The 55,207-nt window shown below is 49.9% G+C and carries 65 protein-coding genes and 1 pseudogene (2 of these 66 running past the window's edge); 24 read left to right on the top strand and 42 right to left on the bottom strand.

The features are described from left to right. The 5 genes in view from QWV57_RS03860 to QWV57_RS03840 are tightly spaced (at most 5 nt apart) and all read right to left on the bottom strand, a layout consistent with a single transcriptional unit that may run on beyond the window. Positions 1-254, bottom strand: partial view of a YwiC-like family protein gene (locus QWV57_RS03860; RefSeq protein ID WP_301100678.1) — the 5' portion only. Its footprint begins 475 nt before the window's first position; the window shows 254 of its 729 coding nt (coding positions 1-254); its start codon is at positions 252-254; its stop codon lies off the left edge, out of view. A gap of 5 nt (positions 255-259) precedes the next feature. Further along, positions 260-490, bottom strand: coding sequence for a molybdopterin converting factor subunit 1 (gene moaD, locus QWV57_RS03855; RefSeq protein WP_011230277.1), 231 nt, complete (start codon positions 488-490; stop codon positions 260-262). Next, the gene (locus QWV57_RS03850) at positions 487-954 is read right to left on the bottom strand and encodes a molybdenum cofactor biosynthesis protein MoaE (RefSeq protein ID WP_015374131.1); all 468 of its coding nucleotides are present in this window, start codon (positions 952-954) and stop codon (positions 487-489) included. The genes moaD and QWV57_RS03850 overlap by 4 nt, the downstream gene beginning before the upstream one ends. Continuing rightward, positions 951-1,451: a molybdopterin-guanine dinucleotide biosynthesis protein B gene (gene mobB / locus QWV57_RS03845; protein WP_015374130.1), complete on the bottom strand. Its 501-nt coding sequence runs from the start codon at positions 1,449-1,451 to the stop codon at positions 951-953. Before mobB ends, QWV57_RS03850 begins: the two co-directional genes overlap by 4 nt. Beyond that, on the bottom strand, positions 1,448-2,707 hold the full coding sequence (locus tag QWV57_RS03840; protein ID WP_301100660.1) for a molybdopterin molybdotransferase MoeA: 1,260 nt from the start codon (positions 2,705-2,707) through the stop codon (positions 1,448-1,450). Before QWV57_RS03840 ends, mobB begins: the two co-directional genes overlap by 4 nt. Before the next feature lie 564 nt (positions 2,708-3,271). On the opposite strand from QWV57_RS03840, the gene ric reads away from it, so the two are divergent. Then, positions 3,272-3,979 carry an iron-sulfur cluster repair di-iron protein gene (gene ric, locus QWV57_RS03835; RefSeq protein WP_063192189.1) on the top strand — a complete coding sequence of 236 codons (708 nt, stop codon included), beginning with the start codon at positions 3,272-3,274 and terminating at the stop codon, positions 3,977-3,979. Between the two features lie 86 nt (positions 3,980-4,065). On the opposite strand, the gene moaA is transcribed toward ric, so the two are convergent. Together moaA and modB are read right to left on the bottom strand one after the other, a co-directional pair. Beyond that, positions 4,066-5,091 carry a GTP 3',8-cyclase MoaA gene (gene moaA, locus QWV57_RS03830; RefSeq protein ID WP_060787881.1) on the bottom strand — a complete coding sequence of 342 codons (1,026 nt, stop codon included), beginning with the start codon at positions 5,089-5,091 and terminating at the stop codon, positions 4,066-4,068. Positions 5,092-5,145: 54 nt separating this feature from the next. Continuing rightward, complete coding sequence (gene modB / locus QWV57_RS03825; protein WP_301100655.1) at positions 5,146-5,808, bottom strand: molybdate ABC transporter permease subunit; 663 nt, start codon at positions 5,806-5,808, stop codon at positions 5,146-5,148. Positions 5,809-6,030: 222 nt separating this feature from the next. Here modB and QWV57_RS03820 point away from each other — a divergent pair, with 222 nt between their 5' ends. Further along, positions 6,031-6,729: a Crp/Fnr family transcriptional regulator gene (locus tag QWV57_RS03820; protein WP_301100653.1), complete on the top strand. Its 699-nt coding sequence runs from the start codon at positions 6,031-6,033 to the stop codon at positions 6,727-6,729. On the opposite strand, the gene QWV57_RS03815 is transcribed toward QWV57_RS03820, so the two are convergent. From QWV57_RS03815 to QWV57_RS03795, 5 genes are all read right to left on the bottom strand, one after another. Further along, positions 6,669-7,154: a hypothetical protein gene (locus QWV57_RS03815; RefSeq protein WP_060787878.1), complete on the bottom strand. Its 486-nt coding sequence runs from the start codon at positions 7,152-7,154 to the stop codon at positions 6,669-6,671. The genes QWV57_RS03820 and QWV57_RS03815 overlap by 61 nt on opposite strands. Positions 7,155-7,397: 243 nt before the next feature. Next, the gene (locus tag QWV57_RS03810; RefSeq protein ID WP_060787877.1) at positions 7,398-8,573 is read right to left on the bottom strand and encodes an MFS transporter; all 1,176 of its coding nucleotides are present in this window, start codon (positions 8,571-8,573) and stop codon (positions 7,398-7,400) included. A gap of 279 nt (positions 8,574-8,852) precedes the next feature. Next, positions 8,853-9,932 (bottom strand): ABC transporter permease, encoded by a 1,080-nt coding sequence (locus QWV57_RS03805; protein ID WP_033004615.1) that lies wholly within the window; start codon positions 9,930-9,932, stop codon positions 8,853-8,855. Beyond that, complete coding sequence (locus QWV57_RS03800) at positions 9,919-10,875, bottom strand: ABC transporter ATP-binding protein (RefSeq protein ID WP_033004616.1); 957 nt, start codon at positions 10,873-10,875, stop codon at positions 9,919-9,921. Before QWV57_RS03800 ends, QWV57_RS03805 begins: the two co-directional genes overlap by 14 nt. A gap of 2 nt (positions 10,876-10,877) precedes the next feature. Beyond that, positions 10,878-12,044: a COG1470 family protein gene (locus QWV57_RS03795; protein ID WP_020753624.1), complete on the bottom strand. Its 1,167-nt coding sequence runs from the start codon at positions 12,042-12,044 to the stop codon at positions 10,878-10,880. A gap of 134 nt (positions 12,045-12,178) precedes the next feature. Here QWV57_RS03795 and QWV57_RS03790 point away from each other — a divergent pair, with 134 nt between their 5' ends. Beyond that, a complete protein-coding gene (locus QWV57_RS03790) occupies positions 12,179-12,760 on the top strand; it encodes a sigma-70 family RNA polymerase sigma factor (RefSeq protein WP_015374119.1) in 582 nt (193 codons plus the stop codon). Then, the gene (locus tag QWV57_RS03785; protein ID WP_301100646.1) at positions 12,750-13,499 is read left to right on the top strand and encodes an anti-sigma factor; all 750 of its coding nucleotides are present in this window, start codon (positions 12,750-12,752) and stop codon (positions 13,497-13,499) included. Before QWV57_RS03790 ends, QWV57_RS03785 begins: the two co-directional genes overlap by 11 nt. A gap of 360 nt (positions 13,500-13,859) precedes the next feature. Here QWV57_RS03785 and QWV57_RS03780 read toward each other — a convergent pair whose 3' ends face one another. The 10 genes and pseudogenes from QWV57_RS03780 to QWV57_RS03735 form a co-directional block, all read right to left on the bottom strand. Further along, entirely contained in the window at positions 13,860-14,978 is a 1,119-nt protein-coding gene (locus QWV57_RS03780; RefSeq protein ID WP_033004621.1) for a TIGR04053 family radical SAM/SPASM domain-containing protein, read from the bottom strand. A 195-nt stretch (positions 14,979-15,173) separates the two neighbouring features. Continuing rightward, on the bottom strand, positions 15,174-15,815 hold the full coding sequence (locus QWV57_RS03775) for an ABC transporter ATP-binding protein (RefSeq protein WP_033004622.1): 642 nt from the start codon (positions 15,813-15,815) through the stop codon (positions 15,174-15,176). Between the two features lie 15 nt (positions 15,816-15,830). After that, entirely contained in the window at positions 15,831-17,324 is a 1,494-nt protein-coding gene (locus QWV57_RS03770; protein WP_020753630.1) for a hypothetical protein, read from the bottom strand. Next, positions 17,317-18,096, bottom strand: a complete 780-nt coding sequence (locus QWV57_RS03765) for a hypothetical protein (RefSeq protein ID WP_020753631.1) — start codon at positions 18,094-18,096, stop codon at positions 17,317-17,319. Before QWV57_RS03765 ends, QWV57_RS03770 begins: the two co-directional genes overlap by 8 nt. An 81-nt stretch (positions 18,097-18,177) precedes the next feature. Continuing rightward, positions 18,178-18,555 (bottom strand): hypothetical protein, encoded by a 378-nt coding sequence (locus QWV57_RS03760; RefSeq protein WP_020753632.1) that lies wholly within the window; start codon positions 18,553-18,555, stop codon positions 18,178-18,180. A gap of 269 nt (positions 18,556-18,824) precedes the next feature. Continuing rightward, a pseudogene (locus QWV57_RS03755) lies at positions 18,825-19,020 on the bottom strand (hypothetical protein); the annotation flags it as partial. 110 nt (positions 19,021-19,130) lie between these two features. Continuing rightward, positions 19,131-19,499 carry a hypothetical protein gene (locus QWV57_RS03750; RefSeq protein ID WP_033024870.1) on the bottom strand — a complete coding sequence of 123 codons (369 nt, stop codon included), beginning with the start codon at positions 19,497-19,499 and terminating at the stop codon, positions 19,131-19,133. Between the two features lie 19 nt (positions 19,500-19,518). Next, positions 19,519-20,169, bottom strand: coding sequence for an ABC transporter ATP-binding protein (locus tag QWV57_RS03745; RefSeq protein ID WP_033004627.1), 651 nt, complete (start codon positions 20,167-20,169; stop codon positions 19,519-19,521). A gap of 19 nt (positions 20,170-20,188) precedes the next feature. After that, complete coding sequence (locus QWV57_RS03740; RefSeq protein WP_033024869.1) at positions 20,189-22,171, bottom strand: bacteriocin-associated integral membrane family protein; 1,983 nt, start codon at positions 22,169-22,171, stop codon at positions 20,189-20,191. A 98-nt stretch (positions 22,172-22,269) separates the two neighbouring features. Beyond that, entirely contained in the window at positions 22,270-22,641 is a 372-nt protein-coding gene (locus QWV57_RS03735; RefSeq protein ID WP_020753638.1) for a lactococcin 972 family bacteriocin, read from the bottom strand. A 347-nt stretch (positions 22,642-22,988) separates the two neighbouring features. Between QWV57_RS03735 and QWV57_RS03730 the strand changes: the two genes are divergently transcribed. Next, complete coding sequence (locus tag QWV57_RS03730) at positions 22,989-23,591, top strand: response regulator transcription factor (RefSeq protein ID WP_083509266.1); 603 nt, start codon at positions 22,989-22,991, stop codon at positions 23,589-23,591. A gap of 108 nt (positions 23,592-23,699) precedes the next feature. On the opposite strand, the gene QWV57_RS03725 is transcribed toward QWV57_RS03730, so the two are convergent. Both QWV57_RS03725 and QWV57_RS03720 read right to left on the bottom strand, forming a co-directional pair. Continuing rightward, positions 23,700-24,278, bottom strand: coding sequence for a molybdenum cofactor guanylyltransferase (locus QWV57_RS03725; protein ID WP_301100631.1), 579 nt, complete (start codon positions 24,276-24,278; stop codon positions 23,700-23,702). Positions 24,279-24,382: 104 nt separating this feature from the next. Then, entirely contained in the window at positions 24,383-24,616 is a 234-nt protein-coding gene (locus tag QWV57_RS03720) for a DUF2249 domain-containing protein (RefSeq protein ID WP_025950040.1), read from the bottom strand. Positions 24,617-24,745: 129 nt separating this feature from the next. Here QWV57_RS03720 and QWV57_RS03715 point away from each other — a divergent pair, with 129 nt between their 5' ends. Continuing rightward, entirely contained in the window at positions 24,746-24,913 is a 168-nt protein-coding gene (locus QWV57_RS03715; RefSeq protein WP_014195091.1) for a hypothetical protein, read from the top strand. 439 nt (positions 24,914-25,352) lie between these two features. Next, positions 25,353-25,964: a hypothetical protein gene (locus QWV57_RS03710; protein ID WP_301100624.1), complete on the top strand. Its 612-nt coding sequence runs from the start codon at positions 25,353-25,355 to the stop codon at positions 25,962-25,964. Positions 25,965-26,271: 307 nt separating this feature from the next. Here the strand turns inward: QWV57_RS03710 and QWV57_RS03705 are convergent, their stop codons facing one another. Continuing rightward, positions 26,272-28,635: a nitric-oxide reductase large subunit gene (locus QWV57_RS03705; protein WP_301100622.1), complete on the bottom strand. Its 2,364-nt coding sequence runs from the start codon at positions 28,633-28,635 to the stop codon at positions 26,272-26,274. 232 nt (positions 28,636-28,867) lie between these two features. Here QWV57_RS03705 and QWV57_RS03700 point away from each other — a divergent pair, with 232 nt between their 5' ends. From QWV57_RS03700 to QWV57_RS03675, 6 genes are all read left to right on the top strand, one after another. Continuing rightward, positions 28,868-29,560, top strand: a complete 693-nt coding sequence (locus QWV57_RS03700; RefSeq protein WP_015374112.1) for a Crp/Fnr family transcriptional regulator — start codon at positions 28,868-28,870, stop codon at positions 29,558-29,560. A 236-nt stretch (positions 29,561-29,796) separates the two neighbouring features. Beyond that, positions 29,797-30,030 (top strand): DUF2249 domain-containing protein, encoded by a 234-nt coding sequence (locus QWV57_RS03695; protein ID WP_060787869.1) that lies wholly within the window; start codon positions 29,797-29,799, stop codon positions 30,028-30,030. Positions 30,031-30,033: 3 nt separating this feature from the next. Further along, the gene (locus tag QWV57_RS03690; protein WP_013146125.1) at positions 30,034-30,243 is read left to right on the top strand and encodes a DUF2249 domain-containing protein; all 210 of its coding nucleotides are present in this window, start codon (positions 30,034-30,036) and stop codon (positions 30,241-30,243) included. Continuing rightward, complete coding sequence (locus QWV57_RS03685; RefSeq protein ID WP_015374111.1) at positions 30,240-31,490, top strand: hypothetical protein; 1,251 nt, start codon at positions 30,240-30,242, stop codon at positions 31,488-31,490. Before QWV57_RS03690 ends, QWV57_RS03685 begins: the two co-directional genes overlap by 4 nt. 22 nt (positions 31,491-31,512) lie before the next feature. After that, on the top strand, positions 31,513-31,815 hold the full coding sequence (locus QWV57_RS03680; RefSeq protein WP_015374110.1) for a metal-sulfur cluster assembly factor: 303 nt from the start codon (positions 31,513-31,515) through the stop codon (positions 31,813-31,815). A gap of 191 nt (positions 31,816-32,006) precedes the next feature. Continuing rightward, positions 32,007-32,756, top strand: a complete 750-nt coding sequence (locus QWV57_RS03675; protein ID WP_033005429.1) for a Fic family protein — start codon at positions 32,007-32,009, stop codon at positions 32,754-32,756. 80 nt (positions 32,757-32,836) lie between these two features. On the opposite strand, the gene QWV57_RS03670 is transcribed toward QWV57_RS03675, so the two are convergent. The 4 genes from QWV57_RS03670 to QWV57_RS03655 form a co-directional block, all read right to left on the bottom strand. Then, the gene (locus QWV57_RS03670) at positions 32,837-33,082 is read right to left on the bottom strand and encodes a hypothetical protein (RefSeq protein ID WP_015374108.1); all 246 of its coding nucleotides are present in this window, start codon (positions 33,080-33,082) and stop codon (positions 32,837-32,839) included. 206 nt (positions 33,083-33,288) lie between these two features. Beyond that, positions 33,289-35,415, bottom strand: coding sequence for a heavy metal translocating P-type ATPase (locus tag QWV57_RS03665; RefSeq protein ID WP_060787867.1), 2,127 nt, complete (start codon positions 35,413-35,415; stop codon positions 33,289-33,291). After that, complete coding sequence (locus QWV57_RS03660; protein WP_033005425.1) at positions 35,405-35,776, bottom strand: ArsR/SmtB family transcription factor; 372 nt, start codon at positions 35,774-35,776, stop codon at positions 35,405-35,407. Before QWV57_RS03660 ends, QWV57_RS03665 begins: the two co-directional genes overlap by 11 nt. 200 nt (positions 35,777-35,976) lie before the next feature. After that, positions 35,977-36,744, bottom strand: a complete 768-nt coding sequence (locus QWV57_RS03655; RefSeq protein ID WP_015374105.1) for an alpha/beta fold hydrolase — start codon at positions 36,742-36,744, stop codon at positions 35,977-35,979. 116 nt (positions 36,745-36,860) lie between these two features. Here QWV57_RS03655 and QWV57_RS03650 point away from each other — a divergent pair, with 116 nt between their 5' ends. The 4 genes from QWV57_RS03650 to QWV57_RS03635 all read left to right on the top strand — a co-directional run bounded on the left by QWV57_RS03650 (position 36,861) and on the right by QWV57_RS03635 (position 39,393). Further along, positions 36,861-37,667, top strand: coding sequence for a Cof-type HAD-IIB family hydrolase (locus tag QWV57_RS03650; protein WP_301100611.1), 807 nt, complete (start codon positions 36,861-36,863; stop codon positions 37,665-37,667). A 331-nt stretch (positions 37,668-37,998) separates the two neighbouring features. After that, entirely contained in the window at positions 37,999-38,151 is a 153-nt protein-coding gene (locus QWV57_RS03645; RefSeq protein WP_011230248.1) for a hypothetical protein, read from the top strand. A 2-nt stretch (positions 38,152-38,153) separates the two neighbouring features. After that, entirely contained in the window at positions 38,154-38,354 is a 201-nt protein-coding gene (locus QWV57_RS03640) for a DUF3813 domain-containing protein (RefSeq protein ID WP_060787865.1), read from the top strand. Positions 38,355-38,529: 175 nt separating this feature from the next. Next, entirely contained in the window at positions 38,530-39,393 is an 864-nt protein-coding gene (locus QWV57_RS03635) for a DegV family protein (protein ID WP_301100606.1), read from the top strand. Positions 39,394-39,449: 56 nt separating this feature from the next. On the opposite strand, the gene QWV57_RS03630 is transcribed toward QWV57_RS03635, so the two are convergent. Further along, entirely contained in the window at positions 39,450-39,842 is a 393-nt protein-coding gene (locus QWV57_RS03630; RefSeq protein WP_301100604.1) for a Fic family protein, read from the bottom strand. Positions 39,843-40,161: 319 nt separating this feature from the next. On the opposite strand from QWV57_RS03630, the gene QWV57_RS03625 reads away from it, so the two are divergent. Continuing rightward, on the top strand, positions 40,162-40,293 hold the full coding sequence (locus QWV57_RS03625) for a DUF3941 domain-containing protein (RefSeq protein ID WP_008879040.1): 132 nt from the start codon (positions 40,162-40,164) through the stop codon (positions 40,291-40,293). A gap of 52 nt (positions 40,294-40,345) precedes the next feature. Here QWV57_RS03625 and QWV57_RS03620 read toward each other — a convergent pair whose 3' ends face one another. Genes QWV57_RS03620 through QWV57_RS03590 form a run of 7 tightly spaced genes read right to left on the bottom strand, consistent with a single transcriptional unit; the run spans position 40,346 to position 45,981 of the window. Then, the gene (locus QWV57_RS03620) at positions 40,346-41,623 is read right to left on the bottom strand and encodes a TRAP transporter large permease (RefSeq protein ID WP_015374099.1); all 1,278 of its coding nucleotides are present in this window, start codon (positions 41,621-41,623) and stop codon (positions 40,346-40,348) included. Continuing rightward, positions 41,620-42,117: a TRAP transporter small permease gene (locus QWV57_RS03615; protein WP_015374098.1), complete on the bottom strand. Its 498-nt coding sequence runs from the start codon at positions 42,115-42,117 to the stop codon at positions 41,620-41,622. The genes QWV57_RS03620 and QWV57_RS03615 overlap by 4 nt, the downstream gene beginning before the upstream one ends. A 54-nt stretch (positions 42,118-42,171) precedes the next feature. After that, positions 42,172-42,741, bottom strand: coding sequence for a TRAP transporter substrate-binding protein DctP (gene dctP / locus QWV57_RS03610; RefSeq protein ID WP_301100593.1), 570 nt, complete (start codon positions 42,739-42,741; stop codon positions 42,172-42,174). After that, complete coding sequence (gene dctP / locus QWV57_RS03605) at positions 42,689-43,213, bottom strand: TRAP transporter substrate-binding protein DctP (protein WP_301100591.1); 525 nt, start codon at positions 43,211-43,213, stop codon at positions 42,689-42,691. Before dctP (QWV57_RS03605) ends, dctP (QWV57_RS03610) begins: the two co-directional genes overlap by 53 nt. After that, positions 43,210-44,109 (bottom strand): hydroxymethylglutaryl-CoA lyase, encoded by a 900-nt coding sequence (locus QWV57_RS03600; RefSeq protein WP_015374095.1) that lies wholly within the window; start codon positions 44,107-44,109, stop codon positions 43,210-43,212. The genes dctP (QWV57_RS03605) and QWV57_RS03600 overlap by 4 nt, the downstream gene beginning before the upstream one ends. A gap of 2 nt (positions 44,110-44,111) precedes the next feature. Then, positions 44,112-45,314, bottom strand: coding sequence for a CaiB/BaiF CoA transferase family protein (locus QWV57_RS03595; RefSeq protein WP_015374094.1), 1,203 nt, complete (start codon positions 45,312-45,314; stop codon positions 44,112-44,114). A 7-nt stretch (positions 45,315-45,321) separates the two neighbouring features. Next, complete coding sequence (locus QWV57_RS03590; protein ID WP_015374093.1) at positions 45,322-45,981, bottom strand: GntR family transcriptional regulator; 660 nt, start codon at positions 45,979-45,981, stop codon at positions 45,322-45,324. 288 nt (positions 45,982-46,269) lie between these two features. Between QWV57_RS03590 and QWV57_RS03585 the strand changes: the two genes are divergently transcribed. Together QWV57_RS03585 and QWV57_RS03580 are read left to right on the top strand one after the other, a co-directional pair. Beyond that, positions 46,270-46,761 carry a YajQ family cyclic di-GMP-binding protein gene (locus QWV57_RS03585; protein WP_033005418.1) on the top strand — a complete coding sequence of 164 codons (492 nt, stop codon included), beginning with the start codon at positions 46,270-46,272 and terminating at the stop codon, positions 46,759-46,761. 311 nt (positions 46,762-47,072) lie between these two features. Then, positions 47,073-47,486: a hypothetical protein gene (locus QWV57_RS03580; protein WP_041470411.1), complete on the top strand. Its 414-nt coding sequence runs from the start codon at positions 47,073-47,075 to the stop codon at positions 47,484-47,486. A 576-nt stretch (positions 47,487-48,062) separates the two neighbouring features. Here QWV57_RS03580 and QWV57_RS03575 read toward each other — a convergent pair. The 3 genes from QWV57_RS03575 to QWV57_RS03565 are packed head-to-tail and all read right to left on the bottom strand — an operon-like array spanning position 48,063 to position 50,069. After that, the gene (locus QWV57_RS03575; protein ID WP_060787862.1) at positions 48,063-48,773 is read right to left on the bottom strand and encodes a B3/B4 domain-containing protein; all 711 of its coding nucleotides are present in this window, start codon (positions 48,771-48,773) and stop codon (positions 48,063-48,065) included. A 19-nt stretch (positions 48,774-48,792) separates the two neighbouring features. Next, positions 48,793-49,434: a LysE family translocator gene (locus QWV57_RS03570; RefSeq protein ID WP_033005411.1), complete on the bottom strand. Its 642-nt coding sequence runs from the start codon at positions 49,432-49,434 to the stop codon at positions 48,793-48,795. 26 nt (positions 49,435-49,460) lie between these two features. Beyond that, positions 49,461-50,069 (bottom strand): FMN-binding negative transcriptional regulator, encoded by a 609-nt coding sequence (locus QWV57_RS03565; protein WP_015374087.1) that lies wholly within the window; start codon positions 50,067-50,069, stop codon positions 49,461-49,463. 120 nt (positions 50,070-50,189) lie between these two features. On the opposite strand from QWV57_RS03565, the gene pdxR reads away from it, so the two are divergent. From pdxR to QWV57_RS03545, 4 genes are all read left to right on the top strand, one after another. Further along, entirely contained in the window at positions 50,190-51,569 is a 1,380-nt protein-coding gene (gene pdxR / locus QWV57_RS03560; protein ID WP_060787861.1) for a MocR-like pyridoxine biosynthesis transcription factor PdxR, read from the top strand. 165 nt (positions 51,570-51,734) lie between these two features. Then, positions 51,735-52,460: an ABC transporter ATP-binding protein gene (locus QWV57_RS03555; RefSeq protein WP_301100580.1), complete on the top strand. Its 726-nt coding sequence runs from the start codon at positions 51,735-51,737 to the stop codon at positions 52,458-52,460. 13 nt (positions 52,461-52,473) lie between these two features. Then, complete coding sequence (locus tag QWV57_RS03550) at positions 52,474-53,166, top strand: ABC transporter permease (RefSeq protein WP_301100578.1); 693 nt, start codon at positions 52,474-52,476, stop codon at positions 53,164-53,166. Between the two features lie 432 nt (positions 53,167-53,598). After that, on the top strand, positions 53,599-54,102 hold the full coding sequence (locus QWV57_RS03545; RefSeq protein ID WP_015374083.1) for a DUF1572 domain-containing protein: 504 nt from the start codon (positions 53,599-53,601) through the stop codon (positions 54,100-54,102). A 127-nt stretch (positions 54,103-54,229) separates the two neighbouring features. Here the strand turns inward: QWV57_RS03545 and QWV57_RS03540 are convergent, their stop codons facing one another. Together QWV57_RS03540 and QWV57_RS03535 are read right to left on the bottom strand one after the other, a co-directional pair. Next, the gene (locus tag QWV57_RS03540; protein ID WP_015374082.1) at positions 54,230-54,547 is read right to left on the bottom strand and encodes a hypothetical protein; all 318 of its coding nucleotides are present in this window, start codon (positions 54,545-54,547) and stop codon (positions 54,230-54,232) included. Between the two features lie 425 nt (positions 54,548-54,972). Beyond that, positions 54,973-55,207: the final stretch of an ABC transporter substrate-binding protein gene (locus QWV57_RS03535; protein WP_015374081.1), read on the bottom strand. It continues 839 nt past the right edge of the window; only the last 235 of its 1,074 coding nucleotides appear in the window; the start codon falls outside the window, past its right edge; the stop codon is at positions 54,973-54,975.

The raw sequence follows: 55,207 nt of genomic DNA, 5'->3' as shown, positions 1-55,207 counted from the left end.
CAAAGGGAAACGGCCAGGGCCGGCGCGGCGATGGCGCCATAGCGAACGGCAGCGGGCACGTACGGCTCTTTCCGCTTCGTTTTCACCGCCATCAAGAGCGGATACGTCGCCAAATAGAGCGCAAGCCAGGCGACAAAGAGCGGCGCGTGAATCCACGAAAGCCCACCGGCGTACGCTCCGAGCCAAAACGGGATGATGAGCATCGCCCAGGCGCCGTGTTGTTTTGGCATCACCCATTTGCTTTTGTTCGCCATCCGTCTCATCCTCCGCTTACCGGTGGAATAAAGGCGACCGTGTCGCCGGCATGAAGCGGCGACTCGTCGCGGGCGTACTCCTCATTGACCGCGGTCATGACGCGCCCGAGCGAGACGCCATAGCGCTCTTCCACTTCGTCTTTCAGTTGTTTCACCGTTTCCGGAACGTGCGGCCACATCACTTCCCGCTCGCCGATTTGCTCGCCCAAATGGGCGAAAAACAATAGACGGATCATTCCTCTTTCACCTCCGGTTTTCCGGACGGATACGCCGTTGTTTCAAGCTGGTCGCCCACCCAGGCGCTTCCGTCCTCCCATTGCTCTTTTTTCCAAATCGGCACGATTTGTTTGATCCGCTCAATGGCATAGCGGTTCGCCTCATACGCTTCGGCGCGGTGCGGCGAGGAAACAGCGATGACGACGGCGATGTCGCCGATCTTAAGCCGCCCGATCCGGTGGGTGATGGCGGTTTTCGCCCCTGGCCATTTCTCCGCAATTTCCGCCCCGATTTGCGCGAGCATTTTCTCGGCCATCGACACATACGCCTCATATTGCAAAAAGAGCGTCCGCTTGCCGTTCGTCCATTCGCGCACCGTGCCGGCAAAGACAGCGACCGCCCCCGCTTCCGGACGCATCACTTTTTTCATCACATCCTCGACCGAAATCGGCCGGTCGGTAATGACAAACAACGGTTCTGTCATGTTCGCGTTCTCACCTCATTTATGAGCCATGGAATATATTCATCATCGTCCGCCAGCAAAAACACCGGGTGTGACAGCGGTTCGGGAAGCGGCTCCCAGGCGATGACGGCGCGGATGTCGGCGAGGTGCTGGAGCGACGCCCAATCTTTCGCGGAGCGCACAAGCACGACTTTCGGATGCCGCTCTTGTTTGTAGCCTTCAACCAACACGAGATCGAGCTGAAGCGGCGCATAAAGCGCCAACACGTCATCCAGCCGCCATAGCGGACGGCGGAGATGCAGCTGCAACAGCCCGCCACCTTCGACCGCTGTCGCCGACGCCCCCGCCCGCTCGTGGCGGACGGAATCGACGCCTTCGGGCCGCGCGGGTTCGCCGCCATGGCCGTGATGCTTCACCGTCCCGACGCGCCATCCTTCCCGGACCGCGGCCGCCACCCATTTTTCCATCAACGTCGTCTTGCCGCTATGTTTATAGCCGACGACTTGCCAGACGTTCATTCGCTTGATCCCTCATCGTCATTCAAAAGCCACACGTCGACCTCATCGCCGGCCGCAAACCCCCGCGTTCCGCCCGGCAGCACCATTAAGGCGTTCGCAAAGGCAAGCGAGGTGACGATGTTCGACTTGTCCATGCCGACCGGCTTCACGACAAGCCGACCGTCAACCGCCTCGACCCGGCTGCGCACGAAGCGGGTGAACGGGTTCGGCTTCGGAAACTCGGCGCCAAGGGTGGCTTTCGCTTTTTTCAAATACGGCTTGGCCGAAAACAGCCGCGTGCGCACGACCGGGCGGACGAACAGCTCATACCCGACGTAGCACGCCGACGGGTTTCCGGATAGACCGAACAGCAGCTTGCCATCAATCTCGGCGACGGTCGTCACGCTCCCCGGGCGCATGGCGATTTTGTTAAACAACACGTTCGCTCCGAGCCGCTTGTAAATGGCGGGCAAATAATCGAAATCCCCGACCGAGACGCCGCCGGTCGTAATGAGCATGTCCACTTGATCGAGCGCCTGGCGCACAGCGTGAAAACACGCATCGAGGTCGTCGGCCAACTGGCCGAAATAAATCGGCTCGGCGCCGCTTTTGAACACCTGCGCCTCGATCATGTAGGCGTTGCTGTTGCGGATTTTTCCCGGCACAAGCGGTTCAGAGACGTCGAGCAGTTCGCTGCCGGTCGCAAAAATGCCAATCCGGGGCTTTTTCGCCACCTTCACTTCGGCGTAGCCGAACGTCGCCAAGAGCGCCGCCACCCCGGGATTGATGCGCGTCCCTTTTTCGATAAGCGGCTGCCCTTTTTTCGCGTCTTCCCCTTGAAATGAAATGTTGTCGCCAGGGCGGAACGAGCGCTTAATCGACATATACGTTTTTCCATCCCGCTCGTACTGTTTGGCGAGCTCGAGCATGACGACGGCATCGCACCCGTCGGGAATTTGCGCTCCGGTCATCAGGCGCACCGCTTGAAACGGGCCGACCGGCTGCTTCGCCACTTGCCCGGCGCCAATCGTTTCGATCACTTCAAACTCGACCGGATGGTCAAGTCCCGCTCCTTCCGAATCCGCGGCGCGAATGGCAAATCCGTCATACGGCGAGCGGTCAAACGGCGGCACGTCATGATCGGCGCGCAAATCTTCGGCCAAATAGCGGCCGTACGACTGGCGAAGCGGCACGATCTCCTCTTCTCCTCTCCCAGCGTAACGCATCACCCGGGTGATGGCTTCCGCTACGGGAATGGGGGTTCGTCTTTCGACCAACGGTGTTCTCCCCTTTCTTTCCCTCATTCACTTCACTAAGCCCATTTTATCGTTTTATCACAATGATTTCCAATCTTGCAGCTGCTTAATGGTTTTGTCCAATTTTTCATCAACGACGCTGGCATCATCAATATGTTGCAAAATCATCTTTTTCTTCCTCCCAGCGGCTTGCCTTGGCCAGCAGCCACATGCTGACTCCTCCTCTTTTTTCGGCCGTTCACATCTTCTATGCAGCACATTCACAATTTATAGGCTCTTCACCACAACATGTACTTGACAAGCAATACGGTTTCCTGCACAAAGATGTGCAAAAATCACTGATTTGTTGATTTTCCCTCACAAGCGTAAATAGAGTATGTTCAGAAAAAATCAAGTACCACTTTTGGTGAAGAGCCAATTTATATCGTCCGTTTTATTGTACAGGAAAGAAGGGAGCCACTGTTGTGATGTTCATCACATTTCCTTAGTTGTCCACTTTTTCGTTTGTGTGAGATGTGTCACAACGTTGGCGTCCAAAACAAGGTATGCTGAAGCTGTAACGATTTGGTGATGGAGGGATCCGAAATGGAACAGCAGTTTACCGAACAATCGTTGATTGGTGATATTGTCACGGTCTTTCCGAAAGCAGCGGATTTGTTTAAAGCGCGGCGGATTGATTTTTGTTGCGGCGGGCAGCGCCCGTTAAAAGAGGCCATCGAAGAGCGCGGACTGGACGGCGAAGCGCTCCTTCGCGAGCTGAACACCCTTTACGCGGAGGCGCAAAACAAGCCGTCCGGAAACTGGAGTGAAGCTCCGCTAGCCGACTTGGTCGAGCATATCATCAACACGCACCACCGCTATTTGAACGAGGAGCTGCCGCAGCTCAGCCCGTATGTCACGAAAGTGTTGCGCGTGCACGGCATGCATCACCCGCATCTTTCCCGGGTGCATAAACTGTTCCATGAGTTAAAAACGGAGCTTGAGCAACACTTGATTAAGGAGGAAACGGGCGCATTCCCACTCATTTTGCAATTCGCCGACAACCCGTCGCCGGAAAACCGGGAGGCGGTCGAGCAGGCCGTTCGCGAACTCGTCCATGAGCATGACGCCGCTGGCGATCTCATCAAAGACATTCGCGACATCACCAACGACTTCACCCCGCCGGAAGACGCATGCGGCACGTACCGGCTCGTCTACAGCCGGCTCGCGGCGCTTGAAGACGATTTGTTCACCCACATCCATTTGGAAAACAACATCCTCTTCCCGCGCGTGTTGGCGGCGGTGAAGAATTAAAGGAAGAAAGACGCCGATTCGCACTTCCGAAAACATAAACCAAAAACGGGATCGCTTCTTCTACGGAAAGAGCGCTCCCGTTTTTTTCACCCTCCAATATACGACATTTCAATTTTCGGCCGTTGTTTCGCCGTTTCGGCTGTCCGTTCTTCCGAATAGCGGTCCGTCCGCCGGTTCCAGACGGCTGTAATGAGCTCCTTCAGCTCCTCTTTCCCTGCCCCGGCGCGCAGTTTTTCTTTCAACGACACGCCTTTCGAGGCAAAGAGGCACGTATACAGCTTGCCATCGGCGGAAATGCGCGCCCTCGTGCAGCTCCGGCAAAACGTTTCCGTCACGGAGGCGATAAAGCCGACTTCCACCTCCGTGCCCACGTAGCGGTAGCGGCTCGCCACCTCGCCGAAGTACTCGTGTTCGACCGGCTCGAGCGGGTGCATGGCGTTGATTTGCTCGTACATCTCTTTTTTCGTCACGACATGGGAGTAATCCCAGCCGTTCGTCGTGCCGACATCCATGAATTCAATAAAGCGGAGCGGGATGCCCAAGTCTTTAAAGTAAGCCGCCATCGGCACGATTTGCGAGTCGTTCCATCCTTTTTTGACGACCATGTTCACTTTCACGCCGAGCCCCGCCGCCAGGGCGGCTTCGATGCCTTTTAACACCGGGGTGACGCCGACGCCAATGCCGTTCATTTTTCGGAAAATGTCATCATCCAACGCATCCAAACTGACGTTGACGCGCTTCAACCCGGCCGCTTTCAGCCGTTTCGCCCATTTCACCAAATGGATGCCGTTTGTCGTAAGGGCAACGTCCCGCAAGCCGGGAATCATGGACAGCCGCTCAATGAGCGCATCGAGGTCGCGCCGAAGCAGCGGCTCGCCGCCAGTCAGGCGGATTTTTTCAACGCCAAGCTCGACGAAACATTCCGCTAAAAGCGCCATTTCCTCAACCGTCAACAGCTGGTCTTCCGCCAAAAAGCGAAAATTCGGCCCGAACACTTCAGCGGGCATGCAGTAGACGCAGCGAAAATTGCATTGGTCGATGACCGACAGCCGCAAATCGCGCAACGGGCGGGACAGGCGGTCGGCGATCGTCACCCGGTCGCGCTCTTCCATGGCGCTCCCTCCTTTCCATGTCATGGGCCGCGTGATATTCCAACGGCCTTCTCCTTATCGCTGCCAACGGCCTAGTTTCGCCGCACAAGACAATAAACTAAACGACAATCCAATCGTGACCGCCACCCATGCCCACGCCAACTCCATCCGCCCCGACTCCATCGCCATATAGACGGCAGTCGGAATCGTCTGCGTTTTTCCCGGGATGTTTCCGGCAAACATGAGCGTTGCGCCGAACTCCCCGAGGCTTCTGGCAAACGACAGCACCGCTCCGGAGAATAACGCGTGTTTGGCCAGCGGCAGCGAAATATGCCAAAACACTTGGCGCTCGTTCGCCCCGTCGATGCGCGCCGCTCCTTCAATGGCGGGGTCGACGGCCTCCAGCCCCGCTTTGGCCGCCTGATACATGAGCGGAAACGACACGACAACCGCCGCGATCACCGCTGCGCCGGGCGTAAACAATATCGTTGTGTGAAACCACCTTTCCACCAGCTGTCCGATTAGGCTATGACGCCCAAACAAGACAACGAGCAAAAACCCGACGACCGACGGCGGCAATACAAGCGGCAGCATAAACACCGTCTCCACGATCGTCTTCCCGCGGAACCGGCGGCGCGCCATCCACCTCGCCGCCGCTGTTCCAAGGATTGCGACGATCACGCCGGCAAGAAGCGATATGTTTATCGATAACCAAACCGGTGACCAAAACTCTGCCATCGACGAACCTCTCTCTGTTCCGTCTCCCTTTTACCATACGAAAACAAACAGTAGAATGCTGTGATGCTATGCTACTCACATTGTAACATAGAAAAAGGAAAAACCAATTTAGAAAAAATTGTGACGCCTCTCAGAGAAAGTCGCAACCGGTGATTTTTTTCACTCTCTCTCGCTGTGATGATTTTTACAATAGAAATAGCTGAATGAATGGAGGTGCTATCGATGGAAGCTGCAGTGAATGAATATTTTCCCCATTTACGTTCTTTGTTGCAATCGTCGAAAAAAGTGATTCCACTTTGCAAGCACTCCTTTTTGTTCCAAGAAGGGATGCCGGCCAATGAGCTGTATTTGATCCTTTCCGGCAAAGTGCAAGTGAGCAAAATTTGTCCGGACGGAAAAGAAATGTGCTTCCGCATTTGCGGAAGCGGGGAAATCGTTGGTGAATTGACGCTGTTTACGAACGATGCACGCTACTTGTTGACGGCCAAGGTAATAGAGCCAGGCGAAGCGGCAGTCATAAACAAAGAGGAACTGGAACAGCAGCTGCTGATCAATCCGCCCCTTACCCTTGAATATATGCGCTGGATCAGCAAGCATGCCCGGCGGACGCAGACGAAGTTTCGCGACTTAATTATGAACGGCAAAAAAGGGGCGCTTTACTCGACGCTCATTCGCCTTTGCAACAGTTATGGCGTCCCGCTTGAGGACGGAAGCATTTTTATTGATGTCACATTGAAAAACCAAGATTTAGCCAACTTTTGCGGCACGACGCGCGAAAGCGTCAATCGGATGCTCAACGCCTTAAAACAGGAAGGGATTATCTCGATGAAGCGGGGGAAAATTACGGTTCATGATTTAAACTATTTGAAAGCGGAAATCCAATGTGAAGATTGCCCGGCGGATATTTGCTGCATTGAGTGAGCAAAACGCCAAGGACAACAAAACGGATCGAGCCGTCTCAGGACACTGATGAAAAAAGCGCCCGGCCGGCCGTTGTTCTCGGCACGCCGGACGCTCTTTTTTTCTTGTCGGTTGTGATGCGAATCACTTCTGTTTCTTTTCACTGCCGTATAATGCGTTTTCCCTTTGTCAATTTCAATGTCAGTGATTTGCGCCGTCATTTCGACGCGGACATCATGCAGACCGATCCGCTCCATTTTCAACGGCACCGGTGCTTGGTTCACTCCTTTATGCGCCGCTAACATGTTCGCAGCAGACTGTTGCGTAGTTGCCGCTGTTCCGTTTTTATTTTCCGCCTTTGCCTCTCCTCCTCCCCCGTTGCTGCATGCGGCCAGAAGCGAAGCGGCTAACGCGACGGACAATAACGAAGACATCCTTTGTTTCATCGTTCTCCCCCCTTAGATGATTTGATTTACACCTTTAACGTACGGCATTTTCACTTCTTCCCTGGTGATTTGTATCACCAACAGACAGCCATGTTTGAATGATTTGTGAAATAATGAGCAATATATTTTAATCATGTAACAATAGTGAAACGCATACTCACATTGAATAACAGAAAAACACGCCCAAATAAAAAAAGAGGCTAAAAGCGAACAAGCTTTCAGCCTCTCTATACGGTATTCCATTCAAGAAGCGAACCGCTTCGCCGGTTCGCCGGCTTTTTTGCCAAATACGAGCCGGTTCAGCAAGAAGCAAATAAGGGTAAACAAGCTAAGGAGCAGAAAACCGAGCACGTACGAACCTGTTGCATCTTTCATGATCCCCATGACAATCGGCGGAAAAAAGCCGCCAAGTCCGCCCCAGGCCCCGACAAGGCCGGTGACGGCGCCCGTTTCGGCTGGGAACAGCTGCGGCACGAGTTTGAACACCGCACCGTTGCCCAGCCCAGACATCACGGCCACAAACAAACAAGCCGCTGTCATCACCCAAATATTTTCCATTCCAAACGCGATCACCAACGCGCCGATTGTCATTCCAGCGTAGACGAACGTCAACACCCGTTCAGCGCCGATTTTATCGCCAAGATAGCCGCCGACTGGCCGCGCAAGCGTAGCGAGTACAGTAAACCCAGCCGCGCGCATCCCAGCATCCACCGGCGTCAACCCATACAAGTCAACGAGCAGCGACGGCAAGTAAATGCCAAAAGCGACAAACGCCCCGAACGTAACGAAGTAAAAGAGCGACAACGTCCACGTATGTTTATATTTCAATACCGACAGCGATTCACGCACCGTTTTTTGTTGTTTCGGTTTCGGCATATCCGGTGTGAAAAACCAAACGAGAACGAGCATGACGACAACCGGAATGATCATCCCCCAAAAAGCCCAAGGCACACCAAACGCTGCGGCAATCGATGGAACGGAAAACGCAGCAACCGCCGTGCCGAAGTTGCCCATCGCGTTAATCCCAAGCGCCGTCCCTTGCTTTTCCGGCGGAGTCAAGCGGGAAACGAACGTCACCGAAATGGCGAACGACGTTCCGGCCATGCCGATGAAAAACGCCCAAAACAGAAGCATCGCATACGAATCTGCAAACCCTGCGCCAACAAGCGGAATGACAAGAAACAAGAGCAGCAGCGAAAACAGTCTGCGCCCGCCGATCTGGTCCGTCCAAATGCCAAGCGGCAAACGCATGATCGAGCCAAGCAGCACCGGAATGGCGACCAAAATGCTTTTTTGCGTCGATGTCAGCCCGTACATTTGTTGAAACGTACTCGCAAGCGGCGAAAACACGGCCCACACAGCGAATGAAAACATCATGGCGAACGTCGTAATCGGCAGCAGCGCCTTTTGTTTATTCATGAAAAGCCCCTCCCAAACTTTCAAAATTTGTGACGTTGTTTGTACTTCCATCATACGCAGGAGAAGGAAACGGATTTGTGAGGTTGATCACATTCTTGCCTGTTGTCACCATTTTGCCACAAGCGTTGTCACGGTTTTGTCACATCCAAAAAAAGAAAAAGCCCGTCCCCAAAAGGAACGGACACGATTTGGCAGAACGTTTTTCACATACGAACGATAAGAAACGCTGTTGGGCGCACACATCTCTTCCGCCCCGTCTACGGCAAACAACTTGTTTTCTCACCCACTCGCCCGTATCTCCTGCCTCATAAACAACCAATACGCGATCGCAAAGCAGATGAGAGTGGCGGCAATGAGCGCGGTCGCCTGCGGCCAAATAAGCAGCAAACTTTGCGAGAATGGCAAGGGGGCCGCAACAGCGCCGGCCGTTTGCTCCACCGTGACGATCCCTAGCGTTCGGACGTCCGGCGAAAGCAAGGCGGTTGTTGATTCATTGAACAAGTAGCTCGGCGACAATCTCATGAGACCAAGCACCAACTCTTGACGGCCGACCGCCTGCTCGACGGACGTAATGGCGTCAGACTGCAAAAACGGTTTCGCAAACACTTCCACAATCATCGAGTAGAAGAGATTGAAAAACAGCCAAACGGCCATCGACGACAACGCGGATGTCGCCGCCTGGCGGAAGACAACAGAAAACAAAATGCCGAGATTCAGCCAAAAGGCGATATACACAAGACATAACAACAAAAAGCATATGATGCGGGCAAATTCCTCGAACGTGGGTGGAATGCCCAAGATCAAAATGCCCAATGCCGTCACAAGCAGACCGAGAGAGAAAAACAACACAGCGTTCAATAAAAGAGCCGCGACAAACTTGCCATTGATCACATAATCGCGCGGAATCGGCTGGGCCATGAGCCGGCTTAACGTCCCCCGGCTCCGCTCCGAATTGATGGCGTCAAATCCAAGAGCGATGCCGAGCAGCGGCCCGAGAAAGCTGACAAACGTCAGAAACGAAGGCAACGTTCCGTCCGAGACGGTGAATAATTTTAGAAACAAGTAGGCGCCTTTCGCGATTTCCTTGGCCTCTTCCGAGGAATCCAACGCGTCCCGGATCGTCGTCATCGCCGTATACAGCGAGCCGAAGCAAGTGAGCAAGATGAGGGCGATTAAAATGATCATGCGCCAACTCGTCAAATAATCGGCCAGTTCTTTTTTGACCATGGCCGAAAAGGCGCTGTTTGCCCCTCTTGCCCGTTTCTTCTCATCAAGCGCACCCGCCTTCAGCCGTTCGCTCCATCTTTTCACATATGAAAAAACATCGTTTGCCCATCGTCCTTCGTTACTCGCCCTCACGTACATCCCTCCCTTCAAAATAGCGGTGATAAATCTCATCAAGTCCAAAATCCCGCCGGCTGAGATGGAACAGCGAAGATCCGGCTTCGATGATCGTCTGGCTGATGGCGGCGCTCACATCCGTTTGGCAATACACATCCCATCCATTTTCCGTTTGCTCGACTTTGTTGACGCCCGGAATCGCCTCGATTTTGGACCGTAAGGAAGCGTCAAGCGGTGAAGCGACCACATGGATGACATAGGCATCCTGCAAAAACAGCTGTTGCGCCAGGCGCTCGATATTCCCTTCGGCCAACAACCGGCCGCCCACGAACAAGCCGACCCGGTCGCAAATTTGCTGCACATGGTGCAATTGGTGCGAGGACAATAGAACGGTGATGCCTTCATGGCGGCTCAAATTGCGGATCAGGCGAAGCAGCTCTCGCACTCCCTCAGGATCGATGCCCAACGTCGGCTCATCCAAAATGATCACTTCCGGGCGCTTCATCAACACATCGGCCAAGCCGAGCCGCTGCCTCATTCCCCGCGAGTATGTCCCCGCTTTCTTGCGGGCCGCATCAGTCAAATTCACCTTCTCGAGCAGCTCCCACGCCCGCTTTTCCGCCTCGGCGCGGGGAATGCCGTTTAACGCTGCCGTATACAACAAGTTCTCCAAGCCTGTCATGTGATGGTAAAAGCCGACATCATCCGGCAAGTACCCGACTTTCCGTTTCACCTCAATCGGGTTTCGCACCGGATCGATCCCGCATACCCTCACCGAACCGGACGTCGGTTCGGTGAGCCCGAGCATCATCAAAATCGTCGTCGTCTTTCCCGCCCCGTTCGGGCCAAGGAGGCCAAAAATTTCCCTTTTTTGAATCGAAAGCGACAAATGGTCAACCGCCCGATGGTCGCCATACGTTTTGCACAAGTTGTCAAGCTCGATGACGGCAGGTGCTGCCATGCTTACCTCCTCCCGTATGTTTTGATCAAATAGTACAGCCCTCCGGCCACCCCGAGAATGATCAACACCGCCACCACGCCCCAAACGGTCGACGTTTTGACCGAGACGCGAAACGCCGCCTCCGCCGACGTTTCCGCCGTTTGCGCCTGGAAGTTGACGACATAATCCCCAGCGATCGCTTCATCCGACGCTTTCACTTTCGCCTTGACTGTTTTGGAATCGCCCGGGTTCAGCTGGGCGATCGTGCTTTGATCGAATTCCACTTCCCAATCAGGCGGAGCGTCAGCCGTCATATTGATGTTCAAAAGCGGAGCGCTTCCGGTGTTTTTGACGACAAGATCGATCACCCGTTCATGCCCCGCCGTCACATCGGTGCTTAAGTTTCCTGACGGCGTCGTCAGTTTGAGCGCATACGTGCCCGTAATGACCGCTTCTAACGTCAGCTCAGCCGACGTATCGCTCGTTTGCGCTTTGATCGGGATTTTGTACGTGCCCGCTTTCACATTTTCCGGCGGTTTGATCTCTACGGTAATGTCTCTTGATTCATTCGGCTCGAGTTTCACCGACGTAACGGAATTGCCTTCCGATTTGAACGTGACTTGCCAACCTTTTTCCGCCGCCGAACTTAACGCGTAATTTTGCGTCTTGGCGGTTCGGTTTTTCAGCGTGACATCATACGTGAAGCTCGAATCCGCGTGCCCCTCGAGGTTCGTTTGTTCCGACGTCAGTTCCGTTTTAAACGATCCTTGTTCCGTCACGCGGACAAGCAGCGGCAATTTCGATGAACCACTCTCCCCTTTCGCGACGAGCCAAAAGCGGTAATCCCCTTTGTCGGCATCCAGCGGCACGGTCACTTCCAACGTGACCTGTTCTTCTTTTCCGCCTCGGACGGACAGCTGCTCAATCGTTCTCCCCTCAGCGGTAATCGAAGTCGACCATCCTTTCGGCAGGTGGTCAAACGAGAAGGTGACGTTTTCAATGTTGGAACCGTTGTTGATGACATTGACCGTATAGTCGATTGTTTCCCCCGGCGTCACGGAAAGCCCGGTGTATGGCGTGAAGAGAACAACACCGCTTGCCGCCGCTGCCGGGCGGATCGGAAGAAGAAGCGAAAAGAGCGTCAAGATCATGGCGAACATCATGATGACCCTGCTTCGCACGACGTTCACTCCCTCCTTCTGTTTTCACTTCGTATACGCCAGAAATGGATCAATGGATTTGTTTTGCAGGAGAAAAATGAAATTGTAGAATAGATGCAGTAGGGGCAACAATTCCATCAAGCATGTGTCGGGAGGTGGGCAAGATGGAAGATCGACGGGAAGACATGGAACTGCTCGAGAAGATCGCCGAAGGCTCGCGCGCCGCCTTTGACCGTTTTTACGAAAAATACGCTCCGATGGTCTATCATATCGCTCTTCGAATCGTCGGCAACGAGGTGGAGGCGGAAGATGTCAGCCACGATGTGTTTCTCGAAATCTTGCAAAAACCGCACCAATTTGATCCGAAGCGGGGAAGCGTTCAAGCCTTTCTTGCCGTGAAAACGAAAAGCCGGTCGCTCGACCGCCTGCGCAAGAAACGGGATTTGCTAGTGAGCCGCCTTGAGGAAGCGGCTTTAAAAGAAAAGGGGGCGGAATTCTACTTTCTCCGCCAACTGGAACAACAAGTCATCCTCGATGCGTTAGCCCATCTCCCCGAGGAGCAGCGGCAAGCGATCATTCACTTTTACTTTCACGGGGAAACCCAGCGGGAAATCGCCGCCGCGATGAACAAACCGTTAGGCTCCGTCAAGTCGCTCATCCGCTACGGCTTGCGCAATTTGCGGAAACAAAAAGAGTTGTTCCACTGGATGGAAGCTGGCAGAGGTGAAGAACAGCATGAAGCATAGCCATATTTCGGAAGCAAAAATCGTGGACTGGCTGTTAGGGATGCTGCCAGAACAAGAAAAAGAAGACGTGTCCAACCATCTTAAGTACTGCCTTGAATGCCAACGCCTGCTTGAAGCGTGGAAAAACATCGGGCTTAAGGAGGAAGCTCAATATGAAGCACCGCCCCTTTCTCACAAAGAGCGAATTTGGGCACAAGCGGAAGCGCAAAGACAAACAGCGCGCGCGCAGCGAAAGGTCCGCATCGCTTCGGGATGGATCGGCGCCGCTTTGGCCGTCTTCCTTTTCGCCTTGTGCCTTTCCGCTTCGAACGACGGGCCGACCGCTTCCCATGGCGGATCGGATGAGCCATATCGATACCAGATTGTCAAACAACATACCGACATTCCAATTGAGCGAATCATCCGTAATCCCAAAACGAAACAAATTCCGATTGAACCATCGGCGCTCTTTCAACAGATGGACGGCACGATTTGGCTCAATAACGATACGAAGGAAATGCTGATGGAAATTGAAGGGTTGCCGCCGTTTGCGACTCGCGATTATCAATTGTGGATCATTTACACCAACAACGAGGTCAAAGGGGAGCTGTTGACGATCCGCCACGGAGCGGCGCGCATTTTGATCACCGGCGAGGATGTCAAACAGTTCAAGCAAATTAAAGCGAGCCTCGAACCAAAGGGAGGAAGCGCGGCGCCGACCGGGCCGGAGACATTTATTGTCGATTTGGACCACGAATGATATTTCAACATTGAACGCTCTCCCACCTACGCTTGAGCTTTGAGGTGGGAGATTCTTGGGAACACCCGCCCCACAGCAGGCTGTCCACCAAGCCATCCCCGTGCGTCCCACGTTTCTTTACCCCTTCTGTTCTGTGGAAGCAAGAGGAAGAGTGACGGCAAATCCCGATTCATCCCCCACTTACGCTCACGCGTGGAAGTGGGGGATCTTCTCGGTTCAGGATGATAAAAACGGGGAAGGGCGCCTGCTCCTTCCCCGTATGTTTTGGACACATCACCAACGTCCGCCGCATGCGCCCGGGCAACCGTCTCACGAACGCCGCAGCGCCGTCATTTTAAGCGGCCGTTTTTCACCGCTCTCTTACCGTTGGCTTCGCTCTTTTGTCCGCAGCGCCTTTGGAATGTAAACACAATACGGCTCGCTTTCCAAATAGTCTCCCGTCACCGCGTACGCCCGCGAGCGTGAGCCGCCGCACACATATCGGAACTCGCAGACGCCGCATTTTCCTTTATATTTGTCCGGATTGCGCAAGTCTTGGAAAATCGGCGAGTGTCGGTAAATGTCCGCCAGCGGCGTTTCCCGGACGTTCCCTGCCTTCACCGGCAGCAGCCCGCTTGGGTAGACATCGCCGATATGGGAGATAAAAACAAAGCCGTTGCCGTCGTTTACTCCTTTCGGCGCGCGGCCGAGCCCGTCGACTTGTCCGGTTAAGCCTTTGTTCAACACGTCTTCGTAACGGATGCCGCCTTTTGCCGCTTTTCCTTCACGCATTTTCGCCTGCAGCACGACGCGGCGGTAATGCTGACCCGCCGTTGTTTTGATGTCAAACGGGACGCGCTTGCTCGTCTCATACAGCCAGCGGAACACCCGCTCATGCTCGATGGGGGAAATCATATCCTCCTCTTTTCCCCTGCCTGTCGGCACAAGGAAAAAGACGCTCCAAAGGACGCATTTCAGCTTCTCCACCAACGCCGCCATCTCGTCAAGCACATGAACGTTGTATCGCGAAATGACGGTGTTGATTTGCACGGGAATGTCGAGCTCATGCAAGTAGTGAATCGCACGGATCGTCAAATCAAACGAGCCGCTCACGCCGCGGAAATGGTCGTGAATCTCGGCGTTTGGCCCGTCAAGGCTAAACGCCCAGCGCGACAGGCCGACCTCTTTTGCTTTGCGGATCGCCTCTTTCGTCACGTTCGGCGTCGCGCTCGGCGTCATGGACACGCGCAATCCTTTATCGATCGCATATTTCGCTAAATCGTACACATCCGGGCGCATGAGCGGATCGCCGCCCGTAAAGACGAGCATCGGCTGATCCATCTCGTAAATCTCATCGATCAGTTTTTTCCCTTCCTCAAACGTCAACTCGCGCGGATCGCGATGGTATTGCGCTTCGGCGCGGCAATGAAGGCACTTGAGTTGACAAGCTCTCGTCAATTCCCAAATCACAATAAACGGATTTTCATTAAAATCGCGCATGGCGGCCCCCTCCTTGGCCTTCATTGTACCGCAACATTCAGGCGCGTTATGTGATATGGATCACATTTAGACCTCAACGCTAATTCCATCTTATCTTTCGATTAGCTCAACTGAAACTCCGAAACTGTGGTCAGCCAAAATGGAGGAGACCTTTATTTCAATTTATATATGAATGTGAGCTTATAACATCGCGTTCTACTTTTTTACTTTTTCAAGTCTGAAACGATTGATTCTGTACACTTCATCACAAAGAACATCAATATCCTCTTGATTATGGCTAGTGAGCAAAATCGTCCTCCCTTCTTCCTTGAATTTCCGAAGCAAGTTTCGGATATTTTCAACGCTGTCAGCATCTAAAGCATTGAATGGTTCATCTAAAATAAGCGTTTGTTGATCTTCCATAATGGCTTGAGCAATAGCAAGCTTTTGTTTCATTCCAAGTGAGTAATGTTTGACCTTTTGCGTCGATTCTGGATCTAAACCGACCAACCTCATCGTTTGCTTTATTTTGTCATCACTGATTTTGTTTCGAATGAGAGCCAATGCTTTTAGATTATCAAACCCTGTCTTTCCCGCTATATATCCAGGCCGATCAATGATAATTCCAAAATCACTGGGAAATCGTTTATTGACCCCCAACTCTTCCCCGTCCACGATCACCCTACCGTGATTAGGGAATAGAAATCCACATATGAGTTTGAATAAGACAGACTTTCCTGAACCGTTAGGACCAATAATTCCATAAATTTTCCCCTTTTCCACTGCAAAATTCACGTTTTCAAAAATCGTTGCTCCTTTAAATGATTTACTGACTTGATCTAACAGGATATGCGGCAACTTACTCACTCCTTTTTAGAAATCGAGATCTTGTTTGGAAAAGACATACAGCAAGAAAACAATGGCGAAAACATTCCATAAGAATAGAACGGTGCTGATGCGGTAAATCGAATCATTTGTCAATAAATACGCCATGCTATTCAATCCAGATGGAATAATCCCCCAGTTATTAAAACCCGGGAACATAAAAAATGAAAGTATAGCGATCCCTACGAAACTATAAAATGTTTCTTTGCTCAGCCAAGAGATCAGAAACACAAATAGGACATAAAACGAAACTTGAAGGTAGCCGTTGACCAAAAAATGATAAAACATATCAAGCAATGTAACTGAACGGTCAATAGAAACATGGAAATCAAAAGAAAAACGTTTCAACGACAAAATGAACAAAGCGAGCAATGCTAAAGCGAATAAATATAATCCAATGTATAGCATGATCTTATGATACCACGCCCAAAACCATCGGCTGATCGACTGATAACGTACTAACTTGTAATACCCCATTTCCGACAATTCCGTCTGCAAATGCAATTGGACCAAATAGATGACCCCAAAATAAAGAACCCAATAACATAAAAACGACTTGAAATAAAACGCTTGTTTGGAACCGCCTATAAACATGAAAAGAAACTGGTCCCAAACAGTTTGTCCCACGTTCTCTCGCATTCCAGACCATAATGCTAGAACAACCAAGACAATAAAAGCGGTATATTTCCAATTGTACCCTTTCACATTCAAATCCAGTCGATTGACAATCCATATGAGCAGGATCATCCATCCTATAACCACCGAAAACGATCCCCATATATTGCTGAACTGAGCAACCCCCGAATGCAAAATCAAGTAATGGCACAAATTAAACAGGGAATGAGGAGAAAGAAGTTTAAATGACACTACGCCATACACCCATATGAACACCGCAACAAACACGACAATGTCCTTGTTTTTCCACTTTACATAAAGGATGGCCAAAACAAGGTGAATACAGCTGACACTGAAAACAAGCAAAGCTAAATGCAACACCAACGCTAAAATGGGACTGTTTATAAATTTTTGCAATATTTGCGTTTCGCTTAGAGAAGCATTCAGCCTACTAAACGGACTCCAGCCAGCAAAAGAAGGGGCGCCGATTGACAAAACGAGGCTCACTGCTCCCCAAACGATTATCGATATGCTGGCACTTTGCATCAATCGAACTAGTGTCGCATACACCCAACTTCGATAAGAACCCAACCGTATCAAAACTGCATAATCAAAATCAGACATCATAATTGAAATAGAACGGTATAGAAAGACCGGCAAGATAAAATATAAGATAAGGTAAATATCACCAAAAAACTTATGCAACAAATCCCATTTATTCAACAATAATTTTGTTTGCAACGAAGCAACATACATATGCTCTTTAGCACTTAATCCATATATGTAAATCACTACTCCGAAGAGAATCCATTTGAATGCCAATAGTTCATCCACAAAATCCTTCCATTTGTTTACTACCCTAGTCATGGTGCTTATGCAACCTTTCCTTTAAATAGAACATCAATACCATCACCACAAAACATAAGAAGAGGAATGGCACGAATACTGTCCATAAAGGTTGTTGCGATATACTGAAAGGAAAAATCGTAAAGGTAGGGGAAAATTGGTCATACCCCAAAACTTGAGTAATAAAGTTTCCCAACAAGTAATAAACAAATGGAATGGAAAGCGCTATAAAAGGCTTCTCCAAAATCATGACGAGCAATAATCCCATTGTCGCATACATCATTCCATTCAGCCCTACCCATAGTGAGTAAAGAACTCCATATGGCAGCGTGCCAAGGACAAGCAACTGCTCAAACGTTGTATAAGGGATAGGATTCCCATTAGTTGGATAGAAACGAACAATTCCTAAATAAGGTTCAATATACATAGAAAATATAAAAGGGACGAATACGATCAAAAAGGCAATCAAAAAAGATAGAATCGCATTGACGATCAATTTGCTCAAGAAGTAAGTCGTCAAAGGGATGCGGATACGTACATATGGGATAAAATGGTTTTTTTGTTCACTTGGGAAGGAAATCGAATACACAAGAACCATGATAATGGGAAACAACAGCGGCACAAAATTCGAATTCAAGCGGAGAAAAAGATCCAATTGCCTATAGTAAACGTAGCCATCCTTGATTAGCATAAATTGGATGACAGGCAGAACCAACACCAATGCAGCCCAAACAATGCACTGACGCCACGTAAAGACTCTCACAAATTCCACTTTCACTTGATGCCCCAACATGCTTTACACCCTTTCCCAAGCTTGTTTTCATGTTCAAAGAGAATGGACCATCCAAACGGTTTGGTCCATTCTCATGATAAATCAATTGCTTCTCCACTCCCCTTTTACCCTGACATCTACTAATTGAGTAAGATCCGAGCTAAACTCCACTCTCGCATCCTTGCCTGCTTTGATCGAATTAGGCAGTTTGAATGGTCCCCCAACCGTTTCGATACGGACCCAAGGTCCAGTTCCTCCGCTATAAGAATACACTCTTGCATCCAGTGCTTTCCCCAGTATCGATACTTTCAAATCTGCTGACGCGCCGGTAGTCGACTTCGTTTGCTGAGGAGTAAACGCATTATCATTGAATCTTGGAACAATCACGTCATAATCATCATACGTCGTTCCCGCCTGAGCTACTCCTCCTGCGGCCAGAAGCCCTGCTGCTAAAGCAAGCACGGCAAATTTCTTCTTCATTGAGCATCATCCTCCTCATTATTTCAGAGATCACCGGCCGGCTTCACCCTTACTGTACCAAAATAACATTAAAAAAACATCCGTATTTTCCGCAAATTTCATGGCGGAAAATACCTATTTTTGAAATTTCGTTTACAGAGATTGATCGATATTGTAAAATTTTAACGAATGAAGTTGAGAGAAATGGCCTCATGGATCAAAACAGCACATCACTTATCCCCTGTAAAACTCCATGTTTCACCGCAACGTGTGTTCCAACCAAATCAGTGTTCGACATCCAGCAGCACCAGGATATCCGTTTGGCGGCGGAATTCATCGACAAGCGACGGGTGGCTGAACGATATACAATTCATCGGCGACCGGATCAAGCGCCGCGACCGACCAAGTGAAAAACGGAGCTCCTTCGTATAGCGCAAACGCCTTTGGCCGCCAGATAAAAGACACAAAGTAATTAAAAACGTTCACAAATGAAAAAGGGGCTGATCCAAAACTCTCTCGTGTTCTGGGTCAGCCCTATTGCCATGAAAAAGCAGCTCAACCACGTCCTTTTTCAAACTTGAGAAATGAGCACCTTCTCATCTTTTGATCAGTTCAACCGGAACCCCGAAACTGTGATTGGTCAAAATGGAAGAAACAGCATCCCGTTCCTTTTTTGTATGATAAACAATGTGAATAAGCGCTTCATCCGCTTGATCTCCGCACGGTGCCCCCACTCTCACGCTGACGCCCTCTCCGATGTTCTCTAAGCGAGCGACAAGATCCCGGTGCTGACTCAATGCACGTTTCACTTCGGATTGGCTCGGCAGCTTTCCGCATTCAGGTCGAGAGAATTCTTGTTTGCCCGGAAACGGGATAAGCGACAACCCTATCCCTCCTCCTGCCACCAAAAGCCCTCCGCCCAACACTACGGCAATGCCAATGGCCCACCATCTTTTTTTCGTCATCTTGATTTGCCCTCCCTCCTTAACCATGACGAATCCCTTTTAGCGCGTGCATGGCATGAGCAGCTTGCATCATTTTCTCATCATGAGTGGCGACGATAACCGTTCTTCCTTGCTTCGCCAATAATTGAAGCAGCTCGATGACGCGATCACCGTTGGCCTCATCAAGAGAGGCCGTCGGCTCATCAGCAAAAATGACTTGTGCATCTTTATAGAGAGCGCGGGCAATGGCCAAACGTCGCTTTTCACCTCCGCTTAGCCGAGCGGCCAATTCTCGTTCTCTTCCATCCAATCCCGTTTCCGATAACACTTTGCGCACCTTCTCCTTGTCGCCAACGACTTTCGAACGAAACAAACTCGAAGCCATTGTGACATTAAACGCAACCGATTCTTCCTCAATGATTCCGTAATCTTGGAGAACGAATGCCGCATGGTGTTTCCAAAACAGACGGCGTTGCTTCGCTCCCCAATTGGTTGTGTCGACACCATCCATCAATACCCGTCCGCTTGTCGGCCGCAAAAGCAAGCCAAGCACATGGAGAAGCGTCGTTTTGCCCGCTCCGCTTGGACCGACAAGCGCCGTCAAAGCTCCAGGGGAGCATACGACACTTTCGTTCTCCATAATCGTTCGCTCATTAATCATCATCGTCACTTGATCGGCCTCAATTCTCATGGAGCCTTCCTCCTTCTTTCTACAACTGGCGCAGGGAGTTTTTCGCAAACACCCAAGCTGCCGCGCCAATATGTATGAACGGCAAAGCAAGCAGTACAAGCGCCCCTGTTAAACCGACTGGCAACCAGCTGTTTGTTCCTTGAAATAGCATGATCACCATGACCATGATCCCCCCTAAAAACCACTCTTTCACGATTCGCCCGCGCAACACCGCCCACCAAGATGCCCCAGCAAGGCGAAGAGGAAAATCGCGTTTTGCTTTTAACACAGCCATAATAAACGCACTAATGGCGGAGGCAATAGCCAAGGCCGCTAAAAGACCAACAATCGATCCAATTCTAAGCCACACGAAATAGGCATAAAGCTGCGCGCGCAAAATTCCTTCCTCCGCCATATAGTTGACGCGGATCCGGTTCTGAAGGCCGCGTTCAGATACGAGTTTCTGTGTTTCCTCTAGTCCGACAAAACTCAACTCCGACGAAGAAGCGACAGAGATCAAAAAGTTGTCATTGAATAATGAATGGACATGAGGGGCAACCAACAATAACACCTCCTTCGGCCGGGCAAACTCAAGCTGTCCGCCAAAGCGGACAAATGGAAAAGGGGACGATCCGGTCAAACGACACATCTTGACCTCATGCCATATGGCTTGAGCCTGTTGCTGGTTTCTTACATATAACGGGATGGAGAGTTCGACAAATTGTCTCACGTCCTTTGGAATCTGTTCCAGCGCAAGAGGAACCAAAGATAGCCCTTTGTTCTTTTTGCGAACGATATCCAACCATCGCTCATTCACGATAACCATGTAACGATACGGCGCAATGGTCATGCCATCGATGGCGAAATCGTCTTCCGTCCACGCTTTCGATAACACTACGCGATCGTCGGCCTCCGCTTGTCGAACCATGTCCCCCACCGATGGTTGCAACATCTGAAACAACTGCTCGATTTCCGCTCCCCCCGCTCTTCCTGGACGGGACGGGAACACCAACACCGCTTGATCAGCCAACGACTTCCACATGATTTGTTCCTGTGCTGTTTTTCTAGCATTCGTATAAGCTGAAACCGCCGGTGAGACAGCGGAAAGGACGAAAGCAAATACAGCGAGTTTCAATACAGCCGAACTTCTGGCCAAACGCTTGACAGCAGGTTCGCGCATCGCCAACATCTCTGGATTCGGCCATGAGGCAACAGAAAAAATCAACGCGCAAGCCATTGTCAAAGAGATCACCATCGCCTCAGCCAAAAGCAACACTTTACTATAGTAAGGCACGAATCCCCATCCATAGACAAAGCCGACATAAAGAGCGGCCAAGACGTCCAATATAGCGGCGGCCAAAACCATAGCCAGCAAAAAGTGGCTGAAATCCTCGCATTGGATGCGCGACGTCGGAACTCCCGCCAACACACGCAACGCGCGCCCTTTCGCTTTGACCGCCAGCCAGTATAAAGCTAATGACACCATCAGCGCCGAAACAGCCAACAGCGCCACACCAAAATCGCTTTGCACGATCAAAAATTGGAGAATGGTCAACAGAGTCTCTTCGTTCCACTTCTGATCGACCCGATGCGACGCCAGCCAATGTTTCAACTCGTCTATATGATCGGTTTTCCCTGTCACCAAATAATCGCCATTGGCAAACGAATGGGCCAACGCGCGGCGATCGCGGATCTCCGCATCTGGCTCATGGCCAAAGCGCTGAATTCTCTTTGGAAAATCCCCTTTCTCCCCCACTTGAACAAAGATCTGTCCCGACTGATCCCCCCATAAATCTGGCGCGATTTTCATCAATCCTAGTTCCCATCGATCGCTCATCGCCCCCAACTGTTGAAACACATCTTCCTGACGCAAATCAGACTGGCTAAAATCCAATGTCACTTTCGCTTTCACATCCAGCTGTTCCGGAAAAAAGCGGTCATGGACATCCGAAACAACAATCGCTACGAAAGCTAAGAGAAGAAACTGCACAGCGGAAACAGCGACCACGATTTTTTTATGCATGAGCCTCATTCCTTCCCTAATCCATCATCCCCCGGAAGAGAAAGATCCCATCCCGCTCGGGAAGGGGTGAAAGAAAAGCTTCCAGTCAAACAGATTCATTATTTGCAAATTCTATAGTAATAGGCGTCATCAGACCATGGGAAATTTAGAGCCCCTTTCTCAGCAGCAGAGGTCAATCCTGCAGGGGTATCGACACTTCTTAACATCTCACCATTGTATACAACTGTTGAACCGTGGCACGAAGTTGGATGATAGTAATAGGAGCGAACCATAGCATTCCAGAAGCCATATGTCCATTTTCCTCCCTCACTTGGATATTGGACGGTAGGACCTGGATGCAGCCACGCTCCAGCTTGATTTGGGTTTGCCAAGCCAAAAGCGATGATGGAAAGCACCAACACACCAGCCAATGCCATGACCTTTCGCAACAATACATGGACGGTTTTAGGCGAAGCAAGAATCCCAAACATCAGTAATCCCCCTTTTTATACTTCATGCTTTGATCCAAAATACATCACCAATGATTGAGAACACAGGAATTAGCCGGCCGGCTTCACCCTTACTGTACCAAAATAAAATCGAAAAAACATCCGTATTTTCCGCAAATTTCATTGCGGAAAATACCTATTTTTTGAAGCTTCGTTTACAGAGATTGATCTATATTGTAAAATTTTAACGAATGGAGTTGAGAGAAATGGCCTTATGGATCAAAACAGCACATCACTCATCCCATGTAAAACTCCATGTTTCACCGCAACGTGTGTTCCAACCAAATGCGTCGCTACTCGCTGCGTTTTACGGGGGAGGGGGAGAGACAATGGTGAAAATCAACATTTTGATCATAGGGGAGCATGACCTTGTCATGGATGGCATCCGTCAGCTTTTGGAACGCGAGCCCGACTTGGAAGTAGTGGGAACCGTCTTCTCTCCAGCCGAACTAGAGAAGGAGATCGCTCACTTCCAGCCTGATATCATTGTCATCGATGCTCCAAGCCAAGGGGAAAACTGCCTCATTTGGACAAAGAACATCTCATCACGATTCCCTGCAAGCAAAGTGGTCGTGTTATCGGGGGATGCCAGTACAGAATATGTACAGGCCGTCCACGAAGCAGGGGCCTATGCTTTTGTATCCAAATGCGACTCTGCCGAAACCCTGATTCACGCCATTCGGGAAAGCTATCGCGGGGTGAAATCGTTTCCGGCCGATCTTGCTTTCTATGATGGTTCGCCCTTGACCGACATGGAGTTGGCCGTTCTCGATCTCATTGCTAGAGACAAAACAAACAGCGAAATCGGCGAACAACTGAACATCAGCAAACGAACCGTGGAACACCACGTGTCTTCCATTTTGCGAAAACTTCGCGTCAAATCGCGGGCGGGAGCAGTCGGAAAAGCATTTAGACTTGGCTTGCTTGAGTAACCCTGTTTAGTGGTGGGCGATTCAGGCAACTGAACCATTCCATGGTCAAGGATGGCTCTTCTGATTGAAAAAAGTGTATGCTGTGTCTGCTTCGGCCACAATCCCCCTTCACCGGTACTCTTCCTCCGTATTGACATTGCGCCATACGTCTCCATCCGCGGCAAGCTGCTCGGCATCCACCCAGCGGACGCGGGCGCGGTCAAGGAGCGAAATCATCCGCCGTTCGCCGTCATCAAGCAGTTCAGCAATCACGAGGCTGAGCCGCCGGTGGTATAAGGCGACCAATGGCTCGGGGCGGCCGCCATGGAGCGGGACGATGGCATCAACCATCGGATCGATATGAGAAGCAAGCCGCTCTGTCACTTCCCTCCGCATGTACGGCATGTCGCACGGCAAGACGAATACCCAGTCGGCTCGGCTCTGTTCCATGACGGTGTAAAGGCCGGCCAGCGGCCCAGAACCACGGTAACGCTCCACATCAAGCAGCACCGGGATGTCCGTTTGCCGGCGGAATTCATCGACAAGCGACGGGTGGCTGACGATGTACAATTCATCCGCGATCGGATCGAGCGCCGCGACCGACCAAGTGAAAAACGGAGCTCCTTCGTGCAGCGCAAACGCCTTCGGCCGCCCGAATCGGCGCGACTGGCCGCCGGCGAGCACCGCTCCGGCAATGGCTCGTTTCATCTCTATCCCCTCTTTCCGAACATCATCTGTCCCTACCGTACCATACCAACCGGCGAAAAAAAAGATTTCCGCCTGCAGACGGAAATCCCAATGGAGCGGATGATTTATTTTTTGCCGATGGCGACCCGCCAGACGTCCGGCCCTTCCTCTAAGTACTCCCATGTAAACTGATCCGGACGCTCCATCATAAATTGGTATTGCAGCGGACGCGGGTCATGGTCATTGACAAGCTCCATCACTTCCCCCGGCTTCAAACTGTCAAACAGCCGAAAAATTGCCGGATGGCGATCGCGCGGCGGATAGTCCGGGGCGTGGATTTTGGCAGCAAATTGGTTCATAACATTGGCCTCCTTTGTAGTATAATGAATTATATACTTTATCATAACCGCTTGAGCCTTGGGCGGTAGTGACGAGCGTCACAGCCCGAAGGTGAACATGTTCAATCCCCATGAAAGGAGAAATGGCGGTTGGAAGAGCTTGTTGGCTTTTGCGCGCAATGCGGCAAGCCGATCCATTGTCTGCATGGGTTCTTAAATGGCGTCGTCAGCCGAGAAACAGAGACGTTGTACTGCTTTCCGTGCCATGACAAGCAAAAGGAAATGGAACACACCACGCCGGACAAATGCCACAAGTGATTGAAAACGCTCACAAACGAAGGGAGCTGACCCAAAAATCCGCTAAAAAGCGGACTTTTGGAGCCAGCTCTTTCTTTATTAAGTAAGCCGTGTATTGATCATGAACGATTCTGAATCAAACCCTATTTATTTATAAGGAAATTCAATTTTCGTCAAAACAATGTCGCTGTCGGGATTAACATGACCGTACAGGCTAAAACGCGCTCCTTTTCCTGGATGGATGCAAAGCGACAATGACCCAAAACGTTATGTTCAAATTTCTGTGAATCATTTATAATATGAATGGGAAACGATGATCCTCGTTTGTTCTGCGCTACAATCCCATCCCTTTCCTCAACCACTTACTCTACACGCTCGTTTCCCCCAATCCTTAAAAGAAAGGAGCGATTCATCATCACCCACTTTTCCATGGCTACTATATAAGAAGGGAGGATTTTCCTTGGAAGCGATATTGAACCAAATTTTGGACAAGCTCCAAATGATCGAACATGAAGTAAGCGATATCAAAACAAACATGGCAACGAAACAGGAACTCGAAGAAGTGAAGCAAAACTTCACAACAGAGCTTGAGGATATTAAAGCCAACATGGCAACGAAACAAGAACTTGAAGAAGTGAAGCATAGTTTCACAAAAGAGTTCGAAGACATTAGAGCCAACATGGCCACCAAACAGGAGCTCGAAGAAGTAAAACAAAGCTTCTCAAAAGAACTAGAAGATATTAAAGCTAACATGGCCACCAAACAAGAACTTGAAGAAGTGAAGCATAGTTTCACAAAAGAGATCGAAGACATCAAAGCCAACATGGCTACCAAGCAGGAGCTTGAGGACGTAAAGAACAACCTAATGAAAGAATTAGATCATGTCAAAGCCAATATGGTCACAAAGCAAGAATTTGTTTTCCTCCAACAAGCAGTGCTTGAAACAAATGAAATCGTTAAGAAAATAGAACAAAACATGGAAAAGCACGAACGGATTTTAGATCTTCTTTCTAGGCGTTCGATTGAACACGAAGCGGCAATTTCCAGCATTCGTCTTATAAAGACAACATGAGCAAGGAGGAAGCATCTCTCCTTGCCTTTCTGAGGTGCGGCGGCCTTTATGTAAGAAAGAAGCTCGACCATTTCGTGAACTACATGAGCCATATGATCCAGTGGAATGATATCGCCTGGCAACGTGAGATGATTCATGGTACACTCTTCAAAAATTATGATGATGTTTCATAAACAAATCGCTCCTTTTCCGGCGATAGCGGTTATGATAACTCTATTCTGCCAGAAAACGAACGATTCTCTTCTATTTTCGTGTAAAAACGGGCTAATCCCAAAACGCATTCGCGTTTTGGGTCAGCTCGTTTTTGTTATTCTTCCTCCGCCAAATTCGCCGCCGGCAGCTCTTCCCCTTCGCCGTGAGTTGGTTTGCGCAAATGGAACATCGCTTTGATGGCAAAGACAAGCAAGGCGGCGACGCCGATTAAAAAGATCGTATCCGGAACGAAGCGGACAAGCAGCAAATTTTGTACGACATCTTGTTGCAAAAACGAAGGCGAACGAGACGCCCAATAGCCGTGTTCAAACGCTTCTTTGATTTGCAGCACCCCAACCGGGAGAAGCGTGATGAGAACCATGCCAGCCAGGCCGATGTTCAGCATCCAGCAAGAGAATTTCAGCCATTTGTCGTTCCATGCTTCCGGTTTGACGATGTTGCGCAGCGAGTAAAGAAGCACGGCGATCGCAAACATGCCGTACACGCCCATCATCGCCGCATGGCCGTGGGTCGGCGTTAAGAATTGCCCGTGTTCAAAGTAGCTGACCGCCGGCAAATTGATGAGAAAGCCGAACACCCCGGCGCCGACCAAGTTCCAGATCGCTGTGGAGATCAAAAACCAGAATGTTGCTTTATACGGGAAGTTGACTCCGCCGTCGCGCATCATTTTGTATTGCTCGTACGCTTCCAAAATAAGGAGCGTGAGCGGAATCACTTCGAGCGCCGAGAACACGGCGCCAAGGGCGATCCAGATTTCCGGTGAACCGTTGTAGTAATAGTGGTGGCCGATGCCGATCACACCGCTGCCCAATAAAATCGTAAATTGGAAATAAAGCGCCCGGACGGTCGATGTTTTCGTCACAAGCCGCATTTGAACGAGCAAGAACCCGATGACGACAACGGCGAACACTTCAAAAATGCCTTCCACCCATAAGTGGATGATCCACCAGCGCCAAAAGTCCGCCATCGTAAAGTTTGTGTCCGGTTGGATAAAGAACGCGAAGATGTAAAAGAACGGGACGGCGATGGCCGAATAAAACAGCAAGTGAATGAGCCCGCCTTTGTCGCTTTCTTGCTTCAGCCCTCGTTTGACGCCGCGGAAGACGATGAACAGCCAAAGCAGCATGCCCACGACTAAAATGATTTGCCAAACGCGGCCGAGCTCGATATATTCCCAACCTTGATGGCCAAGCAGGAACCATTCGTTTCCTAAGTAGCCGTTGACGCCGAGCCATTGGCCGATCATGCTGCCGCCGACAAGCACGACAAGCGCCCAGAAGAGCAGATCGACAAGCAATCCTTGCTTTTTCGGTTCTTGTCCGCCGACAAGCGGGGCAATGAAAATCCCCATGCCAAGCCATGCGGTGGCAATCCAGAAAATCGCCAGCTGCAAGTGATACCCTTTGGCAATGTTAAACGGCAACAGGTCATGGATCCATTTGATGCCAAAGAAACTGTCCGGTTCCGTATAGTAGTGGGCGAGCAGCGCCCCGAACATCGCTTGCACGAAAAAGAGCGCGGCGACGACAACGAAATATTTGCCCGCTTTCACTTGCGACGGAGTAAGCGGCTGCCGCCGTAAATCGATGACCGGAAACTTCCCTTCCGCATACGCCTCTTGCATGCTTAATTGGTAGCGATAGAACACGTACAAAATAATCCCGATAAACAAAATCAAAATCGTAACACTAGCACCGCTCCACCATACCGCGGAAAACGACATCGTATTGCCAGCATCCTCATAGTACGGCCAGTTGTTGGTGTATGTGATCTTGTCTCCAAGTCTTGGCGTGCTAGACAGCCAGGCGGTCCAGAAGAAAAAGTCGGCAATTTGCTTGATTTGGTCGCCATCCGCCACCCAGGCACGGTTTGATTTTGGCATGTCGCTTTCTTTAATCAATCCTTTTTTCAATCCCCAGCCGTCGCCATTTGTGAAGACATCGCGGTAATAATCCCGCACTTTTTCCAACCCGTATACTTGCGCATCTGTCAAGACGAGAACATCCGTAACCGGGTTGTAGCGGTTTTTTCGCATTTCCTTGATGACTTGTTCACGGATGATCGACTTCTCATCATCCGTTAAATCAGCAAACGGTTTGTGATACCGTTCTTTCGCTTTGTAATCTTGCATGCCTTCCGTATACACTTTTAGCGCTTCCGCTGTATAGTCCGGCCCCATATACGACCCATGGCCAAGCACTGTGCCATAATCCATCAATCCGTATTTTTGGAAGACGGCTTGCCCACCGATGATCGTTTCTTTTGTCATCAACACTTCGCCGCTTTCACTGCGCACCTCCTTCGGCCTTGGCGCCATTTCTTTAAAAATCCAATACCCGCCGACAAGCAGGACGGTAAAGCTGATCACAATAGTGAAAATGAGAATCGATTTGAGAAAACTGTTGGTCGTTTGCCGCCCCGGCCGCATGTTGGGGCGAACGGATCGATGAACTTCCATATGAGACAACCTCCTTCTCGTTTGTTCGCCCCCATTGTAGCGTGCTGAACCGAGGACGGTTTGTGAGCTGGGGCAAATGTCTGTTATGATTTATATCACAGCTTTATGGCGTGGGAATGTATACAATGAAGGCAGAAAAGGCCAAACGACGCGGATGTTCAAAAAGAGAAAAGCATTGATGTTCCGTTGTCAGCTGTCACACGTTTGTCACATTTCCAAAGGAGAGAACGCCATGGCGAACCATTGGATGAAAGACCGCTTAAAAGCTGTTCCGTTGTTTCGTGAACTGTCCGATTACGAGCTTGATTCGCTGGTTGCCATTTCCCACGTGCGCGTTTACAAGCCGCGGACGTTCGTCTTTATGCAAGGCGATCCGCTCGAGCGAGTCTATTTCATTCATTCCGGCACGGTAAAAATTTATAAAACGGACTTCAGCGGGAAAGAGCAAATCATCTCGATTTTGCAGACGGGAGAAATGTTTCCGCATGCCGGCTTTTTCTTAAAAGGCACCTATCCGGCCCACGCCGAAGTGGTCGAGGAAGCGACATTGATCGCGATCCCGATCCACGATTTCGAACAAGTGCTGATGGCGAGCCCTGAACTTTGCATAAAACTGTTCCGCGTCATGGGCGAAAAAATCGTCGACTTGCAAAACCGGCTTGAGGCGCAAGTGCTCCATAATACGTACGAACAAATCGTGCTGCTTTTGTTGCGGTTGACGCGCACGAACGCCGTCAAGCAAGGGAAATGGCATCGGCTCACCGCCCATGTGACGAACCGCGAGCTGGCCAACATGATCGGCACCGCCCGGGAAACGGTGAGCCGCACGTTGAGCCAGCTGAAACGGAAAGGGCTGATTGACGTCGACGAACACGGCTTTTATTTGATTGACCGCGAAGGGCTCGAACAAGAAATCTTTTTCTAACTCCTTTTCCCCATCGTCCGGCACCGGTCGGGATGCGCAATGGAGCTGATGGGTTTTCCTTTCAAACACTTGGGCAAGCCCATCTTTCTGAAACATGCTATTCCGCCCTTTCAAACGAAGACGAAACCTTTTTTCCAAAGTGGAATATGTCATGTTTCGGCCGAAAGATGTGAGCTATATCACAACATTCCTCAGTGAAAATGATTATCATGATAGTCAAAAAGGAGGGAAAGCGCATGGGTGTGACGATTGAACTCGATGTGCGCGAAGATTTGCGGCAGAAACGGGAGCCGTTTGAAAAAATTATGAACGCCATTAAGCCGCTCAAACCGGGCGATACGTTCATTTTGCACGCTCCATTCAAGCCGCTGCCGCTGTTTCCGATTATGAAAGCGAAAGGATTTACGTACGAGGCCGAACAAATCGAAAAAAAACATTGGAAAGTAACGTTTGTGAAGCAGGGGGGATGACCGATGATCCTCGATAACCGCGGACTCGAGCCGCCGCAGCCGATGATGCGGACGCTCGCTGCCCTCGCGAAGCTGAATCCTGGGGAGACGCTGACGATCATTAACGACCGCCGCCCGATGTTTTTGTACGAGCAGCTTGATGAGCTCGGCTACCGGCACGAGACGGTCGCACGCGAAGACGGCAGTTTTGAAATCCGCATTACGAAAGGATGAGCAACGTGTTTCCTACTCGCACGGGGACAGAAACAGACGTCCGTCTTCCGTTCTCGTTTATCATGTTCGCCGTGTTGGCGTTCGCCGCGTCGCAGCTTATGTTGCTTGGAGCGATTCCCTCACTTAGCAGCGGCGCGTTCCGGTTGCCGTTCGTGTGGGCGGCGGCCCACCTGGCGTTGCTTGGCTTTGCGTTGATGACGGCCATGGGGGCGATGTATCAGCTCGTTCCGGTCGCCTTTTTGACGCCGATTTGGAGCGAGCGGCTCGGCTTTTGGCAATTTGCAGTGACAGCGGCCGGCATTGTCGCATTTGCCGTAAGCCTGGCGGCGGCGCCAAACCGGGCGTTTCTTCCCAGCTTGTTGCTTTTGCTTGGCATCATCCTATTCGTCTGGCAAATGGCGATGACGTTAAGAAAACAAGAAACGAAAAACGTCATGACCCTCTTTGTCGCCACATCGCTGTTGTTTTTGCTGCTGACGGCGGCGGCCGGAGGGCTCTTGGCGTTTCACTTTTTCGCCGCCAAAGGCGCTAACAGTCATGAAGTGGTGTTCGGGCTGCATGTGCTGTTTGGGCTGTGCGGCTGGTTCACACTGCTCATCATAGGCTTTTCGTACAAAATGGCGCCGATGTTCTCGCTCGCCCACGGCTTTTCGCTGCGGCCGGCGCGTTACGTCTATGCGCTGTACATCAGCGGGATTGCGGTGGCGTTCGCCAGCTTATTCTTGCGAAGCCACGCATGGCTTGCAGCCGGTGCAGCCTTGCTCATGAGCGGATTCGTTGTTTTCGCCTGGCATATCCGCGCCATTTTGCAAAAGCGGATGAAAAAAACGCTTGACCGCCCGTTCCGCTTTTCGCTTTCGGCCATCGTCATCGGCCTTGCGCTGCACGTTGCCGCCTTTGCCGCCATCGTTGTCGGCAGCGGACGGCTGCTTGGCATCATTGTTTATCTATTCATTGTTGGCTGGATCCTGTTTAGCATCATCGGCTATTTGCTCAAAATCGTGCCGTTTTTATGGTGGACGCATCGCTACAGCGAAAAAGTCGGCCAACAAAACGTGCCGACGTTAAAGCAAATGATGAATGAGCGAGCCGTCACCGTCCAATGCCGCCTATGGCTCATCGCCCTCGCGCTGGCGGCTGTGGCGCTTGCTGTCGCGAGCGTGCCGCTGTTCGCCATCACTCAAGTGCTGTTGGCTGGATTAAGCGTTGCTTTTGCCGGAACGATTTTAACGGTCTTCCGAAAGTAAGCGAATGAGGAGGAAAAGAACGATGGATGTCCGCAAACTTGCCATTCAACAGCTGAAAACGGTCCTTGATCCGGAGCTCGGCATTAACGTCGTCGATTTAGGGTTAATTTATGACTTAAAAATCGAAGATGGGCATATCAATGTCCTGATGACGCTCACGACCCCAGGCTGCCCGCTTCACGACTCGATCGCCCGCGGCGTCAAACGGGCGCTCGAACAAATCGACGGCATCCGCGACGTGCGCGTCCAAGTGACATGGAACCCGCCTTGGACGCCGGAACGGATGAGCGAAGAAGCGCTCCGTCAGCTTGGGCATTTTTCCTGAAACGGTCCACTTTTCCATCCCTTTTCGCCGTTCGCCCGTGTTGGGCGGACGGTTGTTTCATTGTCCTGCAACTGCTGAACACTCCCCGCCCTTTATTTTCTGTATCATATAGAAAAAACGAGAGCCATCGCTTGGCTATTTAAAGGAAAAACGAATCGAGGCCGCGAATCATATACCAAGAGGTGAGAGCGATGTTTGCTAAAATCGACGAGCTGAAACAACGGTTGGATGCGTTGCGCCCTTTGCCTCCAGGGTTGGTGAAAAACTTGCGGGAATCATTTCGGATCGAATGGACATACCATTCTAACGCCATCGAAGGCAATACGTTAACCTTGTTAGAAACAAAGCTAGTCGTAGAAGAAGGGATTACCATTGGTGGAAAACGACTCAAGGAACATTTGGAAGCGATTAACCATGCGGAGGCGATTGACTTTATTGAAGAGTTAGTCGCAAACAAAGAACATTTGACCGAGCACGTGTTGAAACAGGTCCATTATTTAGTATTAAAGAGCATTGACAATGAAAATGCCGGGAAATATCGAACATACAATGTGCGCATTTCCGGCAGCTCGTACACCCCCCCTCACTTTTTGCATGTACAAGATGAAATGAATCGATTGTTTTCTTGGTATGAAACGAATCAATATGCTCTTCATCCAATCGAACTGGCGGCTCGTTTCCATTTTCAGCTCGTATCCATTCATCCATTTGCTGACGGAAATGGACGAACTGCCCGCTTAATGATGAATTTCATTTTAATGCAGCATGGCTATCCGCCCGCTATTGTGAAAGCAAACCCAGAACAGCGCCGGAAGTATTACGAAACGCTGGAAAAAGCGAGCGTCGAGGGTGAGGTTACTCCGTTCATTCAACTGATCGCCGCATGTGTCGAAGAAAGCTTGCGCCACTATTTGTACGCGTTAGGGATGGAAGACGAATGAAACAGTACAAGAAAAAGACACGGAAGTGGACATGATTCCGTGTCTTTCTTGCTCCAATTCTAAGGTTGGCATTTGATCGGCTATTCAAGCAACACGTTCCACAACCACGCCATCAAAGGAACGATGACAAAAAAAGCGAAGGCGATGTATCCGACATATCGAATCCACCGGGGAAATCCTCGCCAATCGAGGGCTTCCCGCTTCATCGCCCCTCCCGCAGCGATCCGATCCAACTCTTCGGTCGGCGAAAACACCCGGTCGTCCACCCGTTGAACCTCTTCTATCCGTTGCGTTTCATGCCTCTCTTCTTCTCGAGATCCCTTCATGACGCCCCCTCTTCCCTATGATTTTCCTAAACAGAACAAAACATCTAACAACCGCCATCCCAAACATCCAACCGAATCCGCTTTGCTGTTTTCCTCTGCATTATACCGTCTCTCGTTGTCAGAAAGCACCACTATTTTCCACGAAGGAGGACAAATCCCCCAGAGGGGCGGAAAACGGTCCGTTCCCCGTTGCCCGGAGCCCCCGTTCATTCCTTCACCCGCAGCAGGCGCATGCTGTTGAATGTCACGAGCAGCGTCGCGCCCATATCGGCGAACACCGCGAGCCAAAGGGTGAGCCAGCCCGGGACGGCGGCCACGAGTGCCAGCACTTTAAGCCCTAAGGCGACGGCGATGTTTTGCCGGATGACGGCAAGCGTTCGGCGCCCAAGGTGGACGGTGTACGGCAGCTGGCGCAAATCATCGGCCATGAGCACAACATCGGCCGTTTCCAAGGCGGCATCCGTCCCCGCCCCGCCCATTGCCACACCAATATCGGCCGCGGCCAAGGCAGGGGCGTCATTCACCCCGTCACCGACCATGGCGGTTATGCCGCAGCGCTGTTTCAACTCGCGGATCGCCGAAAGCTTCTGTTCCGGAAGCAGCCCGGCGCGAATATCGGATACGCCCGCTTGGCGGCCAATGGCCTGTGCGGTTTGCTCGTGGTCGCCCGTCACCATCACCACTTCCGCCACTCCAAGGCGCCGCAGCGCGGCGACCGTTTCCGGTGCGGACGGCCGCAGTTGATCGGCCGCGGCGATAAGACCCAACAGCCGATCGGTCGTGCCGACGGCCATCACGGTTTTTCCTTCGTCTCGGAAGGCAGAGATTTGCTTTTCCGCTTCATCGGGCAACTTCCCGATCAAACTGGTGAACAAGGCCGGGCTGCCGATATAATACGTTTCGTTTCCGACAGCGGCCTTGACTCCTTTTCCGGTCAACGACTGAAACGCATCAACTGACGCGTCAAGAAACGGCGCTCCTTCCTCTTCCGCTTTGCGGATGATGGCCGAAGCCAAAGGGTGCTGCGATCGTTTTTCGATGGCGGCGGCGATAGCCAACAGCTGTTCACGTGTCCCTTCATATACGACGACATTGGTCACGGCTGGTTTCCCTTCCGTCAACGTCCCCGTTTTATCCAAGGCCACCGCCCGCAGCCGTCCGATTTGTTCGAGATATACCCCGCCTTTGATGAGCACGCCGCGCCGGGCCGCGTTGCCGATGGCCGTCACAATCGCCACCGGCGTTGAGATGACGAGCGCGCACGGGCAGCCGATGACAAGAACGGCAAGACCGCGGTAAATCCAATCAAGCCACTCCCCACCCATCACGAGCGGCGGCACAAGAGCGATCAGAAGCGCGGTCACGATCACAAACGGCGTATAATAGCGGGCAAACCGGTCGACAAACGCTTGCATCGGAGCCCGCTCCGCTTGCGCCTCTTCCACAAGATCAATCATTTTCGCCAATGTCGTCTCGTCCGCCCGTTTTGTCACTTCAACTTCGAGGAATCCTTCTCCATTCAGCGTCCCGGCAAACACTGCGTCTCCCACTGTTTTTTCCACCGGCAGACTTTCGCCGGTGATCGCCGCTTCATTCACTGTCGAGGCGCCGCTTATGACAATGCCGTCCAAAGCGATTTTTCCACCCGGCTTGACGATCATGACATCCCCGACGCGAACGTCTTCGACCGGAACGGTCATTTCCTCGGGGCCGCGACGAATGATCGCTTCAACGGGCGCCATCTCCATCAACGAAGCGATCGACCGCCGCGCGTTCTCCATCGAATAGCGCTCGAGCGCTTCACTGATGGCGAACAAAATGACAACAACCGCCCCTTCCTGCCATTCCCCGATCGCCGTTGCACCGAGAATGGCGATCGTCATTAACGTTTTCATATCAAACTGCCAGCTGACCAAATTCCGGAGCCCCGTCCAAAACAGTGAGTAGCCGCCGATCACGATCGCCGCCAAATACATCGCAATCGCCAGCATCCCCTTGTCTGCCGCATCCGCCGCAACGCCAAACAGAAGCAGTGCCACAGAGGCGAAGACATTTCGATTTTCTTTTCGCTTCCAAAACGGCTCTCGCTGAACCGTGCGCTCTCGTTCTTCACGAATGGTCAACTGTTCAAACGCTCCTGCCTGCTCAAGTTCATCAATCGTCGCCTCGCCCCAAACGGTGAGCTTGGCGGCGCCGAAATTCACTTTCGCCTCTTTCACGCCGGGCAAGGATTTCACGTTTTGCTCAAACTTAGCTGCGCAGTTTGTGCACGTCAGTCCTTGCACGCGGTATGTTTTGGCCTCAAGCCGATCCAATGTTTGTTCATTCCCCACGGCCGTCCCCCTCTTTCCGATGGGCGAGCGCGACAAGCAGCAGCTCGCGAATATGGTCGTCATCCAGCGAGTAAAAGGCCAGTTTCCCCTCTTTTCGATATTTCACAATTCCTTGCTTATACAAAATGCGCAAATGATGTGATGCCGTCGCCACTGTCGCCCCAATCACGTTTGCGAGGTCACAGACGCACAGCTCCTCTTCACCGCAAAGCGCATACACGATCTTCGCCCGGTTTTCATCGGCAAGCGCCTTAAAAAAAGGGACAATCTCGGCAATTGGTTCATCGCGAAGCCGCCGCTGAACCCGCTCGACCTTCTCGTCGTCATAACAGTAAACGTCGCACACATCATGACGGTGCATTCCTTCTCGCTCCTTGTCAATATTCAAATATTCATTTGAATATAGAATAGCATATCTCCCCCTTATATTCAAATATTCATTTGAATAAAAAATGTGCTCAAACGAAAAATCCGCCTTTTTTGTTTAAAAGGCGGATTCCCTCTTGTGAAGCACGCTTTAGCTGACCACAAACATGTTCGTTTCCTCATTGCCGATTTTGCTTACACATGCTCGCGAAACCAGCGCACCGTCTCCAAAAACGCTTCACGCGTCACTTTATGGCCGGCGTGCGGATCGGCGATGAATTGCAGCCGATCTTCGTTTCCTTCATAAAGTGGTTTAATTTGCTTGTAAAACTCATATGTATAAGCATACGGGACGACTTGGTCGGCTTTCCCGTGCCAGATGAACAACGGCCGCCCGGCGAGTGTTTCCGGCTGCTTGGATAAATCGTAGCGGGCGAGCTTTTCTTTTTCGAGCGCAAGCAGCGTCGGCGGCATCGGGATGTCAATCTGACGCCGTTTCGCTTCTTCCATCATCGCGTCAAAAAAGGCGCTGTAGTTCGGGCAGCCCATAAGCGCCACCGCCGCCTTCACCCATGGATACACAGCGAGCGCGCCAAACGTGACGATGCCGCCCATCGATGTCCCAGCGAGCCCGATCCGTTCAGGATCCGCCAATCCGTGGCTGACAAGGTCGTTTTTCATCTCCTCGATTTCGGTGATCGTGCGCACGACAATGTCCCAAAACGACAGCTGCAATTTTCGTTCGCTCAAGCCTTCGTCCCGCTCGCCGTGAAACAGCGCGTCGGGAAGCACAGCGCGGTAGCCCGCCTCCGCAAGCAAGTAGCCGAAATGCAAATTATGTTCTTTGGCGCTCGTAAAGCCGTGGATAAAGAAAATCAGCGGCAGCCGTTCGTCCCGCTTTTCCGGCTTGACAACGTGAAGAACCGGCACGCCGGCCAACTGTTCCTGTTCAATGATCACCATGGTTGCACAAACCCCTTTTCTTTTTCCATCGCTGTATAGTGTACCATATGGACAGCGATTTTGGAAAAGAGTTACACTATGTAGTGTAAAGAATAACGAGGGCAAAGGAGTCGGACATGAAGCCGTATTTAATCGCGTTGGATTTGGATGGAACGTTGCTCAAAGAGGATAAAACGATTTCTCCATTTACCAAAGACGTCATCCGCCGCGCCATCGACGCTGGCCATTTTGTTGTCATCGCCACCGGCCGCCCGTACCGGGCAAGCCGTATGTATTACGAGGAACTCGGGCTTACAACGCCGATCGTCAATTTCAACGGCGCGTTTGTCCATCACCCGCGCCAACCGTCATGGGGCGTGCGCCATTCCCCGTTGCCGCTTACCGTCGTCAAAGACATTGTCGAGCTCGGGGAAACGTACCAGATCAAAAACATTTTGGCCGAAGTAATGGATGACGTCTATTTTCACGAACATGACGACGTCTTGCTTGACATCGTCCGCCTCGGCAACCCGACCGTGGAAATCGGTGATTTGCGCCGCTCGCTCGGCAAAGATCCGACGAGCGTGCTCGTGTACACAGACGATGATCATATCGAGCGGATTCAATCACACTTAGCGAATGTGTACGCCAACGTCATCCACCAACGGCGTTGGAGCGAACCGTGGCATGTCATTGAAATCATCCGCCATGGCGTCCATAAGGCCGCGGGCTTAAAACAAGTCGCCAACTACTTCGGCATCCCAAAGGAGCGCGTCATCGCTTTTGGCGATGAAGACAACGACCTCGAAATGATCGATTGGGCCGGTCTCGGTGTTGCGATGGGCAACGCCATCGAACCGTTGAAAACTATTGCCGACGATGTGGCAAAAACCAATGAAGAAGACGGCGTCGGTGTATACTTGCAGGATTTGCTTCGTTTGTAGTTTCCATCGTTGCGGCTTCCGAGCCGCCTTTTTTTGGCGCCATCCATTAAGGGTGGACGAAAAAGCGCGTTTCTCCAAAAAAGAACCGTTTCGATGCTGCTCCGTTGGCGAACGCTTTGCCGGAGCGTTTTCCTCGCTCTATCGCCAGCCTTATCTGCTTCCTACAATCTAAACGCTGGCTGATGCTCCTCTTTTCACCTTGCTCCAACCGCCTTGCCGTTTTGTAGAGCGACTTGTGTTGTAACGAATTTCCTTACTACTGTTCCCCCCGTGCGGTTACACTATACGTGACGCAACGCGCGTCTTCAACTTTTTAAAGGGGGAATCGGTCATGGGCAAACGAAACAAATCGAAGCGTTTCGTCCAGCAAAGCGTCGATGCAGTCGAACGGCATGACAAGCGAATCCCTTATCACCTGACGTACGCCGAGGCGGAAGCGCGCAAAGCGGAAAAAGCGATGGAAACGTCGCTTGGAGGAGCGTAGCGATGGGCAACCGCCTGTTCCAAGAGGCGCGCAAAGCGGTCGCGCAGGCGAAACAAGCCAAAAGCGGCGAGATCGACATGAGCGTCGACCGCGCCATTGCCATCGCCAAAAACGCCTTGTCATCTGCCTATGCGCATTCCAACACGGCGGAAAAAGCGCAGTTGCGTCAATTTCAAGCCGAGCTTGATGAGCTCACTCAATAACAGCTGCGGGCTTCCCGCAGCTCTTTTTTCTCTCGTCCCCGATTTTCCGTTGTATTCTGAGCTGAAAACCGCTACACTGAACATAGAAACATGAATCGCCGTTCACCTGCGGAAACGGTTCGTTCATCTGATAGAGCCGTGGGGAACACGAAAGGAGAAAAGAGGAGGACGAAAGATGTCCATTCAAATCATCACCGACAGCGGCGCGGATTTGCCTCAATCGTACATTCGCGAGCATCAAATCGCCTTTTTGCCGCTTGTCGTTCATTGGAACGGCCAAGATTACGAAGACGGCATCACAATCGAGCCGAAGCAAGTATATGACGCCATGCGCCAGGGGCATACGGTGAAAACGGCACAGCCAAGCCCGCTGGCGATGAAGGAGCTGTTTTTGCCATACGCCAAAGAAAACCGGCCATGCCTTTACATCGCCTTTTCATCGAAATTATCCGGTACATACCAGACAGCGATAGCGGTGCGCAGCGAGCTGCTTGATGAATATCCAGAATTTCGCCTGACAATCATCGACTCGAAATGCGCCTCTCTTGGCCAAGGGCTCGCCGTCATGAAGGCAGTCGAGCTGGCGAAACAAAACACACCGTACAACTTGCTTTGTGAAACGATCGAATCGTACTGCCGCCATATGGAGCACATTTTCACCGTTGACAACTTGGACTACCTCGCGCGCGGCGGCCGCATCAGCAAAACCGCCGCGGCCTTCGGAGGCTTGCTCAACATCAAGCCGCTTCTCCATGTCGAAGACGGCGCGCTTATCCCGCTTGAGAAGCTGCGCGGGCGGAAAAAAGTGTTGAAACGAATGGTCGAGTTGATGGGCGAGCGCGGCGATGACCTGCAAAAGCAAACGATCGGCATCAGCCACGCGGATGATGAAGAAACGGCGCTTGAGCTGAAGCGGATGATCGAAGAAACACACGGCTGCACGCGCTTTTTCCTCTCCGACATCGGCAGCGCCATCGGCGCCCACGCCGGACCGGGGACGATTGCCCTCTTTTTTCTGAACAAATATATTGAGATCTGACGCCTTTTCCGCCGGACAAAACAAAGGCGCCTGCCCAACACAGGCGCCTGTTTTCATCACCGAAGTTGATCAAGAAGGTTGTAGTAGTAGTACGTTTTGGACCGCATCCGGCCATCCGAAAAAATGAGCTTCTGCTCCTCAAACCGATTCAAATAGCGCCGAACCGTTGCTTCCGGCAAACCGGTCAACTCCGCCATCATGTTCGCGGTAAAAATCGGGTGCTGGAACATGACATTGACAACGGTTCGAATATGATGGCGGTTCACAAGCGCGCTTGCCTTTTCCAACTCTTCTTCATACAAATCGTTTACTTTTTGAATCAATCGAACATTTTGTTTCGCCTGCAAATGGACACATTGCAGGAAAAATTGAATCCATTGCGTCCAGTCTCCTGTGTAGCGGGTATCATTCAAGTAGCGGTAATACTTGTGCTTATCCCGTTCCAGCACATCGCTGACAAAAAAGAAAACGCATTTGATTCACGACATCTTCGCTAAGCGGAAGCTTGAAGGGGACAAACGGGTTTCGTTTCATTTTCTATTGCCCTTTATGAACATTTTTATTAAAAAATGATCGTTAAACACCTATATTTACCTTATTACAAACATTTATCTCTATTTTTGCACTTAATTATACTCTGTGGCGAACCATTTGTGAAGAAAAATTCTCCATTTATCTTTCCATAAACTACCTTCCCCTATTTCCATATAGTTTATTTCCATTTGCCGCATACTAATGATGGACGATCGAAACAAGGGAGGGCTACCGATGCCAAACACGAGCGACAACGACAAAAAAGCGCGCGACAACCAAGCGAAGCGCCATGAGAAAAACATGATGCGCGAGAAAAACCGCGAAGCCGGGAAATTCGCGTATTCGAAGAAGACGGATCATTTATAAATCACAACAAAAGCTGCCTATCTTTAAATGTAGGCAGCTTCAGCTATTTTGCCTATTTCACACGGTCTATCAGGATCGTTGTCAATTCCGGAAAAATGGCCAGCACAACGATAAACAGCATCATAATGAGAGCGTAAGGCACTACGCCTTTTACGATCTCGGCAATCGTATTCGTTTTGTCCAGTCCTTTCAAAACAAACAAGTTCAGCCCTACCGGCGGTGTAATAAGGGCTAATTCCATATTGACGACCATAACGACCGCAAACCAAATGGGGTCAAACCCTAAAGCTGTGATGATAGGATACAAAATAGGCAGTGTAATCACAAGGATTGATATAGTTTCAAGAAAACAGCCTAAAATAAGCAGCACAATATTCACTAAAACGAAAATGGCCCAAGGAGATACTTGTTGTGAAGTGGCAAATTGCGTAATGGTCTGCGGAATTTGCAATATAGTCATGATGTACCCAAGAAGCATAGCTCCGACAATAATCATTAAAATCATTGCATTCGTTTTGACAGTTGATAAGACAATTGTTTTAATATTAGAAGTCGTGAAGTTTTTATATACGAAAATGGAAATCAAAATACTGGCCATAGCCCCAATGGCAGCAGCTTCCGTAGGGGTAAAGATTCCTGTATAGATTCCTCCTATGACAATGATGGGCAGTATAAGTCCCCATATGGCCTTTTTCGACGCTTCGAATCTCTCTACCCATGTCGCTGGCTTTTCCTTTATGTGGCACGTCTTCCATGAAGCATAGATCATGAATATTATCGTTAATAATATTCCTGGGATAATTCCGGCAACAAACAGTTTCCCAATCGATTCTCCTGTCACGGAACCGTATATAATCATCGGCACGCTTGGAGGAATGAGAATGCCTAATGTTCCCCCGGCAGCCAACAGGCCAAGAACTGTTCTTTTATCATATCCCCGCTTCGTCATTTCCGGAAGCGCGACCGCCCCAACAGTCACAGCAGTGGCAACACTCGAACCGGAAATCGCCGCAAAAATAGCACAGCAGAACAATGTGGCAATTGCTAGTCCTCCAGGAAGATGCCGAAACCATTTACTTGCCATTTCATATAAATCGCGCCCAACGCCGCTCACTACTAAAACTTGGCTCATCAAAACGTACATCGGCAAGGCGGTCAATGTAAAATCATCCAATGATTTGTAAGAAATGATCGGAATTTGTGAAAAAGAAAACGTCCCGCCATTGAACAGATACATGCCGCCAACTGCCAATAAGCCGAGCGCAAACGCGACAGGCAGTCCGATCAATAGCAGTACAGCCATTCCACCAAGGAAAAACGCCGCATTCATAAATGCCCATCCCCCTTTTGCGCTTCTCCGTCTACGATTTGCAATATAAAAGCAATACAAAGAAGTAAACCGCCAATCGGGAGAAACATTTCTGGAAGATACATAGGAATCCTCAATAATGATGATGAAGTTGTCCCTAGTTGATATGTGTTGACAACATGTTCGACACTGTAAATCGTAAAAATAAGACTGAAAATGAATCCACATACATTCGAGGCATACGCCAATATTTTTTGCACCTTGCTCGGCACAAGATTGATTAGTAAATCAACTGTAATATGGGAATATGTTCTCAACGTATAGGCAGAACCGAGAAAACAGCTCCCAATAATGGCGTATATGCATAATTCCGTAGCCCAAGTAGTCGGACGGTTAAACACCGACCTAGCGATAACGTCAAACGTTGTCATGCCTGTGGTTAATATGATCAATATTCCCGCTATCGCCCCGCCTGCTTGGATCAAACGATCTAAGAAATGATATAACCTCCTCATCCTTGACCTCCTTAACCAATAAGGGAGGGAGCCTTCCCTCCCCGTCTTCCCTACTCACTGGATGTTTTCCACTATATCGAGCAACTCTTTGCCTAAATCCCCAGCTCGCTCGATATACACTTCCCTTGCTGGTTGGGCGGCCTTTTTCCATTTTGGAAGATCCGATTCGGGAACAACGTACACTTCCATCCCTTTTTCTGCTAATTCTTTGGCCGTTCGTTCATCTTCCTCTTTCGCTTTCGCCCTAATCCATTGCTCCGTTTGCTGTGCAGTCTCCGTTAAGAGATGTTTCGTTTTTTCAGGAAGCCGATCCCAAAAGTTTTTATTGACCGCAAGGATGAACTCCAAGTAGGAATAATTGTTTATCGTTAAATACTTAGCGACCTCATCGTAATGCCGTTGAAGCATCGCTGTCGTCCCTGATGTCGCTCCATCAATTGTTTTTCTTTGCAGCGCTGTATAGACTTCCCCTGCTCCCAAAAATACCGGCGATGCCCCATAAGCTTTGATCATTTCCGATGGAATGTCGCCAATGCTGCGTATTTTCAATCCTTTAAAGTCTTCAGGTGACTTAAGCGGTCTGACGTTGTTGGCAAATTGTGCATAGCCATAATCGGCATACATGAGAACTTTTACCCCCTTTTTCCTCCATCGCCTTGTTCAACTTTTCTCTCAACTCTCCAGACAGCGCTTTGCCAGCTGTTTCATGGTTAGGAAAAGCGTACGGGACATCAAAAATCCCCATTGCTGGAACTGTAGAAGCCCACAGTGTTGAGGAGTTGACCCCCATCTCCACCCCGCCGGTTAGTATGGCTTGGTTCATCTCTTTATCACTCAACAATTGCCCAGCAGGATATACTTGAATCTTCACCTTGCCTCCTGATTTTTCTGTCACCGTTTTGGCGAAATTTTCGACGCCAATGGAAATATGATGATCTTGCGGAAGATTGTAAGCCAGCCTGATGGTGACAGGTTCATATCCATTTTCCTCACCTTTATTCGGTTGTGGTTCCGCTGTGGAAGAACTTTTGCCGCATGCGCTTAACAGAATGGAAGCAGTCAATAAAGCTCCCACAAACAACGCTCGTTTTCTCACTTGCACTTCCCCCTTTTTTCTACTTGTCTTATTCTCCCTAATGGTTGATTGGATGTAAGACTAGCAGCGAAGTCAGCCGCCGCCAGCAATTTTTCAAAATCAATGTCTGTTCTAACCCCCATTCGTTCAAGCATATAAACCAAATCTTCGGTTGCTAAATTGCCCGCCGCTCCTGGGGCGAAAGGACATCCCCCTATGCCGCTGACAGACGTTTCAAATATGTTCACACCCGCTTCCAATGCCGCATAAGCATTGGCCAATCCCAGCCCCCTTGTATCATGGAGATGAATCGCAATAGGAATGGATGGCACCACCTGCATCACTTCAGCGAGCAGTTGTTTAACTTGTTTAGGAGTTGCGATTCCAATCGTATCGGCGATCCCAATCCGATCAACCCCGACTTCCGCCGCGCGTTCCACCAAGGATATAACTTTTGCTGGAGCTACTTCTCCCTCATAAGGACAACCAAAACTTACCGCTATGGAAAAACAGATTTTTATATTCAATGCCTTGCTTTCTTGAACAATCGTTTTGAACTGCCCGAAATTTTCGTCGATGCTCATCCCAATGTTTTTGCAATTGAATGTTTCGGTGGCGGCTGTTACCCAGTTCACCTCAGACACGTTTGTTTGTTTCGCCCGCTCGAATCCTTTTTGATTTGGAATCAATGCCACAAACTCAATTTCACCAAACGTTTCACATTGCTTTATGACTTGCTCAGCATCGGCCATTTGCGGAACTTTTCGGGGATGAACAAAAGAGGTGGCTTCAATTTTCTTCACATTGGAGTCAACAAGCATTTCAATCAGCCTTTTCTTTTTCTCAGTGGGAACGATAGCCGGTTCGTTTTGCAATCCGTCCCTAGGACTTACATCAATAATCTGGACGTCCGCCAAATTTAAATCACCCCTTCCTTTTTCAATTGTGTGAGTTGGTCATGAGAATAACCGAGCATCCTTACATACACTTCTTCATTGTGCTCTCCCAGCTTCGGTCCGACCCACTTCATTTGCCCTGGAGTGTCAGACAATTTTGGAACAATGCCGGGGAACAGGCACTCCGTCCCGTCCTCTAGTTTTACCGGCAATAACATGCCTCTCTCTTTATACTGAATATCATTCACAATATCTCGAATACTATAAATAGGTCCTGCCGGAACGGATGCTTCATCGAGGGCGTTTAGCACTTCTTCCAACGTGTGCTGTTTCGTCCATGCTTCTATTGCTTGATCAATCAACTCAGCATGTTCTGCTCTTCCTTGGTTGTTAGCGTATTGAGGATGATCAGCAAGGTCACGACGCCCAATTGTTTTCATGAGACGCTGGAATATATTATCGCTGTTTCCCCCGATAACAACATGCTTTCCATCTTTGCATTCATACGTATTCGATGGCGCCACACCCGGGAGAGTGCTGCCCGTCCTCTCCCTTACAACACCGCTTAACACATACTCTGGCAATGCGCCTTCCAATAGACTGAACACTGATTCGTAAAGGGCGACATCAATCAGCTGACCTTTTCTTTCTTTATCTTCTTGTCTGACACGCAACGCCATTAACGTTCCGATCACGGCATACAACCCTGCAACGAGGTCTCCAATCGCGATTCCCACCCTTACCGGGGGACGGTCTGGATAACCCGTCAAATATCGCAATCCTCCTATCGCCTCAGCCACACTTCCAAATCCGGCCTTATCCCGGTAAGGTCCAGTTTGGCCATACCCGGATATCCTTGTCATAATGATAGACGGGTTTATTTTCTTTAACTCTTCATAACCCAACCCCCATTTTTCGAGCGTTCCCGGTTTAAAGTTTTCCAGCACGACATCAACTTTCGGGATGAGCTCTCTAATGATCTGTTGGCCTTCCGTTTTCCTTAAATTCACTGTAATCGATTTTTTATTTCTGGCTTGTACATACCACCAAATCGAAGAGTGGCCGTACATAATCCGCCAGCTTCTCAGCGGATCTCCCGATACCGGTTCTTCAACTTTAATCACTTCTGCGCCAAATTCAGCCATGATTTTCCCCGCAAACGGCGCCGCTACAAAATTCCCCATTTCCAATACTGTTATGCCTTCTAGAGGCAATGTCTTGGACACCCTTTTTTCACTTCCTCCCTTGGTAAATGCTTATATAATACTTGTAATCGCTTTCAATATGTTTTTCCATGCATTCCCTTGCTTTGTCTGCATCTCCTCTTTCAATGGCTTCGAATATTTGAATATGTTCTTGAATAGCTGATTTCATCCGCAACATATTTTGTTTTAAGATAGCAACTCTGTACAAACTGTTTATGCCGCGGATTTGTTCGATCATCCTAATTAAAAACGGATTTCGACTAGCTTCTACGATCCCCTCATGGAATTTTGTATTCATCTCGAGAATTTCTTTTAGCCCCAACGGTTGTGCATCTATGCCAATGAGCTGTCTCCTAAGATCTTCAATTTGGTTTTTCGTTATTCTCTGTGCAGCATAGTAGGCGGCAAGTGGTTCAAGCACCACCCTGCATTCATAAAGATACTGGAAGTTTTCAATATCAGGGCTGAATACCGCCACCCCTCCCCCCTTATTCACGGTGACAAGCCCCTCTTTTTCGAGCATGCGGATCGCTTCGCGAATAGGACTTCGGCTTACTTGAATTTGTTTCGCTATTTTTTCCTCTACGAGTCTTTCCCCTGGGGCAAATCCTCCTGTAATAATTTCCTCACGTAAATATTCATACACTTGCTTTTTCAACGTTTCTTTTTTCACTATTTGCTGTTTCAACGTTAACCACCTTCATTTTCGTCGACTGTATACAGGACATGCTCAATGTTGAGCCGATTGGCTCTGTTGTCATCATATTTATGAAACAAGGGAAAAAATTATGACATTGATTTTTATAACGAAAAAGACCATAACTCAGATATACTGCTTCATCCGACACATAAGTAAAACCGCCCATTGCTTCGAACTTCTGCTTAAAGGGGAGTCTGCCTTCTCCCTTGCTTATAGTTGCCTTCCCACCCATCATTTTCTATAATGAAAGTACATCACACGCCCGGGAGGTTGCTTATGTCCAAAGAAAGTTCGTTCGATATCGTATCGAAAGTCGATTTGGCGGAAGTGGCGAACGCCATCAACATCGCCATGAAAGAAATCAAGACGCGCTATGACTTCAAAGGAAGCAAAAGCGACATTTCGCTCGAGAAAGACGAACTCGTTCTCATCTCCGACGACGAGTTTAAGCTTGAGCAGCTGAAAGATGTGCTCATCGGCAAGCTCATTAAGCGCGGAGTGGCGACGAAAAACATCCAATACGGCAAAATCGAGCCGGCCGCAGGCGGCACGGTGCGCCAGCGCGCCAAGCTCGTCCAAGGGATCGACAAAGAGAATGCGAAAAAGATCAACACGATCATCAAAAACACCGGCTTGAAAGTGAAAAGCCAAGTGCAAGACGACCAAATCCGCATCAGCGGAAAAAGCAAAGACGACTTGCAAAAGGTGATCGCCGCCATTCGCGAAGCCGATTTGCCGATTGACGTGCAGTTTGTGAACTACCGCTGAAACAGGCAGAAGCGCGCTGCCTGTTTTTTCATCATATAGAAGAGTGATGTTTATAGGGGAGGAAGCAAGTGTGTCTGATTGGGGGATGGTTGTTTCGTTTCTTCTCGGCTTTTCCCTTCAATGGGCGTCCAAAAAATTGGAAAGATGGAACGCAGCCTTATACGTCCGGCTATTCGCTGCATTGATTGGAGCGGTTTGGGCATGGTGCGGTTTTGTTCAAGGCGGATTGCTGCAGTCTGTTGCGATGTTCGGCGCGTTTTGGCTCAGTTGTGAAGTCATCCCGCTGCCAAAACGAAACCGCGTGCCAACATATGACATCATGGCCGAACTGCAAGCGAAAGGAGCAAAAGAAAATTCTTGTTCCGCGCGAAAAAACGCGAGCGTTGCTTGATATCGGCTTCTCGGCCTTATTCATCGGCATCGCCATTCCGTATTTTTGGATTGGCTCTCCATCTCCCGTTGTGGAGCTGTTTCTCTTATACGGCTTTTTATCGATGGCGGCGGGACTTTTCAAACGGATGGCGCTTTTTCGTTCGCTCCGCCTGTTTTATGACCAACACGACCATGCGCTCTATCTCATCTCTTCCGTTGAGGTGAAGCGATATCCATTGGATCAGTGCGTTGACATCCAAATGCATACAGCCCCGGATATTTTGCAGCTATTCCATCTGTTTCACTTGTTCTCCCCTCATGCCGACTATACCGTCAACATAGGAAAAACGTAGAAACTGTCGTTTCCAGGGGAGCGAGTGTATCTCAATCCTGGATCGCTGGCATCAATGAACATTCTTCCAAAACCGTTGTCTTCACAGAAAGTGATTCGCATCCAGCCGTTTTATCATCCAAGCAATTGGAAGCGGCTGCTTGGAAAAGTGTATTTCTCCGCGGGCCGATGTATTGGCGCATTCATTCGCTCCGCACAACCGAAATCGGATGGAGCACTAAAAAACTTCGATTATGGTGGCGCGACTGTTGGCGCGAATCACTTCCTGATTTTGTGAAAGAGTGGCTGCATATATAGATGCAACGAAATCGTTTCACATATCTTTGACGGAAGACCGAACAACAACCTGGAAACAGCGTTGTTCGGTCACCCGACAGCCGGGTGCAATGACCGGCAAAAGCGATAAATGTTAAACAGACAACCATCATCAGACGCCAACCATTCTTCCGACCAGAACATCGGCAACAGTGATCACCAGCGCCGCTCCGACAATCGGCCTCACAAGGCGCATCGCCTCCCCTTCCCCGCCGGGGCGGCCGATGCAGAAGCAACCAGAGCAAAGCGGCTGAAGCGATCCTTAATCTATTATCGGTATTTCCGAATGACGAGCATCCAATAGGTGCTTCTTCACTGTACCGCCAAGATGGCGTTGTATTAAACAGGCCAGTTCCTCTAACGCTTGATGAAGCGCTTCATGCCTTGTGTCATCTATTGATTCCATGCAAAGAAAGGCGCGCTTCGTCTGTTCGGTGAGCATCGTCCGTTGGGCTTCCCGCCAATTCCAGCAGCGGCATATGACTCCCATGTCATCTTTATACACGATTTCCCCTTCATACGGTGGGTCGTTTTCCTCTCCTCCCAACGGGATGAATGGTTCATTGCCATCCGCCAGCGCCAGCCGGATGTCGCCGACAAATGTGTCGATATCCTCTCCACCACATGGAAGCCCGTAGCGCAATGAAATACAGTTATAGATATCCACAAGCGGGTTGATCGTTGGAATGTGATGGCCGTTTTTCACTCTTTTCAACAGCGCTTCAACCGAACAACGCGCCCCTTTTTTTGTTCTGAATCGTCGAAATGCCTCTCGCCAAACACTGATGACGGGGTTGCGGCTCAACTCTTCAAACTCTAGGAATTTCCGTGCCTCTTTCTCCGCCTCCCGCAGCATTTGTTCGTAAACACTGGCATTCTTGATGCTGTTGTCAATCCCTTGGGCAACGACCACACCGATTTTGGCATGGGGAAATATGGCCCAAACATCGTCTTCAACAACAAAACGTGTCATCATTCACTCCTCCATTTCCTTACGGTTTCGAAGGGTTCGCCAATGCGGAGAATAGTCCTAACAAGATATAACAACAGCCCGCCACCCGGTTCATCACCTTCACACTTCCTTTCTTGGCAGCCAGCCGTTTTCGGATGCCCGCGGCCAACATGGCATACAAGCTGTCATTCAGCAAGGCGAGAACAACAAATATCTCCCCCAAAAGCAAAAATTGACCAGCCACCGATCCAGCAGAAGGCGAAATAAATTGGGGAAAAAAGGCAAGAAAAAAGAGCGCTGTTTTTGGATTGGTCACTTCGACAAATAGAGATTCGTAAAACACTTGCGCCAATGTTTTCTCCTTGGCCTTCGTGTTCGGGATTTCCTCATCCTTGGTGGAAGCAAAAAATAACGTTTTGCCTCCCAAATAGATAAGATAAACGGCTCCTAAATATTTGATCATCGTAAAGGCAGCCGCCGATGTCATCAAAATCGCGGAAACGCCCACGGCTCCAAGGATAACATGGACAGCGCCCCCAAAAGCTACGCCGAGCACCGGTACAACCCCTGCTTTCGTTCCTTGGCTCATGCTCCTAGCCATGATGTACAATACTGCCGGTCCGGGGACGATGAGCAGCGCCGTGGCTGCCACTATAAACACACCGATCGCCGCAAGATCCATCACATCTCACTCCTTCATTTTCTATTTCACTGCTGTTGCTTTTTCATCAGGAAAGCGATTTGCTTTTCGTTTTCAAATGGCATTTGCTCGAGCTGCTTGATGATCCGTTCTTGTCGGTGTGCAGGATGGTTTTGGCTCAACTTGGCTTTTCCTTCGATTCGTTTGATGATGATTTTGAAAGCTTGAATTCCTTTGTTCATGCCGGACAGCATCCTAGAATCGACCTCTGACAGCTGGTAACGGCTGCCCGGTGCTTCGTATTTTTCTACCATATCGTGCAGCGACTGCATGATTTCTTCTTCATCGTCGATCAACTCCACGTTCCCATACACATGGACGGCCACATAATTCCATGTTGGCACCGCCTGGTTCGTTTCATACCAAGAAGGAGAAATATAACAATGCGGACCGTGGAAAATCGCCAAGACCGTCTGATGTTGAATGTCGTTCCATTGCGGATTCGAACGGGCAAAATGGCCGTACAAACACGTTTTCTCTCGATCGAGCAACAGCGGCAAATGGGTGGCAAACAGCTCCCCTTGATGCATCGACACCAAGGTGGCAAAACTGTTCTCCTCGATCACCTCATAGACGACAGACATATCGTTGATGACAAAATGCTTCGGAATATACATCAGTCCTCTCCCCCCATCTTTTCAATTACAGCATTCCATTGTTCACAATGTATAATATAATCAAAACTGACATAAAAAAAGTGACAATAACAAAAAAATAAACATGTCAGGAGGATGAACATGAAGACGATCATTTTTGACTTGAAGGACGGCTCGCCTAAATACAAGCAAATCTACGAAAAATTGAAATCATTGATTGAACAAGGCGACATTCGAGCTAATGAGCCGCTTCCTTCCATTCGCCAACTCGCCGAATCATTAAATGTCAGCCGGAACACAACTTTAATGGCTTACGAACAGCTAGTAGCGGAAGGATATATTCGCGCGGAAAAACGAAAAGGGTATTTTGCCAATGAAGTGGAACCTCTTTTCATTCCAAAAGCCCGCATTTCTGCACGCCAATCGGCAAGGGAAGCAGCAACGTCCGTTGTTGTCGATTTTCGCGCCGATACCGTCGATGCCGATCATTTCCCCGTTAAAGCATGGAGAAGAATTTCCAATCAAGTATTGGCGGCCAAAGGATGTTTTCGCTATGGGGATCCGTTTGGGGAATTATGCTTGCGCAAACAAATCTCCATCTATCTTCTCGAATCCCGCGGGGTGATCACAGAGCCAAACGCCATCATCATTGGAAGCAGCACACAGCAAATACTTCTCTCCCTTGGCCATATTCTAAAAGATGAGTTCAACAGCGTGATCGTCGAAGACCCTGGCTATGACGGCGCCAGAGAAGCGTTTTTGTTTCACCGCTTTCAGCTGGAAACGGTGCCTGTTTCCGAAACCGGCATCGATCTTTCGCCGCTCGAGAACAGGCGATCGCGGCTCATCTATGTCACCCCTTCGCATCAAAGCCCCATGGGAGTCAGCATGCCGATCCAGCAGCGGCACAGGCTCATTCAATGGGTGAACAACGTCGATGGCTATATTATCGAGGACGATTACGACAGCGAATTCCGTTACACGCAAAAGCCGTTTCCTGCTCTTTCCTCCATTGATTCGTCAAGAGTCATTTATCTGGGCAATTTCTCAAAATCGTTTCTGCCTGGGATTCGCTTAAGTTACATGGTGTTGCCGCCGTCGCTTTTGGACCGTTATCAGCAGCGGTTTCGCCTTTTCGAAAGCACTGCGTCCATCCTCAGCCAATTGGCGATGGCCAAATTTATGGAGGAGGGGGAATGGGGCCGCCATATTAAACGCATGCGCCTCGTGTATAGACGAAAAATGGAGCACTTAACATCACTGCTGCGAAAAGCATTTGGAGATATGATCTCCATTATTGGCGAACAGTCCGGTTTATACGTGTTAATCAAAGTTCAGTCGGATTGTACAGAAGAACAGTTGCTTCAGCGCGCCCTATCGTGTGGGGTAAAAGTGTATCCCACTTCGCGCTATTTTGTGAACCAACAGCCGGACCAACCCATGATCAAGATCGGTTTTAGCGGCTTGTCGCTCGAGGATATTGAGCTTGGAGTCCAACTGCTCAAAAAAGCGTGGTGTTGACGACGACTTCAAGGAAAACGACCCTCTTTTTACACAAGCTCCCGGAGTCCCTGTCTTGGCGTGTATTTTTGATCGGTTTCTAATGTCACGTTAATTTTAAATATTTACTTTTTTTCTTTTTTTGTATAATGCAATTAAATACAGGAAAAGAAAGGGTAGAAAAAAATGATCACCGTGCAAGACGTAAACAAAATCTATCCGCCAAACCGCCAAGTATTACATGGTGTCTCTCTCGAACTGGTTGAAGGGGATCGGCTTATTCTGTTAGGGCCGAATGGAGCCGGAAAAACTACTTTAATAAGGTGCATCATCGGGCTTACCGCACCAGACAGCGGCAGCATCTATGTCAATGGAGTGGATGTTGTCCGCCATCCAGATGAAGCACGCGAGTCGATTGCGGTCGTATTTGAAGAAGCTGACAACTCCTATTCCTATTTAACTGTTTTGGAAAATCTCTTATACTTCGGCTTGCTGAACAAATGGAGTCGTGCTGAAGCAAAACGAAGAGCCGAACGAATGATGGCCGTGTTGAATCTAACCCCATACGCTGAGCGTCTTACCCAAACCCTTTCACGTGGGATGAAACAAAAACTGACATTTGCGATCGCCTTAATGAAAGGAGCGCCGTTTTTGTTCCTTGATGAGCCGACTCTTGGCCTTGATGTGGAGTCGCAGCATCCTATCCGCACCATGTTAATGGAAGAAAACCAATGGTGGAAAGCCGTTCTCATCACCACCCATGACATTCCTTTTGCCCACGCCGTTGGAAATAAGTTTGTCTTTATCCAAGACGGAAAAATCGTTTGGAGTGGCACAAAAGAACATTTTTCAACTCCAGCCGACCTTGAAACTCATTTTTTGGCCGCTGTTCGTTCCAACCTATCCGCCTAAGGAGGTGAGTCGGTTGTCCCCGCAAATTTTGAATGTAGTATTGGCTTCCTTTTTGAAAAAAAGGGCAGAGTATCGTCGGTATTGGTTCGATTTTACCGTTGGACTTATCATTAAATTTGTCTTTTTTCTCGGTACGCTGTACGCAAGCCCAATACAGACCGGAAAAGAAGCGACGGTCAAACTGTTCGGTTTCAGCCTTTGGTACTTAAGTGCTCATTTGATCTCGAAGCTCGGCAACACGGTGATCGAAGAAGCGTATCTCGGCACCGCCGAGCAAGTGCTTTCCACCAAGACTGCTCCATGGAAAATTTTGATCAGCGTAGTGATCGCTGAAATCGCGTTATCGTCCATGTGGGTGACGCTCTTTTTCATTTGTGCGGCTTTGATGATCGGATTTTCCGAAATTCTCTCGGGAATCGCATCCATGATAACGGAGATCGTCATCTTTGGCGGCGTCAGCCTCATCGGGATGACGGGAATCGGCGTGTTCATTTTAGGGCTGTCCCTTCGCTTAAAGCAAGTGGGAGCCGTTACCGAGGTGCTGCTTTATTATTTATTGATCTTCTCAGGATTTTTTCTATCTTCGAATGTATTGCCGACAGCGTTTCATATTCTCAACTGCTTTTCTCCTCTTTCTTGGGCCGTGCAAGGAGTGAATGAAGGATGGCCCGTATTCTTTCCTGCTCTCGGTATCTCGCTATTCTGACTGGCCATGGGCTCATTGGTCTTGAAGCAACAATGGCATTGGGCGAGAAAAAATGGAAAAATCGGAAGCTACGTCTAAAAGAGTGGACGTTATCCCTCACCTTTTGCACCCTTTCGGCGAAAATCGAGAGGATGTTTTCGCGACCATGCCGAATGAATCCTCGGCACTCAGGGAAAGCAAAGGAGTTTTCATAACACGGACATCTTGCGCGAAGAGAGCTCTCTTTATTCCGACGCCGGCTGCGAACATCAGTTGATCAACACGGGCAAAGAAGCGTGCCGCTATGATCAGATTATTCACTCGCCTGCTTCGAAAACATGACCCATAGTCATGTCCGCCCCAGGCGTTGCTTTTTTTTGCCGTCACATAGAAAGAAATCACCGCATCGACGGCGAATAAAAGAGATGGCATTTCTTTGACGGAGGTGTGTGAATGAACATCGGCCAAGAATATTTGCGAGTGGTGCGCGCGCGCTTTCTCGACATGAAAAAGACCGCCGAACAGGCTATGGACCAATGTTCGGAGGAACAGCTGTTCCATTGCTTTCATGAGGAGACAAACAGCATCGCCATCATTGTCAAACATATGAGCGGAAATATGGTGTCGCGCTGGACAGACTTTTTGTCATCGGATGGGGAAAAACCGGACCGAAACCGCGATGATGAGTTTATTAACGACTTCCATACGCGCAAAGAAGTCATGGATTGCTGGGAAAAGGGGTGGTCTGCTTTCTTTCAGACGCTGAACGAACTGCAAGAAACGGATTTGTTGCGGACGGTCACGATCCGCGGCGAACCCCATTCCGTCATCGAAGCCATTGAGCGGCAAATGTACCATTATTCGTATCATATCGGGCAAATCGTCTATATCGCGAAACAGCTGAACGCAAACAACTGGAAAACACTGACCATACCAAGAAATCGAAAAACAACATAGGCAACTCCTTACTCGAATCATCTTGCAAACGCCATCCACCCCTCGGAACCGTCAGCCGATAAAGGTGGATGGCTTCTTTTTGTTGCTTGTTGTTCCTTCCCAATCCTATCGCTTATCGGGATCACGGTCAGCGCCTTGAAAGTTTCACAATACCGACCAACAAACAAACCATCCCCGCTCCCCACGCCATCCCCGCCTTGCCAAGAAGGAGGGAGATTTCTTCGGATGCCTGCGCATGGGTAAGATCAAAGGAAATCGCCTTCAGCGCAAATGAAACAGCCAGAGACAGCAACAAGAAATGGGCCAATATCCACAGAAACACTCGCCCTTCTCGATTCCTTCGCCAAAGAAAAACGATTGTCACAACCGCGATCAACATCACAACCGAAAAGCCGCCGATGAGCATATCCATCACATTTTCTTCCATAGGCAAATGATTGGGCAACGTTCCCACCTCCTCTTTTTCATCATATCATGTCTTTCTATTCTTCTTCCCTGCGTCCGATCCCTTCTTGTATGTGAAGCCGCCCATGGGCTTCTTCGTTCCCGCGTGCTAGGGAAGCGGCGCAACCCTTTACGCAAACGACAAGCAGGCGCCCATCTCCCTATTACAGAGGGCGGCGCCTGCTCTGATTGTATAGATGCAATGTAAAGCTTTAACTTTACCGGTCATTGCATCCGATTGTCGAGTGACCGAACAACGCCGCTTAAAGACCCAGGAATGGGTCTGTGAAGCGAGTCGTTGTTCGGTCTTCCGTCACGCTAAAGCGTGACGGAGGCAAGCCTGTGGCTTGTGCCTTCGACAGTCAAAAATGGATAAGCCACTTTTTCGTCAAGGATATGTGAAACGATTTCGTTGCATCTATATGGTTACTTTTGCTGCATCTTAAACTCCAAAAACAGCTCGTTGTAGTAGGCGAGCATGTGTTTTCCTAAGTTTTCGTACACTTCGAGATGCCCTGCTGAATCCAAATCGGGGTAAAAGCGCCGATCGCCCGCGATGTCTTTTGGCAAATAGCGAAGCGCCTTTTTATTCGGCGTCGAATAGCCGACATACTCGGCGTTTTGCGCCGCGTGTTTCGGGTCGAGCATAAAGTTGATGAAC

Origin of the sequence: Geobacillus zalihae, from assembly GCF_030414215.1 — a bacterium.
Classification (GTDB): domain Bacteria; phylum Bacillota; class Bacilli; order Bacillales; family Anoxybacillaceae; genus Geobacillus; species Geobacillus zalihae.
Note: the sequence above shows the minus strand (reverse complement) of the source record. Positions and strands in the feature narration are given on the sequence as shown.

Bases quoted from the DNA above. Each gene is read 5' to 3' on its own strand.
- moaD (WP_011230277.1), bottom strand. From the start codon at position 490: ATGATCCGTCTATTGTTTTTCGCCCATTTGGGCGAGCAAATCGGCGAG.
- QWV57_RS03850 (WP_015374131.1), bottom strand. From the start codon at position 954: ATGACAGAACCGTTGTTTGTCATTACCGACCGGCCGATTTCGGTCGAG.
- mobB (WP_015374130.1), bottom strand. From the start codon at position 1,451: ATGAACGTCTGGCAAGTCGTCGGCTATAAACATAGCGGCAAGACGACG.
- ric (WP_063192189.1), top strand. From the start codon at position 3,272: ATGGAACAGCAGTTTACCGAACAATCGTTGATTGGTGATATTGTCACG.
- moaA (WP_060787881.1), bottom strand. From the start codon at position 5,091: ATGGAAGAGCGCGACCGGGTGACGATCGCCGACCGCCTGTCCCGCCCG.
- modB (WP_301100655.1), bottom strand. From the start codon at position 5,808: ATGGCAGAGTTTTGGTCACCGGTTTGGTTATCGATAAACATATCGCTT.
- QWV57_RS03820 (WP_301100653.1), top strand. From the start codon at position 6,031: ATGGAAGCTGCAGTGAATGAATATTTTCCCCATTTACGTTCTTTGTTG.
- QWV57_RS03815 (WP_060787878.1), bottom strand. From the start codon at position 7,154: ATGAAACAAAGGATGTCTTCGTTATTGTCCGTCGCGTTAGCCGCTTCG.
- QWV57_RS03810 (WP_060787877.1), bottom strand. From the start codon at position 8,573: ATGAATAAACAAAAGGCGCTGCTGCCGATTACGACGTTCGCCATGATG.
- QWV57_RS03800 (WP_033004616.1), bottom strand. From the start codon at position 10,875: ATGGCAGCACCTGCCGTCATCGAGCTTGACAACTTGTGCAAAACGTAT.
- QWV57_RS03790 (WP_015374119.1), top strand. From the start codon at position 12,179: ATGGAAGATCGACGGGAAGACATGGAACTGCTCGAGAAGATCGCCGAA.
- QWV57_RS03785 (WP_301100646.1), top strand. From the start codon at position 12,750: ATGAAGCATAGCCATATTTCGGAAGCAAAAATCGTGGACTGGCTGTTA.
- QWV57_RS03780 (WP_033004621.1), bottom strand. From the start codon at position 14,978: ATGCGCGATTTTAATGAAAATCCGTTTATTGTGATTTGGGAATTGACG.
- QWV57_RS03770 (WP_020753630.1), bottom strand. From the start codon at position 17,324: ATGACTAGGGTAGTAAACAAATGGAAGGATTTTGTGGATGAACTATTG.
- QWV57_RS03765 (WP_020753631.1), bottom strand. From the start codon at position 18,096: ATGTTGGGGCATCAAGTGAAAGTGGAATTTGTGAGAGTCTTTACGTGG.
- QWV57_RS03760 (WP_020753632.1), bottom strand. From the start codon at position 18,555: ATGAAGAAGAAATTTGCCGTGCTTGCTTTAGCAGCAGGGCTTCTGGCC.
- QWV57_RS03750 (WP_033024870.1), bottom strand. From the start codon at position 19,499: ATGACGAAAAAAAGATGGTGGGCCATTGGCATTGCCGTAGTGTTGGGC.
- QWV57_RS03745 (WP_033004627.1), bottom strand. From the start codon at position 20,169: ATGAGAATTGAGGCCGATCAAGTGACGATGATGATTAATGAGCGAACG.
- QWV57_RS03740 (WP_033024869.1), bottom strand. From the start codon at position 22,171: ATGCATAAAAAAATCGTGGTCGCTGTTTCCGCTGTGCAGTTTCTTCTC.
- QWV57_RS03735 (WP_020753638.1), bottom strand. From the start codon at position 22,641: ATGTTTGGGATTCTTGCTTCGCCTAAAACCGTCCATGTATTGTTGCGA.
- QWV57_RS03730 (WP_083509266.1), top strand. From the start codon at position 22,989: ATGGTGAAAATCAACATTTTGATCATAGGGGAGCATGACCTTGTCATG.
- QWV57_RS03725 (WP_301100631.1), bottom strand. From the start codon at position 24,278: ATGAAACGAGCCATTGCCGGAGCGGTGCTCGCCGGCGGCCAGTCGCGC.
- QWV57_RS03720 (WP_025950040.1), bottom strand. From the start codon at position 24,616: ATGAACCAATTTGCTGCCAAAATCCACGCCCCGGACTATCCGCCGCGC.
- QWV57_RS03705 (WP_301100622.1), bottom strand. From the start codon at position 28,635: ATGGAAGTTCATCGATCCGTTCGCCCCAACATGCGGCCGGGGCGGCAA.
- QWV57_RS03700 (WP_015374112.1), top strand. From the start codon at position 28,868: ATGGCGAACCATTGGATGAAAGACCGCTTAAAAGCTGTTCCGTTGTTT.
- QWV57_RS03695 (WP_060787869.1), top strand. From the start codon at position 29,797: ATGGGTGTGACGATTGAACTCGATGTGCGCGAAGATTTGCGGCAGAAA.
- QWV57_RS03690 (WP_013146125.1), top strand. From the start codon at position 30,034: ATGATCCTCGATAACCGCGGACTCGAGCCGCCGCAGCCGATGATGCGG.
- QWV57_RS03685 (WP_015374111.1), top strand. From the start codon at position 30,240: ATGAGCAACGTGTTTCCTACTCGCACGGGGACAGAAACAGACGTCCGT.
- QWV57_RS03680 (WP_015374110.1), top strand. From the start codon at position 31,513: ATGGATGTCCGCAAACTTGCCATTCAACAGCTGAAAACGGTCCTTGAT.
- QWV57_RS03675 (WP_033005429.1), top strand. From the start codon at position 32,007: ATGTTTGCTAAAATCGACGAGCTGAAACAACGGTTGGATGCGTTGCGC.
- QWV57_RS03670 (WP_015374108.1), bottom strand. From the start codon at position 33,082: ATGAAGGGATCTCGAGAAGAAGAGAGGCATGAAACGCAACGGATAGAA.
- QWV57_RS03660 (WP_033005425.1), bottom strand. From the start codon at position 35,776: ATGCACCGTCATGATGTGTGCGACGTTTACTGTTATGACGACGAGAAG.
- QWV57_RS03655 (WP_015374105.1), bottom strand. From the start codon at position 36,744: ATGGTGATCATTGAACAGGAACAGTTGGCCGGCGTGCCGGTTCTTCAC.
- QWV57_RS03650 (WP_301100611.1), top strand. From the start codon at position 36,861: ATGAAGCCGTATTTAATCGCGTTGGATTTGGATGGAACGTTGCTCAAA.
- QWV57_RS03645 (WP_011230248.1), top strand. From the start codon at position 37,999: ATGGGCAAACGAAACAAATCGAAGCGTTTCGTCCAGCAAAGCGTCGAT.
- QWV57_RS03640 (WP_060787865.1), top strand. From the start codon at position 38,154: ATGGGCAACCGCCTGTTCCAAGAGGCGCGCAAAGCGGTCGCGCAGGCG.
- QWV57_RS03635 (WP_301100606.1), top strand. From the start codon at position 38,530: ATGTCCATTCAAATCATCACCGACAGCGGCGCGGATTTGCCTCAATCG.
- QWV57_RS03625 (WP_008879040.1), top strand. From the start codon at position 40,162: ATGCCAAACACGAGCGACAACGACAAAAAAGCGCGCGACAACCAAGCG.
- QWV57_RS03620 (WP_015374099.1), bottom strand. From the start codon at position 41,623: ATGAATGCGGCGTTTTTCCTTGGTGGAATGGCTGTACTGCTATTGATC.
- QWV57_RS03615 (WP_015374098.1), bottom strand. From the start codon at position 42,117: ATGAGGAGGTTATATCATTTCTTAGATCGTTTGATCCAAGCAGGCGGG.
- dctP (WP_301100593.1), bottom strand. From the start codon at position 42,741: ATGTATGCCGATTATGGCTATGCACAATTTGCCAACAACGTCAGACCG.
- QWV57_RS03585 (WP_033005418.1), top strand. From the start codon at position 46,270: ATGTCCAAAGAAAGTTCGTTCGATATCGTATCGAAAGTCGATTTGGCG.
- QWV57_RS03580 (WP_041470411.1), top strand. From the start codon at position 47,073: ATGACATCATGGCCGAACTGCAAGCGAAAGGAGCAAAAGAAAATTCTT.
- QWV57_RS03575 (WP_060787862.1), bottom strand. From the start codon at position 48,773: ATGACACGTTTTGTTGTTGAAGACGATGTTTGGGCCATATTTCCCCAT.
- QWV57_RS03570 (WP_033005411.1), bottom strand. From the start codon at position 49,434: ATGGATCTTGCGGCGATCGGTGTGTTTATAGTGGCAGCCACGGCGCTG.
- QWV57_RS03565 (WP_015374087.1), bottom strand. From the start codon at position 50,069: ATGTATATTCCGAAGCATTTTGTCATCAACGATATGTCTGTCGTCTAT.
- pdxR (WP_060787861.1), top strand. From the start codon at position 50,190: ATGAAGACGATCATTTTTGACTTGAAGGACGGCTCGCCTAAATACAAG.
- QWV57_RS03555 (WP_301100580.1), top strand. From the start codon at position 51,735: ATGATCACCGTGCAAGACGTAAACAAAATCTATCCGCCAAACCGCCAA.
- QWV57_RS03545 (WP_015374083.1), top strand. From the start codon at position 53,599: ATGAACATCGGCCAAGAATATTTGCGAGTGGTGCGCGCGCGCTTTCTC.